The 55,655-nt window shown below is 58.1% G+C and carries 55 protein-coding genes and 1 other annotated feature (1 of these 56 running past the window's edge); of the genes, 36 read left to right on the top strand and 19 right to left on the bottom strand.

Annotated elements, in window-relative coordinates; genetic code table 11:
• Window positions 1–5: 5 nt before the first annotated feature.
• From dnaA to gyrB, 4 genes are all read left to right on the top strand, one after another.
• Window positions 6–1,409, top strand: coding sequence for a chromosomal replication initiator protein DnaA (dnaA, locus tag LGM20_RS00005; protein ID WP_017899658.1), 1,404 nt, complete (start codon window positions 6–8; stop codon window positions 1,407–1,409).
• A gap of 4 nt (window positions 1,410–1,413) precedes the next feature.
• Window positions 1,414–2,514, top strand: a complete 1,101-nt coding sequence (dnaN, locus tag LGM20_RS00010; RefSeq protein WP_004145090.1) for a DNA polymerase III subunit beta — start codon at window positions 1,414–1,416, stop codon at window positions 2,512–2,514.
• Between the two features lie 147 nt (window positions 2,515–2,661).
• Entirely contained in the window at window positions 2,662–3,735 is a 1,074-nt protein-coding gene (recF, locus tag LGM20_RS00015) for a DNA replication/repair protein RecF (RefSeq protein ID WP_032454434.1), read from the top strand.
• 28 nt (window positions 3,736–3,763) lie between these two features.
• The gene (gene gyrB, locus LGM20_RS00020; RefSeq protein ID WP_004202281.1) at window positions 3,764–6,178 is read left to right on the top strand and encodes a DNA topoisomerase (ATP-hydrolyzing) subunit B; all 2,415 of its coding nucleotides are present in this window, start codon (window positions 3,764–3,766) and stop codon (window positions 6,176–6,178) included.
• A gap of 18 nt (window positions 6,179–6,196) precedes the next feature.
• Here gyrB and LGM20_RS00025 read toward each other — a convergent pair whose 3' ends face one another.
• The 3 genes from LGM20_RS00025 to LGM20_RS00035 all read right to left on the bottom strand — a co-directional run bounded on the left by LGM20_RS00025 (window position 6,197) and on the right by LGM20_RS00035 (window position 9,677).
• Window positions 6,197–7,093 carry a LysR family transcriptional regulator gene (locus tag LGM20_RS00025; RefSeq protein WP_023291458.1) on the bottom strand — a complete coding sequence of 299 codons (897 nt, stop codon included), beginning with the start codon at window positions 7,091–7,093 and terminating at the stop codon, window positions 6,197–6,199.
• A 114-nt stretch (window positions 7,094–7,207) separates the two neighbouring features.
• Entirely contained in the window at window positions 7,208–8,398 is a 1,191-nt protein-coding gene (locus LGM20_RS00030; RefSeq protein ID WP_023291457.1) for a mandelate racemase/muconate lactonizing enzyme family protein, read from the bottom strand.
• 16 nt (window positions 8,399–8,414) lie between these two features.
• Window positions 8,415–9,677 (bottom strand): MFS transporter, encoded by a 1,263-nt coding sequence (locus LGM20_RS00035; RefSeq protein WP_044525101.1) that lies wholly within the window; start codon window positions 9,675–9,677, stop codon window positions 8,415–8,417.
• A gap of 310 nt (window positions 9,678–9,987) precedes the next feature.
• Between LGM20_RS00035 and yidA the strand changes: the two genes are divergently transcribed.
• The 9 genes from yidA (at window position 9,988) to LGM20_RS00080 (ending at window position 19,502) form a co-directional block, all read left to right on the top strand.
• Window positions 9,988–10,800, top strand: a complete 813-nt coding sequence (gene yidA, locus LGM20_RS00040) for a sugar-phosphatase (RefSeq protein ID WP_044525100.1) — start codon at window positions 9,988–9,990, stop codon at window positions 10,798–10,800.
• Window positions 10,801–10,950: 150 nt separating this feature from the next.
• Window positions 10,951–12,033 (top strand): porin family protein, encoded by a 1,083-nt coding sequence (locus tag LGM20_RS00045; RefSeq protein WP_072414104.1) that lies wholly within the window; start codon window positions 10,951–10,953, stop codon window positions 12,031–12,033.
• 20 nt (window positions 12,034–12,053) lie between these two features.
• The gene (locus LGM20_RS00050) at window positions 12,054–13,169 is read left to right on the top strand and encodes a BamA/TamA family outer membrane protein (RefSeq protein WP_162823539.1); all 1,116 of its coding nucleotides are present in this window, start codon (window positions 12,054–12,056) and stop codon (window positions 13,167–13,169) included.
• A gap of 229 nt (window positions 13,170–13,398) precedes the next feature.
• Window positions 13,399–14,088, top strand: a complete 690-nt coding sequence (gene dgoR / locus LGM20_RS00055) for a D-galactonate utilization transcriptional regulator DgoR (RefSeq protein ID WP_032454431.1) — start codon at window positions 13,399–13,401, stop codon at window positions 14,086–14,088.
• Window positions 14,085–14,963: a 2-dehydro-3-deoxygalactonokinase gene (locus LGM20_RS00060; RefSeq protein ID WP_044525098.1), complete on the top strand. Its 879-nt coding sequence runs from the start codon at window positions 14,085–14,087 to the stop codon at window positions 14,961–14,963. The genes dgoR and LGM20_RS00060 overlap by 4 nt, the downstream gene beginning before the upstream one ends.
• Window positions 14,947–15,564 carry a 2-dehydro-3-deoxy-6-phosphogalactonate aldolase gene (locus LGM20_RS00065; protein WP_044525097.1) on the top strand — a complete coding sequence of 206 codons (618 nt, stop codon included), beginning with the start codon at window positions 14,947–14,949 and terminating at the stop codon, window positions 15,562–15,564. Before LGM20_RS00060 ends, LGM20_RS00065 begins: the two co-directional genes overlap by 17 nt.
• Window positions 15,561–16,709: a galactonate dehydratase gene (dgoD, locus tag LGM20_RS00070; RefSeq protein ID WP_032454428.1), complete on the top strand. Its 1,149-nt coding sequence runs from the start codon at window positions 15,561–15,563 to the stop codon at window positions 16,707–16,709. The genes LGM20_RS00065 and dgoD overlap by 4 nt, the downstream gene beginning before the upstream one ends.
• 177 nt (window positions 16,710–16,886) lie before the next feature.
• Complete coding sequence (locus LGM20_RS00075; RefSeq protein ID WP_032447014.1) at window positions 16,887–18,224, top strand: MFS transporter; 1,338 nt, start codon at window positions 16,887–16,889, stop codon at window positions 18,222–18,224.
• Between the two features lie 51 nt (window positions 18,225–18,275).
• On the top strand, window positions 18,276–19,502 hold the full coding sequence (locus LGM20_RS00080; protein ID WP_044525096.1) for a DUF3748 domain-containing protein: 1,227 nt from the start codon (window positions 18,276–18,278) through the stop codon (window positions 19,500–19,502).
• 1 nt (window position 19,503) lies between these two features.
• On the opposite strand, the gene LGM20_RS00085 is transcribed toward LGM20_RS00080, so the two are convergent.
• Window positions 19,504–19,836 (bottom strand): YceK/YidQ family lipoprotein, encoded by a 333-nt coding sequence (locus tag LGM20_RS00085; RefSeq protein WP_023291451.1) that lies wholly within the window; start codon window positions 19,834–19,836, stop codon window positions 19,504–19,506.
• Window positions 19,837–20,081: 245 nt separating this feature from the next.
• Window positions 20,082–20,157, top strand: a sequence feature (ROSE (Repression Of Heat Shock gene Expression) occurs in the 5'-region of heat shock genes and acts as an RNA thermometer to modulate expression.).
• Between LGM20_RS00085 and ibpA the strand changes: the two genes are divergently transcribed.
• The 3 genes from ibpA (at window position 20,151) to LGM20_RS00100 (ending at window position 22,916) form a co-directional block, all read left to right on the top strand.
• Window positions 20,151–20,564, top strand: coding sequence for a small heat shock chaperone IbpA (gene ibpA, locus LGM20_RS00090; RefSeq protein WP_004151523.1), 414 nt, complete (start codon window positions 20,151–20,153; stop codon window positions 20,562–20,564). Its footprint overlaps the feature before it by 7 nt.
• Window positions 20,565–20,680: 116 nt before the next feature.
• On the top strand, window positions 20,681–21,109 hold the full coding sequence (gene ibpB, locus LGM20_RS00095; protein ID WP_044525095.1) for a small heat shock chaperone IbpB: 429 nt from the start codon (window positions 20,681–20,683) through the stop codon (window positions 21,107–21,109).
• A 145-nt stretch (window positions 21,110–21,254) separates the two neighbouring features.
• Entirely contained in the window at window positions 21,255–22,916 is a 1,662-nt protein-coding gene (locus tag LGM20_RS00100) for a putative transporter (protein ID WP_044525094.1), read from the top strand.
• Here LGM20_RS00100 and LGM20_RS00105 read toward each other — a convergent pair.
• The gene (locus LGM20_RS00105) at window positions 22,884–23,630 is read right to left on the bottom strand and encodes a GntR family transcriptional regulator (RefSeq protein WP_044525093.1); all 747 of its coding nucleotides are present in this window, start codon (window positions 23,628–23,630) and stop codon (window positions 22,884–22,886) included. The genes LGM20_RS00100 and LGM20_RS00105 overlap by 33 nt on opposite strands.
• 298 nt (window positions 23,631–23,928) lie before the next feature.
• Here LGM20_RS00105 and LGM20_RS00110 point away from each other — a divergent pair, with 298 nt between their 5' ends.
• From LGM20_RS00110 to LGM20_RS00130, 5 genes are all read left to right on the top strand, one after another.
• Window positions 23,929–25,551: an alpha-glucoside-specific PTS transporter subunit IIBC gene (locus LGM20_RS00110; protein ID WP_044525092.1), complete on the top strand. Its 1,623-nt coding sequence runs from the start codon at window positions 23,929–23,931 to the stop codon at window positions 25,549–25,551.
• Window positions 25,548–26,870, top strand: coding sequence for a 6-phospho-alpha-glucosidase (locus LGM20_RS00115; RefSeq protein WP_017899668.1), 1,323 nt, complete (start codon window positions 25,548–25,550; stop codon window positions 26,868–26,870). The genes LGM20_RS00110 and LGM20_RS00115 overlap by 4 nt, the downstream gene beginning before the upstream one ends.
• 100 nt (window positions 26,871–26,970) lie before the next feature.
• Window positions 26,971–27,318 (top strand): YidH family protein, encoded by a 348-nt coding sequence (locus LGM20_RS00120; protein ID WP_004202264.1) that lies wholly within the window; start codon window positions 26,971–26,973, stop codon window positions 27,316–27,318.
• Entirely contained in the window at window positions 27,308–27,670 is a 363-nt protein-coding gene (locus LGM20_RS00125; protein WP_044525091.1) for a DUF202 domain-containing protein, read from the top strand. Before LGM20_RS00120 ends, LGM20_RS00125 begins: the two co-directional genes overlap by 11 nt.
• A complete protein-coding gene (locus LGM20_RS00130) occupies window positions 27,667–28,167 on the top strand; it encodes a radical SAM protein (RefSeq protein ID WP_023291445.1) in 501 nt (166 codons plus the stop codon). Before LGM20_RS00125 ends, LGM20_RS00130 begins: the two co-directional genes overlap by 4 nt.
• A 3-nt stretch (window positions 28,168–28,170) precedes the next feature.
• Here the strand turns inward: LGM20_RS00130 and dsdA are convergent, their stop codons facing one another.
• Both dsdA and dsdX read right to left on the bottom strand, forming a co-directional pair.
• Window positions 28,171–29,499 carry a D-serine ammonia-lyase gene (gene dsdA, locus LGM20_RS00135; RefSeq protein ID WP_044525090.1) on the bottom strand — a complete coding sequence of 443 codons (1,329 nt, stop codon included), beginning with the start codon at window positions 29,497–29,499 and terminating at the stop codon, window positions 28,171–28,173.
• A 17-nt stretch (window positions 29,500–29,516) separates the two neighbouring features.
• Window positions 29,517–30,854: a D-serine transporter DsdX gene (dsdX, locus tag LGM20_RS00140; RefSeq protein ID WP_044525089.1), complete on the bottom strand. Its 1,338-nt coding sequence runs from the start codon at window positions 30,852–30,854 to the stop codon at window positions 29,517–29,519.
• A 226-nt stretch (window positions 30,855–31,080) separates the two neighbouring features.
• On the opposite strand from dsdX, the gene dsdC reads away from it, so the two are divergent.
• Window positions 31,081–32,004 carry a DNA-binding transcriptional regulator DsdC gene (gene dsdC / locus LGM20_RS00145; RefSeq protein WP_044525088.1) on the top strand — a complete coding sequence of 308 codons (924 nt, stop codon included), beginning with the start codon at window positions 31,081–31,083 and terminating at the stop codon, window positions 32,002–32,004.
• A gap of 184 nt (window positions 32,005–32,188) precedes the next feature.
• Here the strand turns inward: dsdC and emrD are convergent, their stop codons facing one another.
• From emrD to LGM20_RS00170, 5 genes are all read right to left on the bottom strand, one after another.
• Window positions 32,189–33,373, bottom strand: a complete 1,185-nt coding sequence (gene emrD / locus LGM20_RS00150; protein ID WP_023291441.1) for a multidrug efflux MFS transporter EmrD — start codon at window positions 33,371–33,373, stop codon at window positions 32,189–32,191.
• Window positions 33,374–33,548: 175 nt separating this feature from the next.
• Window positions 33,549–34,382 (bottom strand): DMT family transporter, encoded by an 834-nt coding sequence (locus tag LGM20_RS00155; RefSeq protein ID WP_044525087.1) that lies wholly within the window; start codon window positions 34,380–34,382, stop codon window positions 33,549–33,551.
• A gap of 66 nt (window positions 34,383–34,448) precedes the next feature.
• Window positions 34,449–34,895 carry a GNAT family N-acetyltransferase gene (locus LGM20_RS00160; protein ID WP_004202251.1) on the bottom strand — a complete coding sequence of 149 codons (447 nt, stop codon included), beginning with the start codon at window positions 34,893–34,895 and terminating at the stop codon, window positions 34,449–34,451.
• A 90-nt stretch (window positions 34,896–34,985) separates the two neighbouring features.
• Window positions 34,986–35,105 (bottom strand): type I toxin-antitoxin system toxin TisB, encoded by a 120-nt coding sequence (gene tisB / locus LGM20_RS00165; RefSeq protein ID WP_004145059.1) that lies wholly within the window; start codon window positions 35,103–35,105, stop codon window positions 34,986–34,988.
• A gap of 450 nt (window positions 35,106–35,555) precedes the next feature.
• A complete protein-coding gene (locus tag LGM20_RS00170; protein ID WP_162823538.1) occupies window positions 35,556–35,723 on the bottom strand; it encodes a hypothetical protein in 168 nt (55 codons plus the stop codon).
• A 12-nt stretch (window positions 35,724–35,735) separates the two neighbouring features.
• On the opposite strand from LGM20_RS00170, the gene ivbL reads away from it, so the two are divergent.
• The 8 genes from ivbL (at window position 35,736) to LGM20_RS00210 (ending at window position 43,626) form a co-directional block, all read left to right on the top strand.
• Window positions 35,736–35,831: an ilvB operon leader peptide IvbL gene (gene ivbL / locus LGM20_RS00175; protein WP_002923286.1), complete on the top strand. Its 96-nt coding sequence runs from the start codon at window positions 35,736–35,738 to the stop codon at window positions 35,829–35,831.
• A gap of 104 nt (window positions 35,832–35,935) precedes the next feature.
• On the top strand, window positions 35,936–37,624 hold the full coding sequence (ilvB, locus tag LGM20_RS00180; protein ID WP_044525086.1) for an acetolactate synthase large subunit: 1,689 nt from the start codon (window positions 35,936–35,938) through the stop codon (window positions 37,622–37,624).
• 3 nt (window positions 37,625–37,627) lie between these two features.
• Window positions 37,628–37,915, top strand: a complete 288-nt coding sequence (gene ilvN, locus LGM20_RS00185) for an acetolactate synthase small subunit (protein WP_017899675.1) — start codon at window positions 37,628–37,630, stop codon at window positions 37,913–37,915.
• A gap of 152 nt (window positions 37,916–38,067) precedes the next feature.
• A complete protein-coding gene (gene uhpA / locus LGM20_RS00190; protein ID WP_023291438.1) occupies window positions 38,068–38,661 on the top strand; it encodes a transcriptional regulator UhpA in 594 nt (197 codons plus the stop codon).
• 17 nt (window positions 38,662–38,678) lie between these two features.
• Window positions 38,679–40,160, top strand: coding sequence for a signal transduction histidine-protein kinase/phosphatase UhpB (gene uhpB, locus LGM20_RS00195; protein WP_072199062.1), 1,482 nt, complete (start codon window positions 38,679–38,681; stop codon window positions 40,158–40,160).
• Window positions 40,161–40,171: 11 nt separating this feature from the next.
• Entirely contained in the window at window positions 40,172–41,500 is a 1,329-nt protein-coding gene (uhpC, locus tag LGM20_RS00200) for an MFS transporter (protein ID WP_023291436.1), read from the top strand.
• 145 nt (window positions 41,501–41,645) lie between these two features.
• Complete coding sequence (gene uhpT, locus LGM20_RS00205) at window positions 41,646–43,037, top strand: hexose-6-phosphate:phosphate antiporter (protein ID WP_004202242.1); 1,392 nt, start codon at window positions 41,646–41,648, stop codon at window positions 43,035–43,037.
• A gap of 136 nt (window positions 43,038–43,173) precedes the next feature.
• Window positions 43,174–43,626, top strand: coding sequence for a DUF1198 family protein (locus LGM20_RS00210; protein WP_004901545.1), 453 nt, complete (start codon window positions 43,174–43,176; stop codon window positions 43,624–43,626).
• 90 nt (window positions 43,627–43,716) lie between these two features.
• On the opposite strand, the gene LGM20_RS00215 is transcribed toward LGM20_RS00210, so the two are convergent.
• Complete coding sequence (locus LGM20_RS00215; RefSeq protein ID WP_044525085.1) at window positions 43,717–44,040, bottom strand: helix-turn-helix domain-containing protein; 324 nt, start codon at window positions 44,038–44,040, stop codon at window positions 43,717–43,719.
• Entirely contained in the window at window positions 44,024–44,383 is a 360-nt protein-coding gene (locus LGM20_RS00220) for a type II toxin-antitoxin system RelE/ParE family toxin (RefSeq protein WP_044525084.1), read from the bottom strand. The genes LGM20_RS00215 and LGM20_RS00220 overlap by 17 nt, the downstream gene beginning before the upstream one ends.
• A gap of 211 nt (window positions 44,384–44,594) precedes the next feature.
• Here LGM20_RS00220 and nepI point away from each other — a divergent pair, with 211 nt between their 5' ends.
• Entirely contained in the window at window positions 44,595–45,788 is a 1,194-nt protein-coding gene (gene nepI, locus LGM20_RS00225) for a purine ribonucleoside efflux pump NepI (protein ID WP_032454414.1), read from the top strand.
• Here nepI and phnX read toward each other — a convergent pair.
• Window positions 45,785–46,594 (bottom strand): phosphonoacetaldehyde hydrolase, encoded by an 810-nt coding sequence (gene phnX / locus LGM20_RS00230; protein WP_044525083.1) that lies wholly within the window; start codon window positions 46,592–46,594, stop codon window positions 45,785–45,787. The two genes, nepI and phnX, sit on opposite strands and share 4 nt — an antisense overlap.
• A gap of 9 nt (window positions 46,595–46,603) precedes the next feature.
• On the bottom strand, window positions 46,604–47,707 hold the full coding sequence (gene phnW, locus LGM20_RS00235; RefSeq protein ID WP_044525082.1) for a 2-aminoethylphosphonate--pyruvate transaminase: 1,104 nt from the start codon (window positions 47,705–47,707) through the stop codon (window positions 46,604–46,606).
• A gap of 141 nt (window positions 47,708–47,848) precedes the next feature.
• Between phnW and phnR the strand changes: the two genes are divergently transcribed.
• The 5 genes from phnR (at window position 47,849) to phnV (ending at window position 52,536) form a co-directional block, all read left to right on the top strand.
• Window positions 47,849–48,568 carry a phosphonate utilization transcriptional regulator PhnR gene (gene phnR, locus LGM20_RS00240; RefSeq protein WP_023291430.1) on the top strand — a complete coding sequence of 240 codons (720 nt, stop codon included), beginning with the start codon at window positions 47,849–47,851 and terminating at the stop codon, window positions 48,566–48,568.
• Window positions 48,569–48,744: 176 nt separating this feature from the next.
• On the top strand, window positions 48,745–49,758 hold the full coding sequence (gene phnS / locus LGM20_RS00245) for a 2-aminoethylphosphonate ABC transporter substrate-binding protein (RefSeq protein WP_023291429.1): 1,014 nt from the start codon (window positions 48,745–48,747) through the stop codon (window positions 49,756–49,758).
• 5 nt (window positions 49,759–49,763) lie between these two features.
• Window positions 49,764–50,876: a 2-aminoethylphosphonate ABC transport system ATP-binding subunit PhnT gene (phnT, locus tag LGM20_RS00250; protein ID WP_044525081.1), complete on the top strand. Its 1,113-nt coding sequence runs from the start codon at window positions 49,764–49,766 to the stop codon at window positions 50,874–50,876.
• Window positions 50,876–51,736 (top strand): 2-aminoethylphosphonate ABC transporter permease subunit, encoded by an 861-nt coding sequence (gene phnU, locus LGM20_RS00255; RefSeq protein ID WP_044525080.1) that lies wholly within the window; start codon window positions 50,876–50,878, stop codon window positions 51,734–51,736. Before phnT ends, phnU begins: the two co-directional genes overlap by 1 nt.
• Window positions 51,737–51,738: 2 nt before the next feature.
• The gene (phnV, locus tag LGM20_RS00260; RefSeq protein ID WP_044525079.1) at window positions 51,739–52,536 is read left to right on the top strand and encodes a 2-aminoethylphosphonate ABC transport system, membrane component PhnV; all 798 of its coding nucleotides are present in this window, start codon (window positions 51,739–51,741) and stop codon (window positions 52,534–52,536) included.
• A 200-nt stretch (window positions 52,537–52,736) separates the two neighbouring features.
• On the opposite strand, the gene LGM20_RS00265 is transcribed toward phnV, so the two are convergent.
• The 3 genes from LGM20_RS00265 to LGM20_RS00275 form a co-directional block, all read right to left on the bottom strand.
• Entirely contained in the window at window positions 52,737–54,116 is a 1,380-nt protein-coding gene (locus LGM20_RS00265) for a carbohydrate porin (protein ID WP_112201152.1), read from the bottom strand.
• 145 nt (window positions 54,117–54,261) lie between these two features.
• On the bottom strand, window positions 54,262–54,564 hold the full coding sequence (locus tag LGM20_RS00270) for a PTS lactose/cellobiose transporter subunit IIA (RefSeq protein WP_004205145.1): 303 nt from the start codon (window positions 54,562–54,564) through the stop codon (window positions 54,262–54,264).
• A gap of 98 nt (window positions 54,565–54,662) precedes the next feature.
• Window positions 54,663–55,655: the 3' portion of a PTS sugar transporter subunit IIC gene (locus tag LGM20_RS00275; protein ID WP_023291424.1), read on the bottom strand. It continues 330 nt past the right edge of the window; 993 of the gene's 1,323 nt are visible here — the last part of the coding sequence; the start codon falls outside the window, past its right edge; its stop codon occupies window positions 54,663–54,665.

Genomic DNA, 55,655 nt, shown 5'->3' on the forward strand with positions numbered 1-55,655 from the left:
CCGCCGTGTCACTTTCGCTTTGGCAGCAGTGTCTTGCCCGATTGCAGGATGAGTTACCAGCCACAGAATTCAGCATGTGGATCCGCCCATTGCAGGCGGAACTGAGCGATAACACGCTGGCACTGTATGCGCCAAATCGTTTTGTGCTCGACTGGGTAAGGGACAAATACCTCAATAATATCAATGGACTCCTCAATGATTTTTGCGGTGCGGACGCCCCGCAGCTGCGTTTTGAGGTGGGAGCTAAGCCCGCCAGCTCGCTGCAGAAAGGGGCGGTAAGCCCGGCCGCAGCGACTATCCCGGCGGCGCAGGTGCAGACCGCGCGCGTGGCGCCGACGATCGTGCGCCCTGGCTGGGATAATGTCCCGGCGCCGGCGGAGCCGACCTACCGTTCTAACGTTAACGTGAAACACACGTTTGATAACTTCGTCGAAGGTAAATCTAACCAGCTGGCCCGCGCGGCGGCGCGTCAGGTGGCGGATAACCCGGGCGGCGCCTATAACCCCCTGTTCCTCTACGGCGGAACGGGTCTGGGTAAAACCCACCTGCTGCACGCGGTGGGGAACGGTATCGTGGCGCGTAAACCGAACGCCAAAGTGGTCTATATGCACTCGGAGCGTTTCGTTCAGGACATGGTTAAAGCGCTGCAGAACAACGCCATCGAAGAGTTTAAGCGCTACTACCGATCCGTTGACGCCCTGCTGATCGATGACATTCAGTTCTTCGCTAATAAAGAGCGATCCCAGGAAGAGTTTTTCCACACCTTCAACGCCTTGCTGGAAGGTAATCAGCAGATCATTTTGACCTCGGATCGTTATCCCAAAGAGATCAACGGCGTTGAAGATCGTCTGAAATCCCGCTTCGGCTGGGGGCTGACGGTGGCGATCGAGCCGCCGGAGCTGGAAACCCGCGTCGCGATCCTGATGAAAAAAGCCGATGAGAACGACATCCGCCTGCCGGGCGAAGTGGCGTTCTTTATTGCCAAGCGCCTGCGCTCAAACGTGCGTGAACTGGAGGGGGCGCTGAACCGCGTTATCGCCAACGCCAACTTCACCGGCCGGGCGATCACTATCGATTTCGTGCGCGAAGCGCTGCGCGATCTGCTGGCGCTGCAGGAAAAACTGGTCACCATCGACAATATTCAAAAGACGGTGGCGGAGTACTACAAGATTAAGGTAGCGGACCTGCTGTCCAAACGCCGCTCCCGTTCGGTGGCGCGTCCTCGCCAGATGGCGATGGCGCTGGCCAAAGAGCTGACCAACCACAGCCTGCCGGAAATCGGCGATGCGTTTGGCGGCCGCGACCATACCACCGTGCTGCACGCCTGCCGCAAGATTGAGCAGCTGCGTGAAGAAAGCCACGACATTAAAGAAGATTTTTCCAATTTAATCAGAACATTATCCTCGTGACGCTATGAAATTTACCGTAGAACGTGAACATTTATTAAAACCGCTGCAACAGGTGAGCGGTCCGTTAGGTGGTCGTCCGACGCTGCCCATTCTCGGTAACCTGCTGCTTCAGGTCGCGGACGGCGCGCTGTCGCTGACCGGTACCGATCTTGAAATGGAGATGGTGGCGCGCGTGGCGCTGGTTCAGCCGCACGAAGCGGGCGCCACCACCGTTCCGGCGCGTAAATTCTTTGATATCTGCCGCGGCCTGCCGGAAGGCGCGGAGATCGCGGTGCAGCTGGAAGGCGATCGCATGCTGGTGCGTTCCGGCCGCAGCCGCTTCTCGCTGTCGACCCTGCCCGCTGCCGATTTCCCGAATCTTGACGACTGGCAGAGCGAGGTGGAATTTACCCTGCCGCAGGCGACCATGAAGCGTCTGATCGAAGCGACCCAGTTCTCGATGGCGCACCAGGATGTTCGTTACTACTTAAACGGTATGCTGTTCGAAACCGAAGGCAGCGAACTGCGCACCGTCGCAACCGACGGCCACCGGCTGGCGGTCTGTTCGATGCCGCTGGAAGCGTCGCTGCCGAACCATTCGGTGATCGTGCCGCGTAAAGGGGTGATTGAGCTGATGCGGATGCTCGACGGCGGTGATACGCCGCTGCGCGTGCAGATCGGCAGCAATAATATCCGCGCCCATGTCGGCGATTTTATCTTCACTTCGAAGCTGGTTGATGGCCGTTTCCCGGATTATCGCCGCGTACTGCCGAAAAATCCGGATAAACACCTCGAAGCGGGCTGCGATATTCTGAAGCAGGCCTTTGCCCGCGCGGCGATTCTCTCCAATGAGAAATTCCGCGGCGTGCGGCTGTACGTTAGCGAAAATCAGCTGAAAATCACCGCCAATAACCCGGAGCAGGAAGAAGCGGAAGAGATTCTGGACGTGACCTACGCCGGCACGGAGATGGAGATTGGCTTCAACGTTAGCTACGTGCTGGATGTGCTGAACGCGCTGAAGTGCGAGAATGTGCGCATTCTGCTGACGGATTCGGTGTCGAGCGTGCAGATTGAGGATGCGGCTTCTCAATCCGCAGCCTATGTCGTTATGCCAATGCGGCTGTAGAATCGTAAAGGGGCTGGTTTACTTGCCATTTCGTCTTCCGGCAGTGCTCGAAATGCTCACGTACTTCGTGTACGCTCCGCTTTCTGCGCGCTGGCGGTAGACGAACTGGCTGCGACACCCACGCCCCTTGAATGATGATGAGCTGATATGTCGCTATCCCGACTGCTAATCAAAGACTTCCGCAATATTGAACATGCGGATCTCGCTTTATCTCCCGGCTTTAACTTCCTGGTTGGCGCGAACGGCAGCGGCAAAACCAGCGTGCTGGAAGCCATCTACACGCTCGGCCATGGCCGGGCGTTTCGCAGTTTGCAAATTGGCCGGGTGATCCGCCACGAGCAGGAGGCCTTTGTTCTGCATGGCCGTCTGCAGGGCGAAGAGCGGGAAACCGCCATCGGCCTGACCAAAGACAAACAGGGCGACAGCAAGGTGCGTATCGACGGCACCGACGGCCACAAAGTGGCGGAGCTGGCGCACCTGATGCCGATGCAGCTGATTACGCCGGAGGGGTTTACTTTACTCAACGGCGGCCCCAAATACAGAAGAGCATTCCTTGACTGGGGATGCTTTCATAACGAAGCCGGATTCTTCACCGCCTGGAGCAACCTGAAGCGCCTGGTCAAGCAGCGCAACGCCGCGCTGCGTCAGGTCAGCCGTTATGCCCAGCTGCGGCCATGGGATCTGGAATTAATCCCGCTGGCGGAGCAGATCAGCCGCTGGCGTGCCGAATACAGCGCCGCTATCGTCGAAGACATGGCGGATACCTGTCAGCAATTTTTACCGGAATTCTCGCTCTCTTTCTCCTTCCAGCGCGGCTGGGAAAAAGAGACCGACTACGCTGAAGTGCTGGAGCGGAATTTCGAGCGTGACAGAATGTTAACCTATACCGCCCACGGCCCGCATAAAGCGGATTTCCGTATTCGCGCCGACGGGGCGCCGGTGGAAGATACCTTATCGCGCGGGCAGCTTAAGCTGCTGATGTGCGCCCTGCGTCTGGCGCAGGGCGAGTTCCTCACCCGCGTCAGCGGGCGGCGCTGCCTGTACCTGATAGATGATTTTGCCTCGGAACTCGATGATGCCCGCCGCGGTCTGTTATCCAGTCGCCTGAAAGCGACGCAGTCGCAGGTTTTCGTCAGCGCCATCAGCGCTGAGCACGTTATGGACATGTCGGACAAAAATTCGAAGATGTTCCGCGTGGAAAAAGGTAAAATAACGGATTAACCCAAGATTAAATGAGCGAGAAACGTTGATGTCGAATTCTTATGACTCCTCCAGTATCAAAGTCCTGAAAGGGCTGGATGCGGTGCGTAAGCGCCCGGGTATGTATATCGGCGACACGGATGACGGCACCGGTCTGCACCACATGGTATTCGAGGTTGTGGATAACGCTATCGACGAAGCGCTCGCGGGTTACTGCAAAGATATCGTGGTGACCATCCACAGCGATAACTCCGTCTCCGTCCAGGATGACGGCCGCGGCATCCCGACCGGCATTCACCCGGAAGAGGGCGTCTCCGCAGCGGAAGTTATCATGACCGTCCTGCACGCTGGCGGTAAATTCGATGATAACTCCTATAAAGTCTCCGGCGGTCTGCACGGCGTAGGCGTCTCGGTGGTTAACGCCCTGTCGCAGAAGCTGGAGCTGGTTATCCAGCGCGATAACAAAGTGCACAAGCAGATGTATGAGCACGGTGTGCCGCAGGCGCCGCTGGCCGTGACCGGCGAGACCGACAAAACCGGCACCATGGTGCGTTTCTGGCCGAGCCTGGAAACCTTCACCAACGTCACCGAGTTTGAATACGATATCCTGGCGAAACGCCTGCGCGAACTGTCGTTCCTGAACTCCGGAGTCTCTATCCGCCTGCGCGATAAGCGCGACGGCAAAGAAGATCATTTCCACTACGAAGGCGGCATCAAGGCGTTCGTTGAGTATCTCAACAAGAACAAAACGCCGATCCACCCGAATATCTTCTATTTCTCTACTGAAAAAGACGGTATCGGCGTGGAAGTGGCCCTGCAGTGGAACGACGGCTTCCAGGAAAACATTTACTGCTTTACCAACAACATTCCGCAGCGTGACGGGGGGACTCACCTTGCCGGCTTCCGCGCGGCGATGACCCGTACCCTCAACGCCTACATGGACAAAGAGGGCTACAGCAAAAAAGCGAAAGTCAGCGCCACCGGCGACGACGCCCGTGAAGGCCTGATTGCCGTGGTATCGGTGAAAGTGCCGGATCCGAAGTTCTCCTCGCAGACCAAAGACAAGCTGGTCTCCTCCGAGGTGAAATCGGCGGTTGAGCAGCAGATGAACGAACTGCTGAGCGAATACCTGCTGGAAAATCCGTCCGATGCGAAAATCGTGGTCGGCAAAATTATTGACGCCGCGCGCGCGCGCGAAGCCGCGCGTCGTGCCCGTGAGATGACCCGCCGTAAAGGCGCGCTGGATCTGGCTGGCCTGCCGGGCAAACTGGCGGACTGCCAGGAACGCGACCCGGCGCTCTCCGAACTGTACCTGGTGGAAGGGGACTCCGCGGGCGGCTCTGCGAAGCAGGGGCGTAACCGCAAGAATCAGGCGATCCTACCGCTGAAGGGCAAAATTCTCAACGTTGAGAAAGCCCGCTTCGACAAGATGCTCTCTTCCCAGGAAGTGGCCACGCTGATCACCGCTCTGGGCTGCGGCATCGGCCGCGATGAGTACAACCCGGACAAACTGCGCTATCACAGCATCATCATCATGACCGATGCGGACGTCGACGGCTCGCACATTCGTACCCTGCTGTTGACCTTCTTCTATCGTCAGATGCCGGAGATCGTCGAGCGCGGCCATGTCTATATTGCTCAGCCGCCGCTGTACAAAGTGAAGAAAGGCAAGCAGGAACAGTATATTAAAGACGACGAAGCGATGGATCAGTATCAGATTGCCATCGCCCTCGACGGCGCCACCCTACATACCAACGCCAATGCGCCAGCGCTGGCGGGCGAACCGCTGGAAAAACTGGTTGCTGAGTTTAACGCCACTCAGAAAATGATTGGCCGCATGGAGCGCCGCTTCCCGAAAGCGCTGCTGAAAGAGCTTATCTATCAGCCGACCCTGACCGAGGCCGATCTGGCGGACGAACAGAAGGTGACCCGCTGGGTGAACACTCTGGTCTCCGAGCTGAATGAGAAAGAGCAGCACGGCAGCCAGTGGAAATTTGATCTTCATGAGAACAAAGAGCTGCAGCATTTTGAACCGGTTATTCGCGTTCGTACCCACGGCGTGGATACCGACTATCCGCTGGATAATGAGTTCATTATGGGGCCGGAATATCGCCGTATCTGTACCCTGGGCGAGAAACTGCGCGGCCTGATGGAAGAAGATGCTTACATCGAGCGCGGCGAACGCCGTCAGCCGGTAGCCAGCTTTGAGCAGGCTCTGGACTGGCTGGTGAAAGAGTCCCGTCGCGGCCTCTCTATCCAGCGCTATAAAGGTCTGGGCGAGATGAACCCGGATCAGCTGTGGGAGACCACCATGGATCCGGACAGCCGCCGTATGCTGCGCGTGACCGTCAAGGACGCGATTGCCGCCGACCAGCTGTTCACTACCCTGATGGGTGATGCCGTTGAACCGCGTCGCGCGTTTATCGAAGAGAACGCCCTGAAAGCGGCGAATATCGATATTTAACCTGCCTTAATCCCCGGTCTACCGCTGGTTGGCCGGGGCATCATGATGCTCATCTATATAGCTGAATAGAAACTCTTTAAAGCGCTTAGTGGCGGGCGTTTGCGCACGCCACGCATGGTAATACACGTTCATATTGCGTTGCAGCGGCGGCGTGAGTGAGCAGGTCGCTAGCTTATAACTTTTGGCGTAATGGCGGGAGAAGGTTCCGGCGATTACCACCCCTTCACATTGCGCCGCCAGAGACATGGCGGTCGCCATATGTTCCACCGTCATTTTAGGTTTAATGCGTACACCAGCGGTTGCGGAGATCATAGGGACAGATTCGTTGCCTACGGCAATCAGCTCTTCGCTCTGAATCTCTTCCCAACTCACCTCTTTTTTATGCAGACGATAGTCCGGATGGCAGTACAGGGCGATTTCCGTTGTAAACAGGGTTTGTTTGTCGATTTCTGGTTCCAGCGGCCGCTCCGGGCCGATACCGAAATCCGCTTCCCCCAGCATAATGCTTTTTTGCAGTTGAGACATAGGCTTATCGATTAACTGTACATGGGTATGCGGGTGCTGCCGCTTAAATGCATGGATAATTTGCGGCAAAAAGGCACAGGCGATTAATGGCGCGCCGACGACCCGAACCAGGGATTTTTTTATCTCTTTCAGGTCGCGAGCATAGTTTTCGGCTCGTTGAAACTCTTCAACAACCCGCATTGCGGAGGGTAAAAACTTTTCTCCATCAGGCGATAGTTTCACCACGCGTGAAGTTCGGTCGAAGAGGGAGACCTCCATCTGGCTTTCCATTTCGTTTATTAGACCGCTAACGGCACCCTGCGTGATGCACAGATATTTGCTGGCGGCGGTAAAACTGCGCAAATCTGCGACGGCCAGAAACGCGCGAAATTGCCTGATAGTTAAATTCATTTGCCACCTGTGTTACCCCTTTACTGAGAGGATTTTATCTCAGGCTGGATAAGGTCGCGTTGATACGACTCGCAAATACAGGGGGTCTGCCTGCGGCGCAGGCAGACAGTTGGCTTATTTTACGGTGATGGTCGGTGATTTTTTCATGGTTTCTTCGGTCAGCTCCTGGCCGATACCGGGAAGCTCCGGGACTTCGTATATGCCGTTTTTCGGTAGATAGTTGTACTTACAGGTTTGCGTATTTGGCTCCAGTAGCGCATACCGGTGCAGTTCGTGGATGATGAAGTTAGGGATTGCGGTTTCCATATGCAGGGCCACCGCCGTGGAAATTGGTCCGCCGCAAACGTGGATTTGCACCGTTTTGTCATAAACATGCGCCATATCGCAGATTTTCTTCACTTCGGTAATGCCGCCGCAGGTGCAGATATCGGGCTGGATCACGCTCAGGCTACCGTTTTCCAGGAAAGGACGGTATCCCCAGCGCCAGTAAATGCGTTCGCCAGCCGCCAGTGGGATATTAACTTTATCAGCTACTTGTTTCATTTGTCCGGGGTTTAACGGCATGACGGGTTCTTCGTAGTAGAAAATACCCAGTTCTTCTATCATGCGACCAAACTGAATTGCTGATGTAGTATCCGTAAAGGCGTGCATTTCGGCGATGATATCAACGTCCGGTCCGACCGCATCACGAATGGCGGCCATACGGTTGTAGCCCAGGCGCAGGATTTTGTCGGTGAGCGGTCCGTTGAGGTTTTGCTGGTTCCAGTTACCGTAGCGATCCATTGCGACGGTATCCACTTTTATCGCGTCATAACCTTCGCTGACGGCGGTCAGCGCGGCCTGCGCATACTGTTCCGGCTCGGTCAGCATATCTTTATCGCTGCCGTCCCCCCAGCCAAACTGTAACTGGCTGGCGTAAGTTCTTATTTTGTCGCGGCTTTTACCGCCGAGCATCTTATACAGCGGTACGCCCCACGCTTTACCTTTGATATCCCACAGCGCGATATCAATACCGCTCATCGCAGCGGAAAATATGCCGCCGCCGCCCTGCCCCCAGAAGGTTTTTTTGAGCATCTTTTCCCAGATAGCTTCGTTATTCATCGGGTCCATGCCGATGATAATGGCGGCTAAATCTTTTGCCATGCCGATGCCTGCGGAGGCGCCGACGCCGTAGGCCAACCCTACTTCGCCAAAACCGGAAATACCCTCATCGGTATTAATTTTTACCACCACCGGGCGCCATTTACTGGTCGCGGAAGCAAAGTCGTTAGCAACATCAATAATATCAACGCTGGTTATTTTCATTACCCTCTCCTCGTGATTAATATTTTTTAATCGTTAAGATCAAAGCAGACAATACGGCGATAGCGCTGATGAAGACCAGGCATAATAATCCACCGGCATAGGTTCCTGTAATCGCAATAAATAAACCAATAAATACGGGGGATAATGATGACAAGCCATTGGCGACACCGTTCATTACGCCGCTGGCGGCGGAAATAGATTTTCCTGGTATCATTCCCTGTAATAACGTCCAGGCAACGGGGGTACCCATCGTGCAAAAAGCCACGGCAAAGGAAAGGAGTACCGCAGACATATATTTATGTTCGGTTACTGTACCAAAGTAAATGCTAACCCCGGCAAAGAACATTAATACCATTAATATTGGTGCGCTACGTCCTATTTTATCGACGAAGATCCCCGCGGCGGCTTTTGAAAATATCGACAGGACAAAGGGAAGCGACGCCAGCCAGCCCATTTCCGCCCAACTGAAACCTCTGGCTGATTTCAGGTAAGTCGGTAGCCAGGTGATCATGCCCCAGTACAGGCATTGCAGACATAGGTACCACAGTACCAGCATCCAGTAGCAGTAATTGGTAATAACGGGCTTTACCCGCAGCATAAAACTTTCGCTATTGCCTTCGCTTTCCGTTTCCTGTCCGGCTTTGATATAAGCCAGTTCCTGTTCGCTGATACTTTTATGTTGTTCTGGTTTATCAGTAACATATCGCCATAGCAGCCAGAGTGGGATTAACCCGAGCGCGGCGCATAAAAAGAAGTTGGAACGCCAGCTGTGGGTGCCTATCCACCAGGTGAAGAAAGGCATTGCAATGGCGGGAGCGACTGACTGGCCGACGATCCACGCTGCGTTTGCCCGGCCACGCTCCTGCTTCGGAAACCAGTTTTTAATAAATACGCTTTGCAGCGGATAATAAAAACCTTCTCCGATACCCAGTAATATGCGGCAAATAATAATTAATGCAAACGATATCGCAACCCCGCCAATAATTAAGGCGATGGTCCAGATTAGGATACACAGCATCATCGCTTTTCTCGGACCAAGGTAGTCGCCAAGTGGTGATAATACAACATTAGCGATACCATAAGCGGCCAGAAAAACTGTCATCATCATGCCAATTTGCAAAGGCATGCCTTCAATACCCATATAGGCTAAGAAAGGTTCGTTCGCCGCTAATACAGAAACGTTAACGCGGTCGAGATAGGCAATGAATATTCCAATAAATAAACAGGCAACGATTAAAAATCTTTTCCTGGTCGGGGGGGCAGTAAGGGCCATCGACATTTTGCGATCTCCTTTAATCGGATATATTATTTTAAAAGCATAAAATTTTCGTTTATTTGTACATTTGATTGATTTATATCCAGGGTAGCAACACTCTTTCAATTAGAAAAACGGTATTTTCTGTTTGATTAATGAGATTATCTAATACATCAAAGTATAAGGAGAAGATAATCAGTCGTACGTAACATGCTTTACAGGGGAAAAGAGGATTTATTCTTCGTTCTTTGGCCCCTTTTCCCCGCTTTCTACTGCTGTTTTTTGAGCGGAATCGCGTTAGCATGAGTAAGGACTCATCTTACCCGGGGATTTCATGGCTATTAAACTGATTGCAATTGATATGGACGGCACACTGCTGCTGCCAGACCATACCATCTCTCCTGCGGTGAAAGCCGCCATTGCCGCGGCGCGTGAGCGCGGCGTCAACGTGGTGCTGACCACCGGCCGCCCTTACGCGGGTGTCCACAGCTATCTGAAAGAGCTGCATATGGAGCAGCCGGGTGATTACTGCATCACCTACAATGGCGCGCTGGTGCAGAAAGCCGGGGACGGCAGCACCGTCGCACAAACCGCGCTGAGCTATGACGACTATCGCTTCCTCGAACAGCTCTCCCGCGAAGTCGGCTCCCACTTCCACGCGCTCGATCGCAATACGCTGTATACCGCGAATCGCGATATCAGCTACTACACCGTGCATGAATCCTATGTGGCGACCATCCCGCTGGTGTTCTGCGAAGCGGAAAAGATGGACCCTGAGATCCAGCTGCTGAAGGTAATGATGATCGATGAGCCAGCGATCCTCGACAAGGCCATCGCCCGTATCCCGGCGGAAGTGAAAGAAAAGTACACCGTGCTGAAAAGCGCGCCTTACTTCCTCGAAATACTGGATAAACGCGTCAATAAAGGCACCGGCGTGAAGTCGCTGGCCGATGCGCTGGGTATCAAACCGGAAGAGATTATGGCGATAGGCGATCAGGAAAATGATATCGCGATGATTGAATTTGCCGGCGTCGGCGTGGCGATGGATAACGCCATTCCGGCGGTCAAAGAAGCGGCGAACTTCATTACCAAATCGAACCTCGATGATGGCGTCGCCTTCGCTATTGAAAAATACGTTTTAGCGTAAGCTTCCTTCAGGTCCGGCGTTCGTCGGGCCTGTCTTCTCTTTTTTCATGAACAGATGTTAATCCGCATTTAAATCCCTTATTCCGCACAGGGGATTCTATAAGCTACCCGCCCTCTTTTTTTGCAATTCAGAACTAACATCAGATTTTTCATGAATAAACGCCATTATTTGATGTTGGTTACGCTGCCATTCGCCTCTGTTCAGATTTGCGCGGCCGCGGAACCAACGACGCCGCTCGAACCAGCGTATGCCTATCACGGCGCCGAGCCCGCGGATCTGCCGGCGCCAGAAAGTCGCCAGCCTGCGGTGACAGCATCGTCCTCGCTACTCCCTTTGCTAGGCGACGAGGCCAGAAAGCGTGGCTACGTCCTGCCGCTGCCGTTTGGCGTCAGCATTAACTATATGGATATGCGGCAGAATATTAATGTCGACAGCATTAGCTTCACCGGCCTGTCGCTGGACGGCCGCAATATCGATTGCGGTAAGGATCCTGTTTGTAAACGCGCCGTGAAGCACATTTTCGGAAATGGGCCGGTCTCGCTGGACAACGCCTTCCAGATTGGCGTCGGTAATACGCGGGAAAGCAGCAAAACTGAGACGCTCAAGCTGGATGCCTGGCTGCTGCCGTTTATGAATGTTTATGGTCTCGTCGGACACACCGAGGGGCACTCCATTTCGCAGATTGCCGTCGGGCTGAAGGGGCCGAACGGCAAAGTGGTGCCGATGCCGGGGATGCAGGACCTCGACTTTCGCCTCGATTTTAAAGGCACCACCTATGGGATGGGCACCACGCTGGTGGGCGGCATCGGCAACTGGTTTACCGTACTGGACGCTAACTACACCCAGACGCGCTTTGATATCCTCGACGGCAGCATCGATGCGTTTACCTTTTCGCCTCGCGTAGGCTATCGTTTCAATACGCCATCGGTCGATGCGCTACATCTCCCGGCCGGAAAGTTGAATCTATGGGTCGGCAGCATGTATCAGGACGTGCAGCAAGAGTTTAAGGGTAGCCTTAACGATCTCTCGATGCCGTCGCCGATGCTGCAAAACATGGTCAACCTGGCCAACCAGGACAATCATGGCCGCTTTGATGTGAAACAGCATCTGCAGTCGCCGTGGAACGTGCTGGTGGGAGCGCAGTATGAGCTGACGCAGAATTTTAATATCACCACGGAGTTTGGTTTTGCCGAGCGTAACAGCTTCTTTATCTCCGGCGAGTATCGCTTTTGAGCCGACCGCTTAACCCTGTTCTGTTGCTTCTGACATGGGCGCTATGCGCACCGGTCCAGGCGCAGGCCATCAGCCGCGAGCAAATCGACGGCTGGCTGCAGCATCTCGGCGCCAGCGATGAATTCGACGCCAGCAAAGGCATTGACTGGGGCGTGATGCCCGGTCCGTTCTATACGCCGGAGTTGGGGCTGGGCATCGGCACTGCCGTCGTCGGTCTCTACCGTCCCGATCCGCAGGATACCACCAGCCAGAATTCCACGCTGACGCTCAGCGGCTACGCCAGCTCCACCGGCGCCTTCGGCCTTAGCGTGAAAAACTACGCTTTTTTTGACCACGACCGATGGCGAATTTTTGTTGATGGATCGATGGCCAACACCCCGACGTATTTCTGGGGACAAGGCTTTCATGCCGGCGATAAAGACAACGAAAAAGAGAAATATACCGCCCAGGTGCTGACCCTGCGCCCGACGGTCTACCGGCAGCTTATCGACAATGTTTATCTCGGCGCCGGATGGTCGCTGGCGGCACAGAATGCCGATGAGATGAACCATAACGATTTGCCGAAAATTGAAAATACCCCGCAGGGGCCGTCGGTATTCAGCTCGGGCGCCAGCGTCGCGCTCAACTGGGACGATCGCGACTTCGTCCCCAATCCGCGCCGGGGTCAGTATGCCAACTTCCGTTACACCCACTATGCGTCCGGCTTAGGCAGCGATACCCGCTTTGACGAATTTCAGCTGCACTATAGCCATTATCATGCCCTCAGCGAGAAGAGCGTCCTCGCCTGGGAGGCCGATGGCGCTTTCACCCAGGGCGATGTGCCGTGGAGCATGATGCCCCTGCTGGGCAGCGATGAGCGGATGCGCGGCTACTATCAGGGGCGTTATCGCGACAAAAACGTCGTTAGCAGCCAACTGGAATACCGCCGGCAGCTCACCTGGCGACACGGGATTGTGGCCTGGGCCGGGGCGGGAACCATGGGGCCATCCATGGATTCCCTGAATGACGGACGCTGGCTGCCTTCGGCGGGCGTCGGCTACCGCTTTGAATTCAAACCTCGCGTTAACGTTCGCCTCGACTACGGTATCGGCAAAGGCAGCAGCGGCTTTTACTTCCAGGTCGGCGAAGCGTTTTAACGCGTTCTCCCCTTCTTTTTCTCTCTTATCGCCTCTTGCCAGGGCCGCTGCGTTTTAATTTTCATGGATTGTTCTTTTTGTGATCCAAATTGTAGTACAACACAATAATATTGTACTACAGTACGCTCATGTTGATAACGTACAGCATCACGTTAGTAGTACAAACATGAGGCGAAATTCAGCAGCGACGGTAAAGTAGAGCAGTACACATAGAGCACAAGGACTCTCCATGACTCTCAATAAGACCGATCGCATTGTGATCTCGCTGGGCAGACAAATCGTCAGCGGTAAATACGTTCCCGGTTCGGCGCTTCCGGCCGAAGCGGAACTCTGTGAGGAGTTTGAAACCTCGCGCAACATCATCCGCGAAGTGTTTCGTTCCCTGATGGCGAAGCGGCTGATTGAAATGAAGCGCTATCGCGGCGCGTTTGTCGCCTCCAGAAACCAGTGGAACTACCTCGATACCGAGGTGCTGCAGTGGGTACTGGAAAATGACTATGACCCGCGTCTTATCAGCGCCATGAGTGAAGTGCGCAACCTGGTTGAACCCGCCATCGCACGTTGGGCGGCGGAACGCGCCACCTCAAGCGATCTGGCGGAAATCGAGTCGGCGCTGAATGACATGATTGCTAACAACCAAAACCGGGATGCCTTTAACGAAGCGGATATTCGCTACCACGAGGCGGTGCTGCAGTCAGTACATAATCCGGTTTTGCAGCAGCTTAGCGTGGCGATCAGTTCGCTGCAGCGGGCGGTATTTGAACGGACCTGGATGGGCGATGAAGGCAACATGCCGAAAACACTCCAGGAACATAAAGCGCTATTTGACGCCATTCGGCATCAGGATAGCGACGCGGCAGAGCAGGCGGCGTTGACGATGATCGCCAGCTCGACACGAAGGCTCAAGGAAATCACATGACGGCTCGCTACATCGCAATAGATTGGGGATCGACGAATTTACGCGCCTGGCTGTACCAGGGCGAAGAATGCCTGGAAAGCAGGCAATCTGAAGCAGGCGTAACGCGCCTGAATGGTCGATCTCCCGCTGCGGTGTTAGCGGAAATCACACAATACTGGCGCGATGGCGCCACACCGGTGGTGATGGCAGGTATGGTCGGTAGCAACGTGGGCTGGAAAATTGCCCCTTATTTGCCGCTTCCTGCCACTTTCTCGGATATTGGCCAGCAGTTAACTGCCGTTGGCGACAATATCTGGATAATTCCCGGCCTTTGCGTTTCCCGTGACGATAACCATAACGTCATGCGCGGGGAAGAAACGCAACTGCTGGGCGCACGCGCCTTAGCCCCTTCGTCTGTCTATGTGATGCCAGGAACCCACTGCAAATGGGTACTGGCCGATCGCCTGCAAATTCACGATTTTCGTACCGTTTTGACCGGTGAGTTGCATCATCTGTTGCTTCAGCACTCGCTGGTGGGCGCCGGCTTGCCGCCGCAGGAAACGTCCGCCGACGCATTCGCGGCCGGTCTGCAGCGCGGTATCAACAACCCCGCCGTCCTGCCGCAGCTGTTTGAAGTGCGCGCTTCGCACGTGCTGGGCGCGTTGCCTCGCGAGCAGGTTAGCGAATTTCTTTCCGGCCTGCTGATTGGCGCTGAAGTGGCCACCCTCAGCGCCACGTTCGCCGGAGAGCAGGCGATTACCCTCGTCGCCGGGTCATCGTTAACGTCCCGCTATCAGCAGGCATTCCGCGCCATTGGCCGCGAAGTCACTGCGGTTGCGGGCGATACGGCATTTCAGACAGGAATAAGGAGCATCGCTTATGCAGTGGCAAACTAACCTTCCGCTTATCGCTATTCTGCGCGGTATTACGCCAGACGAGGCGCTGGCTCACGTTGGCGCCGTTATCGACGCCGGTTTCGACGCGGTCGAAATCCCGCTGAACTCGCCGCAGTGGGAGAAAAGTATTCCGCAGGTCGTCGACGCTTACGGCGAGCAGGCGCTTATCGGCGCGGGCACCGTGCTGCAACCGGAGCAGGTCGATCGGCTGGCGGCCATGGGCTGTCGGCTGATTGTGACGCCAAACATTCAACCGGAAGTGATCCGGCGAGCGGTGGGTTACGGCATGACCGTATGTCCAGGCTGCGCCACCGCCAGCGAAGCTTTCAGCGCGCTCGATGCCGGCGCGCAGGCGCTGAAAATTTTCCCGTCATCGGCTTTTGGCCCGGATTACATCAAAGCGTTGAAAGCCGTGCTGCCGCCCGAGGTTCCGGTCTTTGCCGTCGGCGGCGTGACGCCGGAAAACCTGGCGCAGTGGATTAAAGCCGGCTGTGTGGGGGCTGGGCTGGGGAGCGATCTCTATCGTGCCGGCCAGTCGGTTGAACGTACCGCGCAGCAGGCAGCCGCATTCGTAAAAGCGTATCGAGAGGCAGTGAAATGAAAATAACCAATATCACCACGTACCGTTTACCTCCGCGTTGGATGTTCCTGAAGATTGAAACCGATGAAGGCATCGTCGGCTGGGGAGAACCGGTGATTGAAGGGCGCGCCAGAACGGTGGAAGCCGCCGTTCATGAATTTGGCGATTATCTGATTGGTCAGGATCCGGCGCGGATTAATGACCTGTGGCAGGTGATGTACCGCGGCGGCTTTTATCGCGGCGGTCCGATTATGATGAGCGCCATCGCCGGTATTGACCAGGCGTTATGGGATATTAAAGGTAAGGTCCTGAATGCCCCGGTCTGGCAACTGATGGGCGGGCTGGTGCGCGACAAAATTAAAGCCTACAGTTGGGTGGGCGGCGACCGCCCCGCCGAAGTGATTGACGGGATTAAGAAGCTGCGCGGCATTGGTTTCGATACCTTTAAATTAAACGGCTGCGAAGAGATGGGCATCATTGATAATTCCCGCGCGGTTGATGCCGCGGTGAATACCGTGGCGCAAATCCGCGAAGCGTTTGGCAATGAAATTGAGTTTGGCCTCGATTTTCATGGTCGGGTAAGCGCGCCGATGGCCAAAGTATTAATTAAAGAGCTGGAACCGTATCGCCCATTATTTATTGAGGAGCCGGTATTAGCCGAGCAGGCGGAATATTATCCGCGGCTGGCGGCGCAAACCCATATCCCTATTGCCGCCGGCGAACGTATGTTTTCGCGTTTTGAATTTAAACGGGTCCTTGAAGCGGGCGGGGTGGCTATTTTACAACCCGATCTGTCGCACGCAGGCGGTATTACCGAATGCTATAAAATTGCCGGCATGGCGGAAGCCTATGACGTTGGACTGGCGCCGCACTGTCCGCTGGGGCCGATCGCACTGGCAGCCTGTCTGCACGTTGATTTCGTTTCGCATAACGCGGTCTTCCAGGAGCAGAGCATGGGGATCCACTACAACAAAGGCGCCGAACTGCTTGATTTTGTGAAAAACAAAGAAGATTTCAATATGGAAGGCGGCTTCTTTAAACCATTGACGAAGCCGGGGCTGGGCGTGGAAATTGATGAGGCCCGCGTGATTGAGTTAAGTAAAAACGCGCCGGACTGGCGAAACCCGTTGTGGCGGTATGAGGATGGCTCTGTCGCCGAATGGTAAATGCGCGTCATACTTCGCGCTGGTGATGCGTTGGCTGCATTTTCTTACCTTGGTCACATACGATTGTATGCTCCCAGGGATGCGAAAATTTGCCGCCTTTCCCCAGCACAAATTATTTAGCGCATCGCAACATAGTTATTAATACAAAACAAAAACACCCTCTGTAAATTACCGGGCATGGTGAGCGGCTTCGCTATGCCCAAAATCTGGAGACAGATTGCGATGGATATTTCAGTTACCGCTGTAAAAACCGGGCGTCGCCGTTATCTGACGCTCATCATGATCTTTATTACCGTGGTTATTTGTTATGTTGACCGCGCCAACCTCGCCGTCGCCTCGGCGCATATTCAGGAGGAGTTTGGTATTAGCAAAGCGGAAATGGGCTACGTATTTTCCGCCTTTGCCTGGCTGTATACCCTCTGCCAGATCCCGGGCGGTTGGTTCCTTGACCGCGTGGGGTCCCGGCTTACCTACTTTATCGCCATCTTTGGCTGGTCTGTAGCCACGTTGCTACAAGGCTTCGCCACCGGCTTAATGTCGCTCATAGGCCTGCGCGCTATCACCGGGATCTTCGAAGCACCAGCCTTTCCAACCAATAACCGCATGGTGACCAGCTGGTTCCCGGAGCATGAACGCGCCTCCGCCGTCGGGTTTTATACCTCGGGGCAATTTGTTGGCCTGGCTTTCTTAACGCCGCTGCTGATTTGGATCCAGGAGCTATTGAGCTGGCACTGGGTGTTTATTGTTACCGGCGGTATCGGCATTATCTGGTCGCTGATCTGGTTCAAGGTTTATCAACCGCCGCGGCTGACCAAAAGCATCAGCAAAGCCGAACTCGACTATATTCGCGACGGCGGCGGCCTGGTGGATGGCGATGCGCCGGTGAAGAAAGAGGCGCGTCAACCGTTATCGAAAGCGGACTGGAAGCTGGTCTTTCATCGCAAGCTGGTCGGTGTTTACCTTGGGCAGTTTGCGGTAACCTCGACGCTGTGGTTCTTCCTGACCTGGTTCCCGAACTACTTAACCCAGGAAAAAGGCATTACCGCGCTGAAGGCCGGTTTTATGACCACGGTGCCCTTCCTCGCTGCGTTTTTTGGCGTCCTGCTCTCTGGTTGGCTGGCGGATAAACTGGTGAAAAAAGGCTATTCGCTGGGCGTGGCGCGTAAAACGCCGATCATCTGCGGACTGCTGATCTCCACCTGCATCATGGGGGCGAACTACACCAACGACCCGGTATGGATTATGGCGCTGATGGCGCTGGCATTCTTCGGTAACGGTTTTGCCTCCATTACCTGGTCGCTGGTCTCATCCCTGGCGCCGATGCGCCTGATCGGTCTAACCGGAGGCGTGTTTAACTTTGTTGGCGGCCTGGGGGGCATCACCGTACCGCTCGTGATTGGCTATCTGGCGCAGGATTACGGCTTTGGCCCGGCGTTGGTCTATATCTCCGTGGTGGCGCTGATAGGCGCGCTGTCTTATATCCTGCTGGTCGGCGATGTGAAACGTGTAGGCTAAATTTTTGCGATACGCTACCCTGATGCGTAAGTCTCGCATCAGGGTATCGTTATGAAACAAGTCACTTTTGCTCCCCGTCATCATCAGCTTACCAATGTTAATACCTGGACCCCCGACAGCCAGTGGCTGGTGTTCGACGTCCGCCCGTCCGGTGCGTCGTTCACCGGCGAGACCATTGAGCGAGTGAACGTAAACAGCGGCGCGGTGGAGACCATTTATCGTGCCACGCAAGGCGCGCACGTGGGCGTGGTGACCGTGCATCCAACCCAGGAGCGCTACGTGTTCATTCACGGCCCCGAGCGGCCGGATGCGCAATGGCAGTATGATTTTCATCACCGCCGCGGGGTGGTGGCCTTTCAGGATACCGTCGAGAATCTGGACGCCATGGACATCACTGCCCCTTACACCCCCGGGGCGCTGCGCGGCGGCAGCCACGTCCATGTCTATAGCCCCAACGGCCAGCTGGTCAGTTTTACCTACAACGATCATGTGCTGCACGAGCGCGACCCGGCGCTGGATCTGCGCAACGTCGGCGTGGCCGCGCCGTATGGACCCGTGACGCCGCCGGGCCACCATCCGCGCGAATACGGCGGCAGCCACTGGTGCGTGCTGGTGAGCCGCACGACGCCGACTCCCGCGCCGGGCAGCGATGAGATTAATCGCGCCTATGAAGAGGGCTGGGTGGGGAACCATGCGCTGGCGTTTATTGGCGATACGCTGGCGGAAAACGGCGACAAAGTCCCGGAGCTGTTTATTGTCGATCTGCCGCAGGATGAAGCCAGCTGGAAGCAGCCCGGCGGGGAGCCGCTGGCCGGTACCGCAACCACGATGCCCGCGCCGCCGGCGGGCGTCAGTCAGCGTCGTTTGACCTTCACCCACCATCGCCGTTATCCGGGGCTGGTGAATATTCCACGTCACTGGGTGCGCGCCAATCCACAGGCTACGAGCATCGCCTTCCTGATGCGCGACGACGCCGGTGTGGTGCAGCTGTGGCTGATTTCCCCACAGGGGGGCGAGCCGCGGCAGTTGACGCATCACACGTCGGGTATCCAGTCGGCATTTAACTGGCATCCGTCGGGAGAGTGGCTGGGCTTTGTACTGGAGGGGCGGATTGCCTGCTGTCATGCCGGCACAGGCGATATCACCTTTTTAACCGAGGCGCATGCTCATGCGCCCTCGGCGGACGCGATCGTCTTTTCGCCAGACGGTAAACAGATTGCCTGGATGGAGGAGGTGGACGGTTATCGCCAGCTGTGGGTCACGCAGACCGGGCGATAACTTACTGGGCAGGCATCGGCGCTGGCGGGATCACCGAGTTGGTCGCCAGCGTGGCCTTCTCGCTCTTTTCGACCCGAGATTTGATTGAGCTGTCGGTGCGGAACATATCCCACGGCAGCAGCAGGGTATCCATGACGGCGGTGAACGGCATGTCCAGCGCCACCAGCGATTTCACACCCCAGTTGGTATTGTTGTCCCCCAGCGTTTGCGCACTGGATCGCGTGCCCGGATAGGTTCCCTCTTTGCCACCGGTATGTGACATTACGCTGGAGCAACCGCTCAGGCTTATTATCCCGCTGAACAGGACCAGCTTTAACAGTCGTCTGCTTTTCATTGTTCTTCCATCGTCGTTTCGGGCGTTGAGATAACCTTTTAGCGGTTATATCGGGCCATCCCGTGAATGCATAGCGTTATTGCGCCGCACTGTGGCGGGCATCGCACTTTGCTTTTTGTGCTCCTCCCCCCAGTCTAAGCAATCATCGGCAAACTGCAAAAAAAAACGCCCTCAATCCCTTGAAAAGCACGGGGAGAAACCCATTTTATAGGTGTAACCCACTGAGAATACGCCTGAGGGGTATTCCGGATTACCGCGGCCTGTCCACGATGGAAGGTCATTTGATTCTCGCTGATTTTCAGGAGCTATTTATTATGCGTAACTTCGATCTCTCCCCGCTTTATCGTTCAGCCATTGGTTTCGACCGCCTGTTTAACCTGCTGGAAAACAATCAAAGCCAGAGCAATGGCGGCTACCCTCCGTATAACGTCGAGCTGGTAGACGAAAACCACTATCGCATCGCTATCGCGGTGGCTGGCTTTGCTGAAAGCGAGCTGGAGATCACCGCCCAGGACAATCTGCTGATCGTCAAAGGCGCCCACGCTGCCGAGCAGAAAGAGCGGACCTACCTGTATCAGGGGATCGCCGAGCGTAACTTCGAGCGCAAATTCCAGCTGGCGGAAAACATTCATGTCCGCGGCGCCAACCTGGTAAACGGTCTGCTGTATATCGATCTGGAACGGGTGATCCCGGAAGCGAACAAGCCGCGCCGTATCGAAATCAACTAATTGTCCCTCTCAGGCCGCGTGGCGGCCTGATGTAATAACCTGCTCGCCGTCAGGGAGCATATGCGAATTCGCGCAATTCGCAGATATTCACTCGCTTCACAGAAGGAGAAAACAGTATGCGTAACTACGATTTATCCCCCCTGCTGCGTCAATGGATCGGTTTTGACAAACTGGCCAGCGCCCTGCAAACCGCCGGTGAAAGCCAGAGCTTCCCGCCCTATAACATCGAAAAAAGCGACGATAACCACTACCGCATCACCCTTGCGCTGGCCGGTTTCCGTCAGGAAGATCTGGATATTCAGCTGGAAGGCACCCGCCTGGTGGTAAAAGGCACGCCGCAGCAGCCGGAAAAAGAGACCACCTGGCTGCACCAGGGGCTGGTGAGCCAGGCCTTCAGCCTGAGCTTCACCCTCGCCAACAACATGGAGGTCTCTGGCGCGACCTTCACCAACGGTCTGCTGCATATCGATCTGACCCGCCATGAGCCTGAGCAGATCGCCCCGCAGCGCATCGCCATCAGCGAACGACCGGCGTTAAATAGCTAATAAAGCAACCTATTGATAAAGCCCCGATTTTCGGGGCTTTTTTGTGCCGGTCTGTTTGCTGGTATTGTGCGCCAGGCTGCATACAACCCGTCTGGCAGCGGTCATAATCCCTGTTAATAATAATGTTATTCACAGGGACGATACCATGAGTGAGATAGCATTGACGGTCAGCGTACTGGCGCTGGTGGCGGTGATTGGGCTGTGGATCGGCAATGTCAAAATCCGCGGCGTCGGCTTTGGTATTGGCGGCGTGTTGTTTGGCGGCATTATCGTCGGCCACTTTGTCGATCAGGCGGGAGTCGCCCTCAGCAGCCCGATGCTGCATTTTATTCAGGAATTCGGCTTGATCCTGTTTGTCTACACCATCGGTATCCAGGTGGGGCCAGGCTTTTTCGCCTCGCTGCGGGTCTCAGGCCTGCGGCTCAATCTTTTCGCTATCCTGATCGTGATTCTTGGCGGCCTGGTCACGGCGGTGCTGCATAAACTGTTCAATATTCCTCTCCCGGTGGTGCTTGGCATCTTCTCCGGCGCGGTGACCAACACGCCGGCGCTGGGGGCCGGGCAGCAAATCCTGCGGGATCTCGGGGTGCCGTTAGAGGTGGTCGATCAGATGGGGATGAGCTATGCGATGGCGTATCCGTTCGGCATCTGCGGCATTCTGCTGACCATGTGGCTGGTGCGCCTGTTCTTTCGCATCAATGTCGAGAAAGAGGCCCAGCAATTTGAGGAGAGCAGCGGCAACGGCCATGCCCATTTGCACACCATCAATGTGCGGGTGGAGAACCCCAACCTCAACCAGATGGCGATTCAGGATGTGCCGATGCTCAACAGCGACAATATCGTCTGTTCGCGACTGAAGCGCGGTGAGCTGCTAATGGTGCCTGCGCCGGGCACCCTTATCCAGGCCGGCGATCTGCTGCACCTGGTGGGGCGGCCGGAGGATCTGCACAATGCGCAACTGGTGATCGGCCAGGAGGTGGCCACCTCGCTGTCGACGCGCGGCACCGACCTGAAGGTAGAGCGGGTGGTGGTGACTAACGAGAAAGTGCTGGGGAAGAAAATACGCGATCTTCACGTCAAACAGCGCTATGACGTCGTGATCTCCCGGCTTAATCGCGCTGGCGTCGAGCTGGTGGCCAGCAGCAGCGCCAGCCTGCAGTTTGGCGATATTCTTAACCTGGTCGGCCGTCCGGAGGCGATTGACGCCGTGGCCGCCGAGCTGGGTAACGCCCAGCAGAAGCTGCAGCAGGTTCAGATGCTGCCGGTATTTATCGGCATCGGCCTCGGGGTACTGCTGGGATCTATCCCGTTGTTTATTCCCGGCTTCCCCGCCGCCCTGAAGCTCGGGCTGGCCGGGGGGCCGCTGATTATGGCGCTGATTCTCGGGCGCATCGGGAGCATCGGCAAGCTGTACTGGTTTATGCCGCCGAGCGCCAACCTGGCGCTGCGCGAGCTGGGGATCGTGCTGTTTCTGGCGGTGGTCGGGCTGAAATCGGGGGGCGACTTTGTGGCGACCCTGACCCAGGGCGATGGCCTGAGCTGGATCGCTTACGGCATTTTCATCACCGCCATCCCGCTGCTGACGGTAGGCATTCTCGCGCGCATGCTGGCGAAAATGAACTATCTGACGCTGTGCGGCATGCTGGCCGGCTCGATGACCGACCCGCCGGCGCTGGCCTTCGCCAACAATCTGCACGCCACCAGCGGCGCGGCGGCGCTTTCTTACGCTACCGTCTATCCGCTGGTGATGTTCCTGCGGATTATCACCCCGCAGCTACTCGCCGTGCTGTTCTGGGGGCTGAGCTAGCGGGCTGTGCGCCTGGACGCGGCGCAGATGGTAGTCCACCTGATACTCGCTGGCGTTGCGGAACATGACCGAATAGTTAAGAAACTCGCCGCTGTCGCTGTAGGAAAGGGAGGTAATCCGCAGCAGCGGCATCTGCTCCGGAACGTTCATTGAGCGCGCCAGCTGCCTGTCCGCCAGCACCGGCGTCAGGGTCTCATAGTTCCCGCTGATGATGATCCCGCACTCCTTCTCAATATAATCAAATTTCGATCCCTCCAGATGGCTCAGCGACAGGTTACGAAACAGCTTCACCGGCATATAGCTATCCTCCAGCATCAGCGGCTTGCCGTCGACGAAGCGCACCCGCCGCGAGAAGTAGATCCGTTCATCAATTTTAATTCGCAGCAGGCTGGCGATGGCCGGCGGGGCAGGCATCACTTCGAAGGCCAGCACCTGGCTTACCACCTCTTTACCCTGCTTGCGCAGCACTTCCGCCAGGCCGGTGAGATTGCTGGTTTCATGATGGACGTCTTTACGCGCCACGTAGGTCCCCGAGCCGTGGCGACGGACCACCAACCCCCAGTCCACCAGCAGGTCGATGGCTTTGCGGATGGTCATGCGCGCCACCCCGAACTCCTCGGCCAGTTTTTTCTCTCCCGGCAGCGGGCTGCCGATGGAGAAGTCGGCAGAATTCAGCCGCAGCCGCAGGCGGTCAGCAATGGATTTGTAGATCACCAGTAGTCCTCTTGTACAGGAAAGAGCGAAGTTATTTTCTTCACCTGTTATTAAAAAATTAGTTTCAAAACAAAAGATTATTATCAATTCATTAGATCGATTTCATCCTTTGGCTTATCGATGTCTAACTTTTGTTAACGAAGTAGACAACTTTGGCCAAATTAAAACCATGAAAGCGATCACGAATCGCAACGGCGCGGCATGTTGTTGGACGGGCAAATTCCTATTCTCGAGTGAGGCCGGTAATCAAGAAAAAGAAGGCCATTCACCCTACGAGTTGTTACATGAGGATTTCCCAATGCTCAGTCAAATACAACGCTTTGGCGGCGCCATGTTTACCCCGGTTTTATTGTTTCCTTTCGCCGGGATCGTGGTCGGTATCGCCATTATGTTGCGCAACCCGATGTTCGTCGGCGAAGCGCTGACCGCACCCGACAGCCTGTTTGCACAGATCGTTCACATCATCGAAGAGGGCGGCTGGACCGTCTTTCGTAATATGCCGCTGATTTTCGCCGTCGGTCTGCCGATTGGCCTGGCGAAGCAGGCCCAGGGCCGGGCCTGTCTGGCGGTACTGGTGAGCTTTCTCACCTGGAATTACTTTATTAACGCCATGGGGATGACCTGGGGCCACTTCTTCGGCGTCGACTTTTCCGTTGAACCCACGGCCGGCAGCGGCCTGACGATGATTGCCGGGATTAAAACCCTCGACACCAGCATTATCGGGGCGATCGTCATCTCCGGCCTGGTGACGGCCCTGCATAATCGCTATTTCGATAAACCCCTGCCGGTGTTCCTCGGCATCTTCCAGGGCTCATCGTTTGTGGTCATTGTCGCCTTCCTCGCGATGATCCCCTGCGCCTGGCTGACGCTGCTCGGCTGGCCAAAAGTCCAGCTGGGTATTGAATCGCTACAGGCCTTCCTGCGCTCTGCCGGCGCGCTCGGGGTGTGGGTCTACATCTTCCTTGAGCGCATTCTGATCCCCACCGGTCTGCATCACTTCGTCTATGGCCCGTTCATCTTTGGCCCGGCGGTAGTGGAGGGCGGACTGCAGGTCTACTGGGCAGAGCATCTGCAGGCGTTCAGCCAGAGTACGGAACCGCTGAAGACGCTGTTCCCGGAGGGCGGCTTTGCCCTGCACGGTAACTCGAAAGTGTTTGGTTCGGTGGGCATTGCGCTGGCGCTTTACTTCACCGCCGCGCCGGAAAATCGCGTCAAGGTCGCCGGCCTGCTGATCCCCGCCACGTTGACCGCGATGCTGGTCGGGATCACCGAGCCGCTGGAGTTCACCTTCCTGTTCATCTCGCCGCTGCTGTTCGCCGTCCACGCGGTGCTGGCGGCGTCCATGGCGACGGTGATGTACATCTGCGGGGTGGTGGGCAATTTCGGCGGCGGCCTGCTCGACCAGTTCTTGCCGCAAAACTGGATCCCGATGTTCCATCACCACGCCTCGATGATGTTCATTCAGATAGGTATTGGTCTCTGTTTCACCGCCCTCTACTTCGTGGTCTTCCGCACCCTGATCCTGCGTCTGAAACTGAAGACGCCGGGCCGGGAAGAGAGCGAAATCAAGCTCTACAGCAAGGCTGATTATCAGGCGGCGCGGGGTAAAACCACGGCGGCAGCCGCGCCAGAGACCCGGCTGGGCCAGGCCGCTGGCTTCCTGCAGGCCCTCGGCGGCGCCAGCAACATTGAAAGTATCAATAACTGCGCCACCCGACTGCGCATCGCGCTGGTCGATATGGCGAAAACGCAAAGTGACGACGTCTTTAAAGCGCTGGGCGCCCACGGGGTAGTACGCCGCGGCAACGGGATTCAGGTCATCGTCGGCCTGCACGTTCCCCAGGTGCGCGACCAGCTGGAAAACCTGATGAAAGATTCTCTTTCGACCGAACATACCACCATGACGGAGGCAGTATCATGAAAAAATTCTCAGTTGTTATCGCAGGCGGCGGCAGCACCTTCACCCCGGGCATTGTCCTGATGCTGCTGGCAAACCAGGATCGTTTTCCGCTGCGGTCGCTGAAATTTTACGACAACGACGGGGCGCGGCAGGAGACCATCGCCGAGGCGTGCAAAGTGATCCTCAAAGAGCAGGCGCCGGAGATTGAATTCAGCTATACCACCGATCCGCAGGCGGCGTTTACCGATGTTGATTTCGTCATGGCGCATATCCGCGTCGGGAAATATCCGATGCGTGAACAGGATGAGAAAATCCCGCTGCGCCACGGCGTGCTGGGCCAGGAGACCTGCGGACCGGGCGGGATCGCCTACGGTATGCGCTCTATCGGCGGCGTGCTGGAGCTGGTGGATTATATGGAAAAATATTCGCCGAACGCCTGGATGCTTAACTACTCCAACCCGGCGGCGATTGTGGCGGAAGCCACCCGTCGTCTGCGGCCGAACGCCAAAATCCTCAACATCTGCGATATGCCGATCGGCATTGAAGGGCGGATGGCGCAGATTGTCGGCCTCAAAGACCGTAAACAGATGCGCGTGCGCTACTATGGCCTCAACCACTTCGGCTGGTGGACCTCGATTGAGGATCTCGACGGCAACGATTTGATGCCGAAACTGCGCGAATATGTGGCGAAATACGGCTATGTGCCGCCATCTAACGACCCGCACACCGAGGCAAGCTGGAACGACACCTTTGCCAAAGCGAAAGATGTGCAGGCGCTGGATCCGCAGACCATGCCGAATACCTACCTGAAATATTACCTGTTCCCGGACTACGTGGTGGCCCACTCCAACCCGGAACGCACCCGCGCCAATGAGGTGATGGATCATCGTGAGAAAAACGTCTTCAGCGCCTGCCGGGCGATTATTGCCGCCGGGAAATCCTCCGCAGGCGATCTGGAGATTGACGAGCACGCGTCGTATATCGTCGATCTGGCGACGGCCATCGCCTTTAACACGCAGGAAAGGATGCTGCTGATTGTGCCGAACAATGGCGCGATCCATAACTTTGACGCCGACGCGATGGTGGAAATTCCTTGCCTGGTGGGCCACAACGGGCCGGAGCCGCTGACGGTCGGGGACATCCCGCACTTCCAGAAAGGGATGATGAGCCAGCAGGTGGCGGTGGAAAAACTGGTGGTCGATGCCTGGGAACAACGCTCTTACCACAAGCTGTGGCAGGCGATTACCCTGTCGAAAACCGTGCCGAGCGCCTCGGTGGCGAAAGCGATCCTCGACGACCTGATTGCCGCCAATAAGGATTACTGGCCGGAGCTGCATTAATCCCCGCCGTTGACCGGCGCCCTGCGGGGCGCCGATGCTTCTCCCCGGTTCCTGATTTACGCTATGCTGAAGCCTGCTGCGCGATGAACAAGGAACCGTCATGAAAATCTCCCGCCTCGGCGAAGCGCCTGATTACCGCTTTTCGCTGGCTAACGAACGCACCTTTCTGGCGTGGATCCGCACGGCGCTCGGTTTTCTTGCCGCTGGCGTCGGTCTTGACCAGCTGGCGCCAGACTTTGCCACGCCGCTGATCCGTGAAATTCTCGCCCTGCTGCTATGCCTGTTTGCCGGCGGCATGGCCATCTATGGCTATCTGCGCTGGCTGAACAACGAGAAGGCGATGCGCCTGAAGCAGGATCTCCCCTATACCCGGACGCTGCTGGTGATTAGCATCCTGCTGCTGGCGGTGGTGGTCGCGGTGATGTTGCTGGTGCTGTATGGCGGATAAACGCCGGGCGCGGCGGGAAAGCGACCCGGGGCTACAGCCAGAGCGCACCTCCCTGGCCTGGTTTCGCACCCTGCTGGGCTATGGCGCGCTGATGGCGCTGGCGATTAAGCACAGCTGGCACCGCGCCGGACTGCCGTTCTGGCTGTCGATCGGCGTGCTGGCGTTAGTGGCGGGGATCCTTTGGGGCTATACCCGCCGTCGTCATCTGATGGACGTCGACGACAGCGATTTTTTACAGCCGCGGGCGGTTCGTGACAAATTTTTGATCGCACTCGCAGTACTTTCTCTGGCATTCCTGTTTGCTGTTACTCACCTTCAACAGATCGTTTCATTCATTAGGGATATGTCATGACAGGATGTCCGGCGAATTTGCCTCTCACTCATGCCCCCGGCCAGCAACATGACACTCCCTTTCAGGCGGTAGTGGTCGAGGCGGAGCATTGCCGCCAGCCGCAGGCGTTCTATGCGCAGCTGCGTCAACAGGGGCTTACGGCTATCCATTTTATTCCGCAGCTGGCGGCTGGCGACGCCGCGCTGTGGGGAGAGTTTCTCTGCGCGGTCTTTCACCGCTGGGTGCGGGAAGATATTGGCCGTATCAATATTTTGCTGTTCAGCGAGACGCTGAGCGCCTGGTGCGGCGAGTTGATAACGCAGGCGGGCGCGCCGGCGGCCAACAGCGCCTGCTACGGCTGTCCGTGGCTACGCCTGTGCCGCTGCGGCGAACAGGAAGACCCGCTGTGCGCGGGTTACCGGCAGTTCTACGATCTCAGCGGGCCCTATATGCGAGTGATGCGGGACCTGCGCCGACAGCAGCGGCCGCCAGAGGCGTTGATGCCGCTGCTGCGCTGAAGATTAGCGCCCCTTCGCCAGATACTGCGCCATCTCCTCTTCCGGCACCATTCCGCCGCCGGTGGCCCACACCAGGTGGGTCGCCTGCTGCAGCTGTTGCTCACTCAGCCCTTGCAGCTGATGGTACGCTTTGCTGGCGCAGACGCGCTGCGGCCCGGCCATCCCGGCCAGCGCGGAGGGCTCAAGGCGAATATTTTCCGCTGTCGCCAGCCAGCCCAACATGTCATACATCGTCTGGTCGTCAAGGGTATAGAACCCGTCGAGCAGGCGCTCCATTGCCCGGCCAACGAAGCCGGACGCCCGGCCGACCGCCAGACCGTCGGCGGCGGTCAGGTTATCAATGCCTAAATCCTGCACCGCTATCTGGTCATGAAGCCCGGTGTAGACGCCGAGCAGCATGCAGGGAGAGTGGGTCGGTTCGGCGAACAGGCAGTGAACGTGGTCGCCAAAGGCCAGCTTGAGGCCAAACGCCACGCCGCCGGGGCCGCCGCCGACGCCGCACGGCAGGTAGACGAACAGCGGATGGTCGGCATCGACCACCCGTCCGGCTTTGGCGAACTGCGCCTTCAGGCGCTCGCCGGCCACGGCATAGCCGAGGAACAGCGTGCGCGAATTTTCATCGTCGATGAAAAAGCAGTTCGGGTCGGATTCCGCCGCCTTGCGTCCCTGTTCGACCGCCACGCCGTAGTCCTCTTCATACTCCACCACCGTCACGCCGTGGCTGCGCAGTTTGGCCTTTTTCCACGCCCGGGCGTCCGCGGACATATGCACGGTAACCTTAAAGCCGATGCGGGCGCTCATGATGCCGATCGACATCCCGAGGTTGCCGGTTGAGCCGACGGCGATGCTGTACTGGCGGAAGAACTGTTTAAACTCCGGCGTCAGCAATTTGCGATAATCATCTGCGGTAGTCAGCAGCCCGGCCTCGAGCGCCAGCTTTTCCGCATGGGTCAGCACTTCATAGATGCCGCCGCGCGCTTTGATCGAGCCGGAGATCGGCAGATGGCTGTCTTTTTTCAGCAGCAGTTCGCCGCCAATCGGCTGGCCGAATTTTTGCTCGAGGCGGTGCTTCATTGCCGGAATGGCGACCACTTCCGATTCGATGATCCCGCCGCTGACGGCCGTTTCCGGGAAGGCTTCCGCCAGATAGGGCGCGAAGCGCTGAAGGCGGGCATGGGCGTCCTGCACGTCGTCGGCGGTCAGACCGACGTAAGGCAATCCCTCCGCCAGAGGGGTGGTGGCGGGGTTAAACCAGGTGGTTTCTTTCAGGGCGATCAGATCCTGCACAAGCGGGAAGGTCGCGGTCAAGGTAGTCAATTCAGCGTGTTTCATCATACGTCTCTTTGCGCTCAGATAATGAAAGAAAGCAGGAAGGTGGCGGCCAGTGCAAGTAGCGACGCGATAAAAGTCGCCGTCGTGTAGTACTTGAACGTTTCACTGAGGCTTGTGCCGCAGTACTGTTTGACCAGCCAGAAGAGGGAATCGGTGACGATCGTGCAGCCAATGGCGCCGGAACCGATAGCAATAGCGATGATCTCCGGGCTGACGCCGGGATAGAGCGGCAGCATCGGCGCGACGATGGCGGTGGCGCCCATCATCGCCACGGTGGCGGAGCCGACGGCGGCGTGCAGGATAAGCGCCACCAGCCAGGCCAGCAGAATCGGGTGCATATCGAGGTTCGACAGGATCACCGCCAGGCTATCGGCCAGGCCGCTGGATTTTAAGATCGCGTTGAACGCGCCGCCTGCGCCGATAATCAGCAGGATGTTGGCGATCGACCCAAAGCCATTTTCAGTATGGGTTAGCAGGACGCCCATCCCCATTTGCCGACGAATGCCGAGCATGTAATACGCGACAAAGACGGCGATAAACATCGCGGTGATGGGGTTGCCGATAAATTCCAGCACCGTATACAGCGTGCCGCCTTTCGCCATGTTCAGTTCGGCGACGGTTTTCACCAGCATCAGGCCAATCGGCAGCAGTACGGTAAACAGCGTGGCGCCGAGCGACGGCAGCGTCGACGCCTCGCGGACCTCAAGATTGGCAAATTCGGCCGGGACCGGTTTGTACGGCAGGCGGTTGCCTAACGCTCGGAGAAACAGCGGGCCGCCAACCAGCGAGGCGATCAGACCGACCAGCAGGCCATAGACAATTACTGTGCCAATATCGGCGCCCAGTTTGTTAGCGACAAACAGGGCCGCCGGATGCGGAGGGACCACGCAGTGCACCGCCATCAGCGCGGTACACAGCGGAATAGCCAGCTTCAGCAGCGAGGTGTTGGTTTTTTTGGCGATGGAGAAGGCCAGCGGGATCAGCAGGACCACGCCGACTTCGACAAACAGCGTGATGCCGCAGATCAGGCCGACCAGCACCATAATCACGTCCGCCGACAGCCAGCGGCAGCGCTGCAGCGTCAGGCCGATGCGCTCCGCCGCGCCGGAGACCTCCATCATCTTGCCGAGAATGGTGCCGAGGCCGATCACCGCCGCCAGGAAGCCCAGCGTGCCGCCGATCCCGCTCTCAATGGCGTTGACCATCTCCAGCGGCCCCATTCCCATCATCGCGCCGACGAAAAAGCTCGCCAGCAGCAGCGCCAGAAAAGGATGAAACTTCAGTTTGACGATCGTTAAGACGATTAACACGATGCTGATCAGCAGCGTGCTCACAACCCAGACTTGCGAACCCATATTCCACCTCGCCTGTGAATAATCTGGCCTTATTGAAGCGAGAAACCTCATGGGCTGACAAACGATATAAATGGGCTTTAAGGTGAGGAGAATTGAATCAAGTCGGTGATTTGGCTCAAAAACAGACCATTAAACATGCTGTGGGTCAAATTAATTCACCCTTTAGCGGCAAAACCGGCGTGATTTTTTTATCATCAACAGCCACTGTATTAGCCAGGAGCGCGTGATGGATGTGCTAAAAAACATAGGTACCCGGCTGCTGAACGGCTGGCAGCTTTCCAGGCTGTCGACCTTTGAAGTAGCGGCGCGGCACGAGTCGTTTGCCCTGGCCGCCGACGAGCTGGCGCTCACGCCTGGCGCCGTCAGCCACCGGATTAATCAGCTGGAAGCGGAGCTGGGGATCCTGCTCTTTGTCCGCTCGCATCGTAAAGTTGAGCTGACGCGTGAAGGTAAGCGGGTCTACTGGGCGCTGAAGTCGTCGCTGGATGGCCTCAATCAGGAGATCCTCGACATCAAAAACCAGGAGCTCTCCGGCAGTCTGACGGTCTACTCGCGGCCCTCTATCGCCCAGTGCTGGCTGGTGCCGGCTCTGGGAGACTTTACCCGCCGTTACCCGGCCATCTCCCTCACCGTGCTGACCGGCAACGAGAACGTTAACCTGCAGCGGACGGGCATCGATCTGGCGATCTATTTTGATGATGCGCCGTCGTCGCAGTTGAGCCACCATTTTCTGATGGATGAGGCGATCGTGCCGGTATGTACGCCGAATTACGCGCACCAGCGGCAGTTAATGTCGAATCCGGGCAATCTGCGCCACTGTACCTTGCTCCACGACCGCCAGGCATGGAGCAACGATTCCGGCACCGATGAGTGGTATAGCTGGGCGCAGCAGTTTGCGGTGGACCTGCCGCCATCGTCGGGCATTGGCTTCGATCGTTCCGATTTAGCGGCGATCGCGGCGATGAACCACCTCGGGGTGGCAATGGGGCGTAAGCGGCTGGTGCAGAAGCGGCTGGAGAGCGGGGAGTTGATCGCCCCGTTTGGCGATATGACGCTGAAATGCCACCAGCACTACTATGTGACCACCCTGCCGGGTCGCCAGTGGCCGAAAATCGACGCCTTTATTGAGTGGCTGCATAGTCTGACCTGAAAATGAGCCGGGCTACCCCTCAATGATGTTGGACAGGCCGGGTAAGGCGCCAGCCGCCACCCGGCAACATAACGGTACGGCGCCTGATAACCGCCCGGCGGCGCTGCGCTTGCGCGGGCCTACAGAGGACAGAACGGTAGGCCGGGTAAGGCGTCAGCCGCTATCCGGGGAGCGGCCGCCGCGCTTATACCGGCTGCTGATGATGGGTAAAGCGCGAGGCCAGCGGCAGCCAGCACAGCAGAATCAACAGGCCCATCAGCATCATCAGCAGCCCGAGACTGCCCTGACCGGTTTGCGGCATCATTGCTGACAGCCATGCCAGCACGCCGGAACCGATATTCTGCAAGCCGCCAACCAGCGCCCCGGCGGTACCGGCGAGGAACGGGAATGGCTCCATCGCGCCGCTGGTGGCCAGCGGGAACAGCATGCCGGCGCCAAAGAAGAACAGCGCCGCCGGCACCAGCAGGGTCCAGACGGTCATAACGCCCAGCAGCCCCGGGATCCACATCATCAGACCCGCCAGCAGGCAGCAGATAACCGATTGCCACATCAGGGTCGGGAAACGCTTGTTAGGCCGGCCGGCAAACCAGGCGCCGAAGAAGGCGGCCGGGATCGGCAGAATAAACAGAATACTCACCGCCATGCTGCTCAGGCCGAGCACCGCGCCCATCAGTACGCCGGAACAGGCTTCGAATACCGCAATCCCCGCCAGGCCGCCGATCAGCATGAGCAGGTAACAGTTAAAGGCGCCGGTGCCGAACAGCGTTTTGTAGCTGGCCAGAAGTTTGGTGCGCGGCGCGCCCTCCGGGCGCGTTTCCGGCATCCATTTCGCCATGCTAAAGGTCACCCCCGCGCACAGCACCAGCAGGAAGGCGTAACAGGCGCGCCAGTTCCACAGGGTGTCGAGGATGCCGCCGAGCAGCGGGGCAATCAGCGGGCTGACCAGAATGCCCATATTTAACAGGCTATTGGCATGACGCAGCTGGGCGCCTTCGTACAGATCGCGGGGCAGGGTGCGCGCCATCACGCCGCCGACGCCGGTGCCCATCCCCTGCATGGCGCTGGCGGCGATCAGCACCGGCAGGCTATGGGTGGTAATGGCTACCAGCGTCGCCAGCATAAAAATCGACATCCCGACGAGGATCACCGGGCGGCGACCCACGCGGTCGGAGAGCGGGCCGTAAAACAGCTGTGAAATACCGTAGGTCAGCAGGTAGGCCGCCATTACGCTTTGTACCGCCCCTTCGCGGACGTTCAGCGCGACCGCCATGTCGGCGATGGCCGGAATATAGATGGTCTGCGCCATCTGGCCGACGGCCACCAGCAGTACCAGCATCAACAACAAATTGAAGTTTTTATGCCGTTTCATGTCGATGAATACTTTGTGAGTAAATAAAAATTAAGAATATGTGACTGGCACACCCCGTAAACGATGGAGGAATCTACCATATAAAAATGACATAACAACTGCAAAGTGCCGATTGTTGAGGGAATTCCAGGCAGATTATGTAAACAGGAACGGCAACTAATGTTGCCATTTCAGGCTACGCGAGGCGCAGGAGGATCGCCCCGGCGGCAATCCCGCAGGCGGCGACGATGCGCAGCGGCATCAGTTGCTCTTTCAGGACGATAAACGCGATCAGCGCGCCGAACAAAATGGAGGTTTCACGCAGCGCGGCGACCACCGCCAGCGGCGCCTGGGTCATCGCCCACAGCGCCAGGCCGTAGGAGCCCATGGTGCCGATCCCGCCGAGGATACCTTTTCGCCAGTGCAGGCGCAGATAGCGGCTGGCTTCAGCGCGGCGGGTTATCATTGCCCAACTTAGCAGGCAGAAGCCGTTCATAAAAAAGGTCCACAGGGTGTAGCCCAGCGCCGAGCCCGCCAGCCGGACGCCGGTGCCATCCACCAGCGTATAGCCGGCGATAAAGCAGGCGTTGATCAGCGCCAGCACGATGCCTTTGCGGGAGCTGGCGAGGCCGTTAAAGGCCATCGCCAGAATGGCCAGACAGATGACGCCGATACCCAGCCAGGCCAGCGGCGACAAACGATCGCCGAGAAACAGCACGCTTATCGCCGCCACCAGCAACGGGGCAGTCCCCCGCATCAGCGGATAGGTCTGGCTCATATCCGACACCTGATAGGTCTTCGCCACCAGCACCGTATACACCACCTGTAACGCGCACGACGCCAGCAGATAGGGGGCGCTGGCCAGCGTGGGCTGCGGGGCAAAAGGCAGCATCACCAGGGCGAGCAGCGCGGCCGAGCCGCTGACGCCGATCGCCGCGTACATTTTATCGCCGCTGGCTTTGACAATAGCGTTCCAGCTGGCGTGCAGCAGGGCGGCGAACAGCAAAATGCAGAATACGGTGAGGGTCATCGCAGACAGGTTCAACAGTGAAGGTCACCGGACTGTAACACGCGCCCGCGCTGCCAGCCAGCGGGGCTACAGCGAACAAAACAGGCGATGCGTCACCCGCGGTTCATCGTACACCGGGCGAAAGCCAAGTCTTTCATAAAAGGGCCAGGCCTGCGCCGGAGCGTGGGTGTTGAGAAAATCGAACCAGGCGCTGGAGTGGGTGATAACCGAGACCAGCAGCTGCTGGCCGATCCCCCGGCGGCGGTAGCGCTCGCTGATGTAGAGGTGGCGAATACGCCCGGCCCGCGGCTGGGGGCTGAAGGGATCGCTATTGATGCCGCATACCCCAACCAGCTGGTGATTCACGAAGGCGCCCAGCAGCGTTTCGCCCGGCGCGGTAAAGCGGTTTTTGCCGCTCTGCCAGTTTTCCGCCAGGCGGCGCAGCATATTGAAATGCTGTTCAAGGCTTTCGGTGCGCAGCGCCGCGAACCCCGGGGCATCCGGCGTCGTGGCGGCAATTAACAGGGGTGGCATAGCTTCCTCCATCAAGTCATCCCGGTACGCCCGGCGGGCGCCTGCAGGGGGGCGGTTTCCCGCCCCCCTCAGGTGCGACTTGAACCTGAATCAGCGGAACTGTTTCAGGACTGCATCAAGTAGTTGCAACACAGCAACCATGAGTTTCAGGATTAAAATAATAATATCCATTCCGCCCATACGCGCGTCTCCTGTGGTTAAGGAGCACAATAAGCTGACGTACCTTTCCGCTGCCCGTTGTCAGCTTATCCCTGCCTGTCGCCGGCGGCGTCGCCCTGGCCTGTGGTGGCTCCTTCCGTGGACGGCTTCCCGGCCCGCCGCCTGCAACGACAGGGGTGCGCAGCGCTGAACCACGCGTTGCCGCGCGGGCCAGTGACTGCACGTTGTTGACGTAACACAGTGTGCTCTCTCGGGGTTAAGGCACTGACGGCACCACCCGTTTCAGCCAGGACTTCGTTGCGCCGGTCAAACTTGCGGCCCCCGAATGGCACACCATGAACACACCCAGTATAGATAAATACTGTATGGATGAACAGTATTTTTTGGACAAATCCGCCGCGCTATCCCATACTCTATGACAGAGAAAAACCGACCTTAAATTGCGCGAACTGCAGCGATCGCGTATACTTTTGGCGTTGACGTAATACAGTGTGCTTGCGGCTACCACCTGTAACCATGCTGATAAAAACCTCGCTCCGGCGGGGTTTTTTGTTTTCTGCCCTTTTGCGCCGAACTGTGATCTTTCGCGCAAATTTCCGTGGATGAAAATAAAACCATTGTGAAAACGTAAAACCTGTGTTTGTATAAATTCAGCTTATTTTTCGACACAACAGGTCCCTAATGAACGCAACCCTGATCGCTTCGACCCTACTAAAAACCGCGCCAGCCGCGGTGGTCGTCGTGTCTGTGGTGGTCGTCGTCGGCAATGCGCCGTAGGGTCCGGAACAACACGAATTCCAAACCCCGCCGGCGCAAACCGAGCGGGGTTTTTTGTTGGCGAGCCCCCCGGTAAAGTCGGCCCAGAAGAAAAGGACTGGAGCATGGCAAGTTCGGGCACCACATCAAACACAATGCGCTTTACCGGCGCGCAGCTGGTTGTTCATTTACTGGAACGCCAGGGTATCACTATGGTTAGCGGCATTCCGGGCGGCTCCATCCTGCCTATCTACGATGCCTTAAGCCAAAGCACGCAGATCCGCCACATCCTGGCGCGCCACGAGCAGGGCGCGGGCTTTATCGCCCAGGGGATGGCGCGTACCGAAGGCAAACCGGCGGTCTGTATGGCCTGCAGCGGCCCGGGGGCGACGAACCTGGTGACGGCGATCGCCGATGCCCGCCTGGATTCGATTCCGCTGGTCTGCATCACCGGCCAGGTGCCGGCATCGATGATCGGCACCGACGCCTTCCAGGAAGTGGACACCTACGGCATCTCTATCCCCATCACCAAACATAACTATCTGGTGCGCGACATCGCCGAGCTGCCGCAGGTGATCAGCGACGCCTTCCGTATTGCTCAGTCCGGGCGTCCCGGGCCGGTGTGGATAGACATTCCTAAGGACGTACAGTCGGCGACCATTGAGCTGGAAACGCTGCCGGAGCCGGGCGAGCGCGCCGCAGCGCCGGCATTCGCCCCCGAAAGCGTGCGCGAAGCGGCGGCGATGATCAACGCGGCGAAGCGTCCGGTGCTCTATCTGGGCGGCGGGGTGATTAACGCGCCGCAGGAGATCCGTGAGCTGGCGGAAAAAGCCAACCTGCCGACCACCATGACCCTGATGGCGCTGGGCATGCTGCCGAAGGCGCACCCGCTGTCGCTGGGGATGCTGGGCATGCATGGCGCGCGCAGCACCAACTTCATTCTGCAGGAAGCGGATTTACTGATTGTTTTAGGCGCGCGTTTTGATGACCGGGCGATTGGCAAGACCGAGCAGTTCTGCCCGAACGCGAAGATTATCCACGTCGATATCGACCGCGCCGAGCTGGGCAAAATTAAGCAACCGCACGTGGCGATTCAGGGCGATGTGGCGGAAGTCTTAGCCCAGCTGAACCCGCAGGTTGAGGCGCAGCCGCGCGAGGAGTGGCGCCAGCTGGTGGCCGACTTGCAGCGCGAATTCCCCTGCGCCATCCCGCAGGGAAGCGACCCGCTCTCCCATTATGGCCTGATTAACGCCGTGGCCGCCTGCGTGGATGATGAAGCGATCATCACCACCGACGTAGGCCAGCACCAGATGTGGACGGCGCAGGCCTACCCGCTCAACCGTCCGCGGCAGTGGCTGACCTCCGGCGGTCTTGGCACCATGGGCTTCGGCCTGCCGGCGGCGATCGGCGCGGCGCTGGCGAATCCGCAGCGCAAGGTTATCTGCTTCTCCGGCGACGGCAGCCTGATGATGAATATTCAGGAGATGGCCACCGCCGCTGAAAATCAGCTGGATGTAAAAATTATCCTGCTGAACAACGAAGCGCTGGGGCTGGTGCATCAGCAGCAGAGCCTGTTCTATCAGCAGGGGGTTTTTGCCGCCACCTATCCGGGGATGATTAACTTTATGCAGATTGCCGCCGGTTTTGGCCTGCAAACCTGTGATTTAAATAACGAAGCCGATCCGCAGGCGGCGCTGCAGGCGATCATCGACCGTCCGGGGCCGGCGCTGATCCACGTGCGCATCGACGCGCAGCAGAAAGTGTATCCGATGGTACCGCCGGGTGCGGCTAATACTGAAATGGTGGGGGAATAAGCCATGCAAAAACACTGTGATAACGTCATCCTGGAACTCACCGTCCGCAACCACCCCGGCGTCATGACCCACGTCTGCGGGCTTTTTGCCCGCCGCGCGTTTAACGTCGAAGGTATTCTCTGTCTACCGATTCAGGGCAGCGAACACAGCCGCATCTGGCTGCTGGTGAACGACGATCAGCGTCTCGGGCAGATGATTAGCCAGATTGAAAAGCTGGAAGATGTCACCAAAGTGGCGCGTAACCAGTCCGATCCCACCATGTTTAACAAAATTGCGGTGTTCTTCGAGTAAATCGCGCAAGGCTTGAACGGTAAGGTGCTTATGGTTAAGGTAAGCGCCTTTACCGGATGGCGCTGCGCTAATCCGGCCTTCAGGGAGTGAATCCGTAGGCCGGATAAGGCGTTTACGCCGCCATCCGGCGCTTTCAGGCACCAGGAAACACCATGACTACCATCGCCCTTATTGACGATCATTTGATTGTCCGCTCCGGCTTTGCTCAGCTGCTGGGGCTGGAAACTGATTTTCAGGTTGTCGCCGAATTTGGCAGCGGCCGCGAGGCGCTGGCGGGGTTGCCGGGGCGCGGCGTTCAGGTCTGTATCTGCGATATCTCGATGCCGGATATTTCCGGGCTGGAGCTGCTCAGCCAGCTGCCGAAGGGGATGGCGACCATTATGCTGTCGGTGCACGACAGCCCGGCGCTGGTCGAGCAGGCGCTCAACGCCGGCGCGCGCGGCTTTCTGTCGAAACGCTGCAGCCCGGACGAACTTATCGCCGCGGTGCGCACGGTGGCGGCGGGGGGCTGCTATCTCACGCCGGATATCGCCATGAAGCTGGCCGCCGGGCGCCAGGATCCGCTCACCAAACGCGAACGTCAGGTGGCGGAAAAGCTGGCGCAGGGCATGGCGGTAAAAGAGATCGCCGCTGAGCTCGGGCTGTCGCCGAAAACCGTCCACGTTCACCGCGCCAACCTGCTGGAAAAACTGGGCGTCAGCAATGACGTCGAGCTGGCGCGCCGCATGTTTGACAGCTGGCAATGAAGACCTTACTCCCGCGCCTGCTGTCGGTGATCGGCTGCGCCTTTATCTTCGCCGCCGCCTGGTTTTGTCTGTGGAGCATCAGCCTGCATCTGGTGGAGCGCGCCGATCTGGCGGTGCTGCTGTTCCCCTTCGGCCTGCGGCTGGGGCTGATGCTCCAGTGCCCGCGCGGCTACTGGCCGGTGCTGCTGGGAAGCGAGTGGCTGCTGATCTTCTGGCTGACGCAGGAAGTGGCGCTGGCGCATCCGATAATATTGATGACCGGAAGCCTGCTGACCCTTCTGCCGGTGGCGCTGATCTCGCGATATCGCCAGCAGCGCGACTGGCTGACGCTTCTGCGTCAGGGCGGGGCGTTAATGGCCGCCGCGCTGCTGCAATCGCTGCCCTGGCTGGCGGAGGGGGACGAGGGGCTTAACGCCCTGCTGTTGACGCTCACCGGCGGCCTGACCCTGGCGCCGACCTGTCTGGTGTTCTGGCACTACCTCACCAGCACCGTCTGGCGGCCGCTGGGGCCGTCGCTGGTGGCGCAGCCGGTAAACTGGCGCGGGCGGCATCTGATCTGGTATCTGCTGTTATTCACCATAAGCCTGTGGCTGCAGCTTGGGCTGCCCGCCGAGCTCTCCCGCTTTACCCCGTTTTGCCTCGCGCTGCCGATTATCGCTCTGGCCTGGCACTACGGCTGGCAGGGAGCGCTGATCGCTACGCTGATGAACGCGATCGCCCTGATTGCCAGCCAGACCTGGCACGATCACCCCGTCGATCTCCTGCTTTCGCTGCTGGCGCAGAGCCTCACCGGGCTGCTGCTGGGGGCGGGGATCCAGCGATTGCGCGAGCTGAACCAGTCGCTACAGAGCGAGCTGGCGCGCAATCGGCGGCTGGCGGATCGCCTGCTGGAGACCGAAGAGAGCGTGCGCCGCGACGTCGCGCGCGAGCTCCATGATGATATTGGCCAGACCATCACCGCAATACGCACCCAGGCGGGGATCGTCCAGCGGCTGGCGCCGGACAACGCCAGCGTTCGCCAGAGCGGCCAGCTGATTGAACACCTCTCGCTGGGGGTGTATGACTCGGTGCGTCGCCTGCTGGGCCGCCTGCGTCCGCGCCAGCTTGACGACCTGCCGCTGGAGCAGGCGGTACGTTCTCTGATGCGCGAGATGGAGCTGGAGGATCGCGGCATCGTCAGCCATCTCGACTGGCGGATTAACGAGGCGGGGCTGAGTGAAAACCAGCGCGTGACCCTGTTCCGCGTCTGCCAGGAGGGACTGAACAATATCGTCAAGCATGCCAGCGCCAGCGCCGTGACCCTGCAGGGCTGGCAGCAGGAGGAGCGACTGATGCTGGTGCTGGAGGATGACGGCTGCGGCCTGCCGCCGGGCTCGAGCGCGCAGGGGTTCGGTCTGACCGGCATGCGCGAGCGCGTGACCGCCCTGGGGGGCACGCTGACGATCTCCTGCACCCACGGTACCCGGGTGTGCGTCAATCTACCGCTGCGTTACGCCTGAGAGGATCGCCGATGTTCGCCTTTTTAAAAGCCCCGCCGGACGCCGCGCCGATTAGCGATAAACGCGAGCTTGATGCGCGTTATCGCTACTGGCGTCGCCATATCCTGTTGACCATCTGGCTGGGCTACGCGCTGTTCTATTTCACCCGCAAAAGCTTTAACGCCGCGGTTCCTGATATTCTCGCCAGCAACGTGCTGACCCGCAGCGATATCGGTCTGCTGGCCACGCTGTTCTACATCACCTACGGACTGTCGAAATTTTTCTCCGGTATCGTCAGCGACCGCTCCGACGCCCGCTATTTTATGGGGCTGGGGCTTATCGCCACCGGGGTGGTGAATATTCTGTTCGGTTTTTCTTCCTCACTGTGGGCCTTCGCCCTGCTGTGGGCGCTAAACGCCTTCTTCCAGGGGTGGGGCTCGCCGGTCTGCGCCCGGCTGCTGACGGCCTGGTATTCACGCACCGAGCGCGGCGGCTGGTGGGCGCTGTGGAATACGGCGCATAACGTTGGCGGCGCGCTGATCCCGATGGTGGTGGGGGCGGCGGCGCTACATTACGGCTGGCGCGCGGGGATGATCATCGCCGGGGGCCTGGCGATCCTCGCCGGATTATACCTGTGCTGGCGGCTGCGGGATCGTCCGCAGGCGGTGGGGCTGCCCGCCGTCGGCGACTGGCGTCACGATGCGCTGGAGATTGCCCAGCAGCAGGAGGGCGCCGGACTGACGCGTAAAGAAATCCTCACCCGCTACGTGCTGGCCAACCCCTATATCTGGCTGCTGTCGCTGTGCTATGTGCTGGTGTACGTGGTGCGGGCGGCGATTAACGACTGGGGCAATCTGTATATGTCGGAGACGCTTGGCGTCGATCTGGTGACCGCTAACTCGGCGGTGACCATGTTCGAGCTGGGCGGATTTATCGGCGCGCTGGTGGCGGGGTGGGGCTCGGATAAGCTGTTTAACGGCAATCGCGGGCCGATGAACCTGATCTTCGCCGCCGGAATTTTGCTGTCGGTTGGCGGCCTGTGGCTGATGCCGTTCGCCAGCTACGTGATGCAGGCGGCCTGCTTCTTCACCACCGGTTTCTTCGTCTTCGGCCCGCAGATGCTGATCGGCATGGCGGCGGCGGAGTGTTCGCATAAAGAGGCCGCCGGGGCGGCCACCGGGTTTGTCGGCCTGTTCGCGTATCTTGGCGCGTCGCTTTCCGGCTGGCCGCTGGCGCAGGTAATGGATATCTGGCACTGGACCGGATTCTTCGTGGCGATCGCGATTGCCGCCGGCATTTCCGCGCTGCTGCTGCTGCCGTTCTTAAACGCCCAGGCGCCGCGCGCCGCCAGTGAAGCGTGATGCATCTCACTCTTTCGCCGCGAATGGGGCAAAACTAGGAAATTTTCCCGGTTTCACCTGGACGCCGTCTCAGGCCAGACGGCGCGCTGATTTTTACAATGCCTGGCTATGACGCAGGCATAAAAAATCAGCTCAGGAGATACCCATGCTGGCCTTTCTGAATCAGGTTCGTAAGCCGACCCTGGATCTGCCGCTCGACGTGCGGCGCAAAATGTGGTTCAAACCTTTCATGCAGTCCTATCTGGTGGTCTTCATCGGCTACCTGACCATGTATCTGATCCGCAAAAACTTTAATATTGCGCAGAACGACATGATCTCCACTTACGGGTTGAGCATGACGCAGCTGGGGATGATTGGCCTGGGCTTCTCCATTACCTACGGCGTAGGGAAAACCCTGGTTTCCTACTATGCCGATGGCAAAAACACCAAGCAGTTCCTGCCGTTTATGCTGATCCTCTCCGCCATCTGCATGCTGGGCTTTAGCGCCAGCATGGGCGCGGGCTCCACCAGCCTGTTCCTGATGATCGCCTTCTATGCGCTGAGCGGCTTCTTCCAGAGCACCGGCGGCTCGTGCAGCTATTCCACCATCACCAAGTGGACGCCCAGACGCAAACGCGGCACCTTTCTCGGCTTCTGGAATATCTCCCACAACCTCGGCGGCGCGGGCGCCGCGGGCGTGGCGCTGTTTGGCGCCAACTATCTGTTCGACGGCCATGTGATCGGCATGTTTATCTTCCCGTCGATTATTGCGCTGATCGTCGGCTTTATTGGCCTGCGCTATGGTAGCGACTCGCCGGAATCCTATGGCCTCGGCACGGCGGAAGAGCTGTTTGGCGAAGCGATCAGCGAAGAGGACAAAGAGACCGAAGAAAATGCGATGACCAAGTGGCAGATCTTTGTTGAGTACGTGCTGAAAAACAAAGTGATCTGGCTGCTGTGCTTCTCCAACATCTTCCTCTACGTGGTGCGTATCGGTATCGATCAGTGGTCCACCGTGTACGCCTTCCAGGAGCTGAAGCTGTCGAAAGAGGTGGCGATTCAGGGCTTTACCCTGTTTGAGGTCGGTGCGCTGGTCGGCACGCTGCTGTGGGGCTGGTTGTCGGATCTGGCCAACGGCCGCCGCGCGCTAGTGGCCTGCATCGCGCTGGCGCTGATTATCGCCACCCTCGGGGTTTACCAACACGCCAGCAACCAGTACGTCTATCTGGCCTCGTTATTTGCGCTGGGCTTCCTGGTGTTTGGTCCGCAGTTGTTGATTGGCGTCGCCGCCGTCGGCTTTGTGCCGAAAAAAGCGATCGGCGCCGCCGATGGGATCAAGGGCACTTTCGCCTATCTGATTGGCGATAGCTTCGCCAAGCTGGGTCTCGGGATGATCGCCGACGGCACGCCGGTCTTCGGCCTGACCGGCTGGGCCGGCACCTTTGCGGCGCTGGACGCCGCCGCCATCGGCTGTATCTGCCTGATGGCCATCGTGGCTATCTTCGAAGAGCGTAAAATTCGCCGCGAGAAAAAGAACCGTATTTTGCAGACCGCCTGATTCACCAGGTATTGGGTAACCTTGCCCGGCCAGTGCGCCGGGCTTTTTTATTTCTTGCGCATTATGCCAGGTCCGGCAGTCGACAGCAGGCAAATTCCCATTATGATAGTCAGGCTGCGATTGGATGAGAGGATGCATGATCTGGATAGGACTGGCCACCCTGGTAGTGGTGTTTGTTGTGGGATTTCGGGTGCTTACCTCTGATTCACGCCGCGCGATCCGCCGCCTGAGCGAACGCCTTGGCATTACGCCCGTCCCGCTGGAATCGATGATCGATCAGCTGGGTAAAACCGCCGGCAATGAGTATTTGCGTTACCTGGAACGGCCGAATGAAGCGCATCTGCAGAATGCCGCGCAGGTGCTGCTGATCTGGCAGGTTGCGATTGTCGACGCCAGCGAAAAAAACCTGCATTACTGGTATCGCCTGATGCAAAAAGCGCGTTTAGCGGCGCCGATCACCGACGCGCAAATCCGCCTTGCGCAAGGGTTTCTGCGCGAGCTGGATCCGGATGTGAGCGATTTGCATAACCTTCAGCAGCGCTATAACGACCTGTTTCTCCCGGAAGACGGCGTGCACTGGTTGCACTGATATCATTGTTATCCGGCCTGTGGTTCAAAACCATATCTCCCTTACGTTCCTTGTAGGCCGGATAAGCGTAAGCGCCATCCGGCAGAATAACTACAGTAGGATTTTCAGGCCGTGTTTTTGTACGACGCTAAGCAATTTTAATGACGTTCCGCTCGGTCGTTTAGCGCCAGTCTCCCATTTTTGCACGGTAGACACACTGGTATTCAGATAACGAGCGAACACGGGTTGGCTAACATTGAGTTGTTCACGTAGCGCTTTAATTTCAATGGGTTGAAGTGCGGCTACGCTACCGAGACATGATTCATCAAAATGGCGCATTGTTTCCTGTGGGATTGCGCCAACGCTGAATAGCCCCGACGCAGCGCTATGGATCGCTTCGAAAGCCGGGCTTTTGTATTTATTTTTTGCTGTCATCGCAAATCTCCACCAATTCTTTACTTTTAACTAAGGCCGTCGTTTTCTCTTCAGAGAGATTGGCATAGTGTTTTGCTAACTCACGAAACCCCATTAATTCGCGATGGTTGATATTGGCCATATCCTGTTTGGCATATAGAAAGGTATAAAACCAATACCCTGCGCTTTTGGTAAGGATGATTGCGCGATCGCGATTCTTGTTGAGTCGCTTTTTATAAACCCCTCCTCCTAAATCAACCACTTTGCCCTGAAGCGCAGATTGAATTGCCTGATAGAGCTCGTCGTCGGTAATGCCATGAGAGCTAGCCTCTCTGGCGAACCATTTGGTTTTAAAGATGCGCATTGCTGACATCCTGTCGTTAAAAGTATAGCACATAGTGCTACATTAAATTCTCCTGAGATTTGTTAAAGCGATAGCAAGCATCGTTTTTTTAAACATGCGAGCAGCTACGCATCCTCTTATGAAAAGCGAGAAGAGTTGCGAAAACGTTAAATGCGTCACAAACAAAATGTTACACTGCGCAGCTTTCCGCCACTTTCTTCGCAGGTCACTCATGAGTCATTCAAATGAAGCCAAAACCCACGCACGCGAGCTCGCGCGACCAAACTGGTCGGCAGTTTTCGCGGTTGCTTTCTGCGTCGCCTGCCTGATTACCGTCGAATTTCTACCGGTCAGTCTGCTGACGCCGATGGCGCTGGATTTAGGCATCTCCGAAGGGATGGCCGGGCAGTCGGTGACGACGACGGCATTCGTCGCGATGTTTTCCAGCCTGTTTATCACCTCCGTCATTGGCAAAACCGATCGCCGCTACGTGGTGATCCTCTTTTCGCTGCTGCTGACCCTTTCCTGCCTGTTGGTGTCCTTTGCCGATAGCTTCACCCTACTGCTGCTGGGACGCGCCTGTCTGGGGCTGGCGCTCGGCGGTTTCTGGGCGATGTCAGCCTCGCTGACCATGCGTCTGGTGCCGATGCGCGTGGTGCCGAAAGCGCTGTCGATTATCTTCGGCGCGGTATCCATCGCGCTGGTGATCGCCGCCCCGTTGGGCAGTTTTCTTGGCGGGCTTATCGGCTGGCGCAACGTGTTTAACGGCGCGGCGGTGATGGGCGTGCTGTGTACGATCTGGGTGCTGAAAGCGCTGCCGTCGCTGCCGGGTGAATCGGCAGCTCAGCAGCAAAAAATGTTTGGCCTGCTGAAGCGGCCGGGGGTGATGGCCGGCATGTGCGCCATTTTCATGGCTTTTGCCGGACAGTTCGCCTTCTTTACCTATATTCGCCCGGTGTACATGACCCTCGCCGGGTTTGATGTCGATGGCCTGACGCTGGTGCTGCTGAGCTTTGGTATCGCCAGCTTCATCGGCACGTCGCTCTCCTCGGTGCTGCTCAAGCGCTCGGTGAAAGCGGCGCTGGCGATTGCGCCGCTGGTGCTGACCGCCTGCGCGGCGGCGCTGGTGCTGTGGGGGGAAAGCAAAATCGTCGCCTCGACGGTGGCGATCATCTGGGGCTTCGCGTTCGCGCTCATCCCGGTGGGATGGTCAACGTGGATCACCCGTTCCCTCTCCGATCAGGCGGAAAAAGCCGGGTCGATTCAGGTGGCGGTGATCCAGCTGGCCAACACCTGCGGGGCCGCGGTCGGCGGTATTGCGCTTGACCATTTAGGCCTGCTGTCGCCGCTGGTGTTGTCAGGGGTATTGATGCTGTTTACCGGCCTGCTGGTGGCGGCCAAAGTGAAGGTGAATTCACCCGCTTAAGGCCGCTCGCCTTTTGCCAGCCGGGCGTTGATATCCGCAATCACCCCCGGCAGGTCCGCCAGGGTATCAACCACATAATGCGCCCCGGCGGCATACAGCTTGCCTGCCGCCCGCTCGCGACGGGTGGCGATTTCCTCTTTCGACATCGCCTGATACGCCTCCCAGGTGGCGCCAAATTCATTTCCCGACACCGCCAGGCCGACGCTCCACATCCCGGCATGTAACCCTTCGCTGATGCCCGGCGCGGCATCATCGACCTTCACGCAGTGGGCCACATCGTCTATGCCCAGGGCAATCACGTTCTGCAGCGCCATCCACGGCCCGGGACGCCCGCCGGCGGCAAGGTCATCGGTGGCGACCCAGTGGTCCGGGGCATAGCCCTGGGCGGCGGCGGCTGGAACCAGTTTTTCCATCACCGGGCGCGGATAGCCCGAGCAGGAGCCGATCTTCAGTCCGTCGGCGCGCAGCGCGGCGAGGGTGTCGACCACGCCGGCGATCGGAGCGGAAAAATCGACAACCTTAGCGATTTGCAGCGGCATAAACGCGGCGTAGATCGCATCGATATCAGCGGCCGTCATCGCCCGACCAAATTTCGCCTGCCAGCGGCTGTCGACCGACGGCAGTTTGCCCAGCGCCTCAATGTGCTGCCATTTGCCAAGCCCCATCGGCACGCGGGCCTCTTCAAGGGTGATCTCAATATCGAAGGCCTGGCGGAAGGCCTCGACGAAAATTTGCGTCGGCGCGAAGGAGCCGAAGTCCACGGTGGTGCCGGCCCAGTCGAGAATGAGAGCGGTGATACGGTTCATGGCGGTTCCTTATTGTTTCCAGTACATGGCGTTGTCGATGGCCGCCAGCAGGGCGGTGATGTCGGCGTCGTAGACTTCGCCGATGTTGCCGATGCGGAAGCAATCGCTTTGCGACACTTTGCCGGGATAGATCACGAAGCCCTGATCTTTCAGCTTCTGGTAGAAGGTGTGAAAGCGATACTGCGGCGCATCCGGTGAATAAAAGGCGGTAATGATCGGCGAGTGCAGGCTGTCGTCGAGCAGCGGCCGGAAGCCGAGCGCGCGCATTCCGGCTACCAGTCGGCGCTGATTGCGGGTATAGCGCTGATGGCGGGCGCTGACGCCGCCCTCCTGGGCCAGCTCTTTCAGCGCCTGGGCGAAGGCCAGCACGGTATGGGTCGGCGAGGTGAAGCGCCACTTGCCGTGGTTATCCTCCATACAGCGCCACTGGGCGTAAAGATCCAGCGACAGCGAGCGCGAGCGGCCTTTGCAGGCGGCCAGCTCCGATTCGCGGGCGATGACGAAGGCGAAGCCCGGCACGCCCTGAATGCACTTGTTGGCAGAGCTTATCAGGTAGTCAATATTCAGCGCGGCGATATCCAGCGGAATGCCGCCGAAGCTGCTCATCGCATCGACGATATAGCGTTTGCCATACTCTTTCGCCAGCGCGGCCACCTCTTCAATCGGGTTGAGCATGCCGGTGGTGGTTTCGCTATGCACCATCGCGATATGGGTGATCGCCGGGTCATCCCGCAGGATCCGCGCGATCGCCGCGGCGTCCGGGCGGGCGACTTCGCCGCAGTCGTAAGGATGAAAGGCGATACCCATCCGCTGCGCCATCTCAATCATGCGCGCGCCATAGGCGCCATTGCTGACGATCAGCACTTTGCCCTGTTCGCCGATGACGCTGCCGAGCACCGCTTCGACCGCGTAGCTGCCGCTGCCCTGCAGCAGCACCGCCGTATACCCGGCGGCCGGGGTGGCCAGCTGTACCAGCTGCTGACGAATGGTCTGTACCACGCCGAGATTGTAATCATCATCCCAGGTGCAGCTATCGAATAACATCGCCTCTTTCACCGTGCGGGAGGTGGTTAGCGGGCCGGGGGTCAGCAGCAGGTAGTTCCGAGAAGTCATTTGTCTCACCATTTGGTCTATACCAGATTGGTATTTATCATGGAGACAAAGCCGGGGCAGGGTCAAAGGAAATGTGGCGCTGCAACAAAAAATTCATCTGGCTATGTATAATGAGCGCACCAAAAGTGGCTGCGAGTAAACATGAAATCACCCTCTGGCGAGATGCCGCAATACCTGATGATTAAGGCGCAGCTGCAGGCGCGTATTCAAAACGGCGCCCTCAAAAGCGGCGATAAATTGCCTTCCGAGCGCGAGCTGTGCGCGTTGTTCAACACGACCCGTATCACCGTGCGCGAGAGCCTGGCGCAGCTGGAGGCCAGCGGCGTGATCTACCGCGCCGACCGCCGCGGCTGGTTTGTGACGCCGGAGCGGCTGTGGCTGGATCCGACGCAGAACACCAACTTCCACAAGCTGTGTCTCGAGCAGGGACGTGAGCCGAAAACGGTGCTGCTTGATGGCCGGTTATCCGCCGTGCCGCTGGATGTGATGGCGCCGCTGGCGCTGCAGCCCTTCGATCAGGTCTACCTGCTGACCCGCCTGCGCTATGCCGACGGGCGTCCGGTGTGCTATTGCGAAAACCACTGCCTGCCGGCCCGGGTGCCGGAGCTGCTGCGCCACGATCTCAACGGCAGTCTGACCGAGATTTATCAGAGCCAGTACGACCTGATCTATACCAGTATGCATTTGTCGTTTTATCCCACCTCCATGCCGCCGCAGGCCGCAGCGGCGTTGGGGGTGATGGAGGGGCGCCCGGCGCTGCTGTTGCGCAGGCTGAATTACGATCAGCACGGGCGTATTCTTGATTACGATATCGAATACTGGCGGCATGACAGCCTACGGATCGAAGTCGATACCCATTGATTTTATTGCATTAACCCTTCCCGTGTCCCCGGTGGCGTCAGCGTTAACCGGGGCTATGCCTCCCCTCGTTTTAACTCTTTCGACACACTTCTTTCATCGTTTTGTCATAAACCCCCGGTAGCGTGAAGGCAAATCTGGTCTACACCAGAATAACTAACTGCGATGAGGCTAACACGATGAAACTCTCCCGACTTGCTCTGCTGTCCCTGTTCGCGCTGACCAGCTCCCCGGTTTGGGCGGACGGCGTCGTCACGGTTTACTCCGCCGACGGCCTGCATGACGGCGATAACAGCTGGTATCAGAGCCAGTTCGACGCCTTCACCAAAGCGACGGGCATCAAAGTGCAGTATGTGGAAGGCGGCTCCGGCGCGATTGTCGAGCGTCTGGCGAAGGAGCGCACCAATCCGCAGGCCGACGTACTGGTGACGGTGCCGCCGTTTATCCAGCGCGCCGCGAAAGAGCAGCTGCTGGCCACCTTTACTCCACAGGGCAGCGCGCAGATCCCTGGCGCCAACGACCGCTATTCGCCGCTGGTGAACAACTATCTGACCTTCATCTATAACGGTCAGTTGCTGAAAACCGCGCCGGCCAGCTGGCAGGATCTGCTGGATAGCCGCTTTAAGAATAAGCTCCAGTACTCCACGCCGGGCCAGGCGGGGGACGGCACCGCGGTGATGCTGCAGGCCTTCCACAGCCTTGGCGGCAAAGACGCTGGCTTTGCCTATCTTGGCAAGCTTCAGGCCAATAACGTCGGCCCATCGGCCTCCACCGGCAAGCTGACGGCGCTGGTCAACAAAGGCGAGCTGTACGTCGCCAACGGCGATCTGCAGATGAACCTGTCGCAGATGGCGCGTAACCCGAACGTTAAAATTTTCTGGCCGGCGGATGATAACGGCGAGCGCAGCGCGCTGGCGCTGCCCTACACCATCGGGCTGGTGCAGAACGGGCCGAACAGCGAAAACGGCAAAAAGCTGATTAATTTCCTGCTGGATAAACCGGCGCAATCCAGCGTCAGCGCGCGCTCCTGGGGCTTACCGGTACGCAACGACGTGGCGCCGGATGACGCTAACTTTAAGGCGGCGCAGGCGGCGCTCGACGGCGTGAAGCGCTGGGAACCCAACTGGGACGACGTTGCGCTTTCTCTCTCGGCGGATATCGCCCGCTGGCATAAAGTGACCGATAGCGAGTAAGCCTGATGTTAATGAAAACGACCGTCACGCCTTCCCCGTCGCTGGCGGGGACTTCCGGGATCACCCTGGGCTCGCTGCGCGTTTCCTACCACGGCAACGTGGTCTTAAAACCGCTGTCATTGACCATTGAACCCGGTGAGGTGCTGGCGCTGATTGGCCCTTCCGGTTCCGGGAAAACCACCGTGCTGCGGGCGATTGCCGGATTTGTGCAACCGGCTGGCGGGCGGATCCTGATCGGCGACACGGACGTCACCCACCTGCCGCCTTACCAGCGCGGGCTGGCGATGGTGGTGCAGAACTACGCGCTGTTTCCCCATATGAAGGTGGAAGACAATGTCGCCTTCGGCCTGCGGGCGCAAAAGCAGCCCAGGGCGCTGATCGCCGGGCGGGTGACTGAAGCCTTAAAAATCGTTGGTATGGCGGACTACGCCACCCGCTATCCGCATCAGCTTTCCGGCGGCCAGCAGCAGCGCGTCGCGATAGCCCGCGCCATTGCCGTGCGTCCTCGGGTGTTGTTGCTTGATGAACCGCTGTCGGCGCTGGATGCGCAAATTCGTCATAACATGGTGGAAGAGATTGCCCGTCTGCACCGCGAACTGCCGGAGCTGACCATCCTCTACGTCACCCACGATCAGACCGAAGCGCTCACTCTGGCGGATAAAATCGGCATTATGAAAGACGGGTCGCTGATCGCCCATGGCGAAACGCACGAGCTGTACCACTATCCGCCGAACCGCTTTAGCGCCGAATTCCTCGGCCGCGCCAATATCCTGCAGGCGACGGCGCTGACCGATAGTCTTCAGCCGGGTCTGGTTAACGTGAGCTGCGGCGGCGGCCTGGTTAACGCCTTCAGCCGGGGTGGGCTGCATGGCAACAACAAGCTGTTATGCATTCGCCCGCAGCATATGAGCCTGGCGCCGCGATCGGCAACCAGTAATCGCCTCAACGCCACCCTGACTTCGGTACACTGGCAGGGCGATCTGACGCATCTGCTGTGCGACGTCGCGGGCGAAGCGGTGCGGATCGTCATGACTCACGTCAACCCCCTGCCGCGCGCGGGCGACAAGCTGGCGCTCTACTTCGAACCTGGCGATGCGGTTCTGATCGAGGAGCAATGATGGCGCAAACCTTAATCCTTACGCGCCCGGCGCGAAACCTGCGCCCTTACCTGTGGCTGGCGTTGCCGCTATTGGTGCTGGCGACGCTGTTTTTCTATCCGCTGTTGCTGATCGCCGAACAGGCGCTGCGCGACGCCAGCGGCAAACTGAGCCTCGAAACCTTCTGGCAGGTGATTGACTCAAAACGCTTTATTGGCGCGCTGCTCAATACCTTACAGATTGCGGTGTTCGCTACCCTTGGCTGCCTGGTGCTCGGCAGCGTTTTGGCGCTGATTCTGGTTTTTATTCCGTTCCCCGGCAGCCAGCTGATTTGCCGGGTGATCGATACTTTTATTGCGCTGCCGACCTTCCTTATCACTCTCGCGTTCACCTTTATTTACGGATCGGCGGGGCTGCTCAACGGCGCCCTGATGGCGCTGTTCGCCTTTGAACTGCCGCCGGTGGACTTCCTTTATTCGATTAACGGCGTGATCCTGGCGGAGATCACCGTCTTTACGCCGCTGGTGATGCGCCCGTTGATGGCCGGACTGCGGCAGATCGATAAGAGTCAGCTGGAAGCGGCGAGTATTCTTGGCGCTCACCCGCTGCGGGTGATGACCCAGGTTATCTTCCCGGCGGCGCTGCCGGCGCTGATGGCGGGGGGCAGCCTGTGCCTGCTGTTGACCACTAACGAGTTCGGTATCGTGCTGTTTATCGGCGCCAAAGGGGTCAATACCCTGCCGATGATGGTCTACAGCAAGGCGATTCTGGAGTCGGATTACAGCGTGGCCTGCATGATCGCGCTGATGAATATTCTGCTGTCGCTGGGGCTGTTTATGCTCTATCGGCTGGCGGCGGCGCGCACTGGCGTAAGGAGTTAACGATGTTGATTTGGTCGCGTAAAGGCCGCGCGGCGGCGGGCGCGCTGGCGGTGACGCTCTTTGCCGGCATCTTCCTGCTGCCGCTGGCGGTGATTTTGCTCTCCAGCCTGAGCCAGCAGTGGAACGGCCTGCTGCCCACCGGCTTTACCTTTGCCCACTTTGTTAACGCTTTTCGCGGCGCGGCGTGGGATTCGCTGTTTTCCAGCCTGATGGTGGGCTTCTGCGCCAGCCTGCTGGCGCTGCTGTGCGGGATGTGGGCGGCGCTGGCGCTGCGCCAGACGGGCGCGAAGCTGCAGAAATATCTTGGGGTGATGTTTTATCTGCCCAGCGCCATCCCCTCGGTTTCCGTGGGACTGGGCATTCTGGTGGCCTTCAGCCAGGGGCCGCTGCAGATGAATGGCACCTTCTTTATCGTCCTGGCGGCGCATTTCGTGCTGATCTCGGCCTTTACCTTCAGCAACGTGACCACCGGGCTGGCGCGAATTTCCGCTGATATTGAAAACGTCGCCTCCAGCCTGGGCGCTTCCCCGTGGTACCGCCTGCGCCATGTGACGCTGCCGCTGATGACGCCATGGATGATCTCGGCGCTGGCGCTGAGTTTATCGCTGTCGATGGGGGAGTTGGGAGCGACGGTGATGATCTATCCGCCGGGCTGGACCACCCTGCCGGTGACCATTTTCAGCCTGACCGATCGCGGTAATATCGCCGATGGCTCGGCGCTGACCATCGTGCTGGTGGGCGTCACGCTGCTGTTGATGATGAAGCTGGAGCGCATCGCCCGTCGTTTGTGTCAGAGATAAAGAGTGGATGTCGTCATGCGGGGCTGGCGCCTGACCGCCCGGCGGCGCTGCGCTTGCCGGGCCTACAGGGGGAGCCCGCAGGAAGGAACGTAGGCCGGATAAGGCATGTATGCCGCCATCCGGCATAAATGGAGCGCACCAGTCGTAGCCCGGCTAAGCGTAGCGCCAGCCGGGAACGCTCCTTCGACAACGCTATCGCATCAGAACCACGCCTCAAACATCCCGCCGACGTTCAGCGAATCCAGCTGCTGGTCTTTGGTGCCGTTGACCTTCGCGGTATGCTCGTTGTCCACCTGACCGCCGGTCACGTAGAAGCGCAGCATCGGACGGAACTCCGGCCCCATGCCGATGGCGATGTTCTGCGACAGCGTCAGCTTCCAGCCGTGGTTATCCCCGCCCTGGTCGTAGTCCACGCGCTGGTAGCCCGCTTCCAGCCAGGTGGAGTGCACGTCGTTCCAGAAGTACATCGGCCGCACGATGGCGCCGTAGTTTTTGCGGTTGTCGGTATTATCTTTGCCGTTGTCGTAGTCGTGGAAGGCCAGCAGATATTCCACCTGCGCCTGCTGGGTGAACTTATGGCTGCCCTCGAAGCTGGCGTAGACCGTGGTCAGGTCGTCGGTTTTGTTGTAGACGCTGTTATCCGAGTTGTCGGAGTAGCGCAGGATCACCTTGTTCACTCCGCTGTCGTTGGTGTGGCTCAGCACCAGGCCGCCCTGCCAGGCTTCGAGACGCGCGTCGCTGTCCACCGCCTTCGAGTCAAAGCCGTAGTTGGCGTACACCTCGACGTCGATCGGCCCGGCCTTGATGTTGTGGGTTTTGGTGGTCAGCGCGTAGTGGCCGTTGTCCCCGGTGTCGGAGCTGCCGGTACAGGTGATGCGCGACGGGTTGGTCTCGTCGGCCATCACTTCCGGGCTACAGGATTTCACCTGCGAGACCGTCGCCACGTCGAACTGCACGCCGCCGATATCAAAGTTCTTCACCCCGGCGCCCTGGCCGTCGTGGTTCATCCAGAAGTAGTCGTTGATCCCCTGTTGCGGACGCTGGTGGAAGTCGCGGCCGGCCCAGATATAGGCGTTGGGGTTGGATTCCAGCACGTTGGTGACGCCGACGTAGGCCTTCTTCAGGTTAACCTCGTCGCTCCAGTGGTCGAACATGACGTTGAGATCCCAGATAGCCCCCTGCGCGCTTTTGAAGGCTTTGCTGATCTGGAATTCGCCGCCGTTGCTTTCGTTGCCCAGACGACCGATCGCCGAGGCGCCGTTATAGGAGCCGTCGACGCCGACATATTTCTGGTCGCCGGTCTGGAAATGGGCGCCATAGCGGGCATAGCCGCTGAACTTGAGGCCGAACGGAATGGCCATATCCGGCGAGGCGGCGGTGGTCTGCGGGTTGGTAATGACGTCGACCTTTTTGTCGGCCGCGGCGTCAATTTTCGCCTGGCGGTCGGCCAGCGCTTTATCAACGGCTTTGGCGACAATGGCGTCGATCTGTTCCTGAGTAAATTCTTGCGCCATTACGGAAATTGGGCACAGCGCGGCGACAACCGCCATGGCTAAAGGCAGTTTTTTCACAGTATTCATGGTTATCTCGCTTTAATAATTAATATATTTCAGATAATAACCATCCCATTCTGGCTAAAATAAATAACCAAAATAAGCTGATTTGTTTTTTTAGGGTACAGCGACGCCGGAGAGTAATATTCTCGCTGACGTTATTCCATATTAATTAACGCTGGTACAGATGGATTAATTCTTCTGAGAACTCGCGGGCCAGCAGCGAATTCATCAGATGATCCTGGGCATGTACCATAATAAGCGTCATAGGCTGACGCGCTTCACCGGCATCCTGCTCGATGAGCTGGGTCTGCATCTGATGCGCCCGGCGGGCGTAACCGTCGGCCTCATTTAAGAGTAAACGCGCTTCGTCGATATTTCCGGTTCGGGCCGCATGCAGCGCTTCAAAACATAATGAGCGTGACTGTCCCGCATTGACGATAATTTCCATTACCGCATCTTCTAATTCAATCATGTGTATTCCTGAGGTCTTTATTATTTAATAATGCAGTGAAAGTCCTTTTTCTGCATTATGACGCTGTCATCATATTATCTCTCCGGGGCGGAGAGGAATTAGCTAACGGTTTCTGCCACCGGAACGCTATTTTTGGTTTTCTCAACTTCGGTTTTCATTAAGGAACGTTCATAGGCGCGCAGGAACGGCAGGTAAATCACCGCCGACATCACCATGCAGATAAGGCACATCACTACCGGGCTCAGCGTCCAGTTGGCCGCCCACGAGGCGCCAATCGGTGCCGGCGTGGTCCACGGAGTGAGAGACACCACCTGGCTCAGCCAGCCAAGACGCGTCGCGCCGTAAGCCAGCACCGCGTTGACCATCGGTACGCAGACGAAGGGGATAAACATCATCGGGTTCATGATGATCGGCGCCCCGAACAGGATCGGCTCGTTGATATTAAAGAAGCTCGGCACGATGCCCATCTTGCCGATGGTGCGCAGATGAGTGGCCCGGCTACGCAGCAGCAGGAAGGCCAGCGGCAGGGTCGAACCGACGCCGCCAATCAGCAGATAGTGATCCCAGAAACCCTGCAGATAGACGTGCGGCAGCACCGTGCCGGCCGCCAGCGCCGCCTGGTTTGCCGACAGGTTGGCCATCCAGAACGGGTTCATAATGCCGGTGACAATCAGCGAGCCGTGGATCCCGGCGAACCAGAAAATCTGGCACATCAGAACGGAGAGCAAAATCGCCGGCAGCGAGTCGGAGGCGGAAACCAGCGGCTCCAGCAGATGCATGATCGCCTGCGGCAGGATCATCCCGGTCTGCGCTTCGATAAACAGGTTCAGCGGATGCAAAGTACCAATCACCACCAGCACCGGGATCAGGATTTCAAATGAACGGGCGACGCCGGTCGGCACCTCTTTCGGCAGACGGATGGTGATGTTGTTTTGCTTCAGCCACGCGTAGACGCGGGTGGAGTAGATGGCGGTGATCAGGGCGGTAAAAATGCCCTGGCCGGACAGATACTGAGTGGAAATTTTACCATCGGCATAGGGCGCGGCGACCAGCAGGAAGGCCATAAACGCCAGCAGACCGGACATCACCGG

This window comes from Klebsiella quasipneumoniae subsp. quasipneumoniae (assembly GCF_020525925.1).
GTDB lineage: Bacteria > Pseudomonadota > Gammaproteobacteria > Enterobacterales > Enterobacteriaceae > Klebsiella > Klebsiella quasipneumoniae.

Excerpts from the sequence above, each read along its gene's own strand:
- dnaN (WP_004145090.1), top strand. The coding sequence starts at position 1,414 with ATGAAATTTACCGTAGAACGTGAACATTTATTAAAACCGCTGCAACAG.
- recF (WP_032454434.1), top strand. The coding sequence starts at position 2,662 with ATGTCGCTATCCCGACTGCTAATCAAAGACTTCCGCAATATTGAACAT.
- gyrB (WP_004202281.1), top strand. The coding sequence starts at position 3,764 with ATGTCGAATTCTTATGACTCCTCCAGTATCAAAGTCCTGAAAGGGCTG.
- LGM20_RS00025 (WP_023291458.1), bottom strand. The coding sequence starts at position 7,093 with ATGAATTTAACTATCAGGCAATTTCGCGCGTTTCTGGCCGTCGCAGAT.
- LGM20_RS00030 (WP_023291457.1), bottom strand. The coding sequence starts at position 8,398 with ATGAAAATAACCAGCGTTGATATTATTGATGTTGCTAACGACTTTGCT.
- LGM20_RS00035 (WP_044525101.1), bottom strand. The coding sequence starts at position 9,677 with ATGTCGATGGCCCTTACTGCCCCCCCGACCAGGAAAAGATTTTTAATC.
- yidA (WP_044525100.1), top strand. The coding sequence starts at position 9,988 with ATGGCTATTAAACTGATTGCAATTGATATGGACGGCACACTGCTGCTG.
- LGM20_RS00045 (WP_072414104.1), top strand. The coding sequence starts at position 10,951 with ATGAATAAACGCCATTATTTGATGTTGGTTACGCTGCCATTCGCCTCT.
- dgoR (WP_032454431.1), top strand. The coding sequence starts at position 13,399 with ATGACTCTCAATAAGACCGATCGCATTGTGATCTCGCTGGGCAGACAA.
- LGM20_RS00060 (WP_044525098.1), top strand. The coding sequence starts at position 14,085 with ATGACGGCTCGCTACATCGCAATAGATTGGGGATCGACGAATTTACGC.
- LGM20_RS00065 (WP_044525097.1), top strand. The coding sequence starts at position 14,947 with ATGCAGTGGCAAACTAACCTTCCGCTTATCGCTATTCTGCGCGGTATT.
- dgoD (WP_032454428.1), top strand. The coding sequence starts at position 15,561 with ATGAAAATAACCAATATCACCACGTACCGTTTACCTCCGCGTTGGATG.
- LGM20_RS00075 (WP_032447014.1), top strand. The coding sequence starts at position 16,887 with ATGGTGAGCGGCTTCGCTATGCCCAAAATCTGGAGACAGATTGCGATG.
- LGM20_RS00080 (WP_044525096.1), top strand. The coding sequence starts at position 18,276 with ATGAAACAAGTCACTTTTGCTCCCCGTCATCATCAGCTTACCAATGTT.
- LGM20_RS00085 (WP_023291451.1), bottom strand. The coding sequence starts at position 19,836 with ATGAAAAGCAGACGACTGTTAAAGCTGGTCCTGTTCAGCGGGATAATA.
- ibpA (WP_004151523.1), top strand. The coding sequence starts at position 20,151 with ATGCGTAACTTCGATCTCTCCCCGCTTTATCGTTCAGCCATTGGTTTC.
- ibpB (WP_044525095.1), top strand. The coding sequence starts at position 20,681 with ATGCGTAACTACGATTTATCCCCCCTGCTGCGTCAATGGATCGGTTTT.
- LGM20_RS00100 (WP_044525094.1), top strand. The coding sequence starts at position 21,255 with ATGAGTGAGATAGCATTGACGGTCAGCGTACTGGCGCTGGTGGCGGTG.
- LGM20_RS00110 (WP_044525092.1), top strand. The coding sequence starts at position 23,929 with ATGCTCAGTCAAATACAACGCTTTGGCGGCGCCATGTTTACCCCGGTT.
- LGM20_RS00115 (WP_017899668.1), top strand. The coding sequence starts at position 25,548 with ATGAAAAAATTCTCAGTTGTTATCGCAGGCGGCGGCAGCACCTTCACC.
- LGM20_RS00120 (WP_004202264.1), top strand. The coding sequence starts at position 26,971 with ATGAAAATCTCCCGCCTCGGCGAAGCGCCTGATTACCGCTTTTCGCTG.
- LGM20_RS00125 (WP_044525091.1), top strand. The coding sequence starts at position 27,308 with ATGGCGGATAAACGCCGGGCGCGGCGGGAAAGCGACCCGGGGCTACAG.
- LGM20_RS00130 (WP_023291445.1), top strand. The coding sequence starts at position 27,667 with ATGACAGGATGTCCGGCGAATTTGCCTCTCACTCATGCCCCCGGCCAG.
- dsdA (WP_044525090.1), bottom strand. The coding sequence starts at position 29,499 with ATGAAACACGCTGAATTGACTACCTTGACCGCGACCTTCCCGCTTGTG.
- dsdX (WP_044525089.1), bottom strand. The coding sequence starts at position 30,854 with ATGGGTTCGCAAGTCTGGGTTGTGAGCACGCTGCTGATCAGCATCGTG.
- dsdC (WP_044525088.1), top strand. The coding sequence starts at position 31,081 with ATGGATGTGCTAAAAAACATAGGTACCCGGCTGCTGAACGGCTGGCAG.
- emrD (WP_023291441.1), bottom strand. The coding sequence starts at position 33,373 with ATGAAACGGCATAAAAACTTCAATTTGTTGTTGATGCTGGTACTGCTG.
- LGM20_RS00155 (WP_044525087.1), bottom strand. The coding sequence starts at position 34,382 with ATGACCCTCACCGTATTCTGCATTTTGCTGTTCGCCGCCCTGCTGCAC.
- LGM20_RS00160 (WP_004202251.1), bottom strand. The coding sequence starts at position 34,895 with ATGCCACCCCTGTTAATTGCCGCCACGACGCCGGATGCCCCGGGGTTC.
- ivbL (WP_002923286.1), top strand. The coding sequence starts at position 35,736 with ATGAACGCAACCCTGATCGCTTCGACCCTACTAAAAACCGCGCCAGCC.
- ilvB (WP_044525086.1), top strand. The coding sequence starts at position 35,936 with ATGGCAAGTTCGGGCACCACATCAAACACAATGCGCTTTACCGGCGCG.
- ilvN (WP_017899675.1), top strand. The coding sequence starts at position 37,628 with ATGCAAAAACACTGTGATAACGTCATCCTGGAACTCACCGTCCGCAAC.
- uhpA (WP_023291438.1), top strand. The coding sequence starts at position 38,068 with ATGACTACCATCGCCCTTATTGACGATCATTTGATTGTCCGCTCCGGC.
- uhpC (WP_023291436.1), top strand. The coding sequence starts at position 40,172 with ATGTTCGCCTTTTTAAAAGCCCCGCCGGACGCCGCGCCGATTAGCGAT.
- uhpT (WP_004202242.1), top strand. The coding sequence starts at position 41,646 with ATGCTGGCCTTTCTGAATCAGGTTCGTAAGCCGACCCTGGATCTGCCG.
- LGM20_RS00210 (WP_004901545.1), top strand. The coding sequence starts at position 43,174 with ATGATCTGGATAGGACTGGCCACCCTGGTAGTGGTGTTTGTTGTGGGA.
- LGM20_RS00215 (WP_044525085.1), bottom strand. The coding sequence starts at position 44,040 with ATGACAGCAAAAAATAAATACAAAAGCCCGGCTTTCGAAGCGATCCAT.
- LGM20_RS00220 (WP_044525084.1), bottom strand. The coding sequence starts at position 44,383 with ATGCGCATCTTTAAAACCAAATGGTTCGCCAGAGAGGCTAGCTCTCAT.
- nepI (WP_032454414.1), top strand. The coding sequence starts at position 44,595 with ATGAGTCATTCAAATGAAGCCAAAACCCACGCACGCGAGCTCGCGCGA.
- phnX (WP_044525083.1), bottom strand. The coding sequence starts at position 46,594 with ATGAACCGTATCACCGCTCTCATTCTCGACTGGGCCGGCACCACCGTG.
- phnW (WP_044525082.1), bottom strand. The coding sequence starts at position 47,707 with ATGACTTCTCGGAACTACCTGCTGCTGACCCCCGGCCCGCTAACCACC.
- phnR (WP_023291430.1), top strand. The coding sequence starts at position 47,849 with ATGAAATCACCCTCTGGCGAGATGCCGCAATACCTGATGATTAAGGCG.
- phnS (WP_023291429.1), top strand. The coding sequence starts at position 48,745 with ATGAAACTCTCCCGACTTGCTCTGCTGTCCCTGTTCGCGCTGACCAGC.
- phnT (WP_044525081.1), top strand. The coding sequence starts at position 49,764 with ATGTTAATGAAAACGACCGTCACGCCTTCCCCGTCGCTGGCGGGGACT.
- phnU (WP_044525080.1), top strand. The coding sequence starts at position 50,876 with ATGGCGCAAACCTTAATCCTTACGCGCCCGGCGCGAAACCTGCGCCCT.
- phnV (WP_044525079.1), top strand. The coding sequence starts at position 51,739 with ATGTTGATTTGGTCGCGTAAAGGCCGCGCGGCGGCGGGCGCGCTGGCG.
- LGM20_RS00265 (WP_112201152.1), bottom strand. The coding sequence starts at position 54,116 with ATGAATACTGTGAAAAAACTGCCTTTAGCCATGGCGGTTGTCGCCGCG.
- LGM20_RS00270 (WP_004205145.1), bottom strand. The coding sequence starts at position 54,564 with ATGATTGAATTAGAAGATGCGGTAATGGAAATTATCGTCAATGCGGGA.